Here is a 57671-nt window from a genome sequence, read left to right on the forward strand (position 1 = left end):
TTATTGCGTTAGCTGCGTCACTAAGTCCTCAAGGGACCCAACGACTAGTAGACATCGTTTACGGCGTGGACTACCAGGGTATCTAATCCTGTTTGCTACCCACGCTTTCGAGCCTCAGTGTCAGTATTATGCCAGAAGGCTGCCTTCGCCATCGGTATTCCTCCAGATCTCTACGCATTTCACCGCTACACCTGGAATTCTACCTTCCTCTCACATACTCTAGCTCTACAGTTTCAGATGCAGTTCCCAGGTTAAGCCCGGGGATTTCACATCTGACTTATAGAGCCACCTACGCTCCCTTTACGCCCAGTAATTCCGATTAACGCTTGCACCCTCTGTATTACCGCGGCTGCTGGCACAGAGTTAGCCGGTGCTTATTCTGCAGCTAATGTCATCGTCCATGGGTATTAACCATGGAGTCTTCTTCACTGCTTAAAGTGCTTTACAACCAAAAGGCCTTCTTCACACACGCGGCATGGCTGGATCAGGGTTTCCCCCATTGTCCAATATTCCCCACTGCTGCCTCCCGTAGGAGTCCGGGCCGTGTCTCAGTCCCGGTGTGGCTGATCATCCTCTCAGACCAGCTACAGATCGTCGCCATGGTAGGCCTTTACCCCACCATCTAGCTAATCCGACTTAGGCTCATCTAATAGCGAGAGCAGTAAACTGCCCCCTTTCTCCCGTAGGTCGTATGCGGTATTAATTCGAGTTTCCCCGAGCTATCCCCCACTACTAGGTAGATTCCTAAGTATTACTCACCCGTCCGCCGCTCGTCAGCGAGAAGCAAGCTTCTCCTGTTACCGCTCGACTTGCATGTGTTAAGCCTGCCGCCAGCGTTCAATCTGAGCCATGATCAAACTCTTCAGTTTAATCTTGCATGAAGTCCTTTAAAGAGACTTCGAAACTTGGCTCATTTAATCTGGCAATTACGCTCTCGTATGTTTCATATAATGAATTAACTTTGAGTTTTCTTGCTGTCTTAAATGATAATTTTTATAGTTAATAATCTTTCCGAAAAGAAAAGATAGTCAACTTTATTTTTTAGCATTCTGAATCAGCAAAAATCCACACAAGTTGTTCTTTAGTTATGCTTTTAAATAGTGCTCAATCACTGTCGTCCAGTAACTGATATATAGGGTAATTCTCTTGCTGTTTAGTCTCAAACCCTTTCAGGTTAAGCTATCTAGCGAGCCGACTATCTTATCATAATGATTTCGATTGTCAAGCTTTTTTATGTTTTGTCTTAGCTTGGTAATCTAAGTAATAAGTTGGTTAACTTACTGCTTAGCTTCCTTTGCTGTGGGGCGTATTATATAGATTCTGATGAGAGTGTCAACCGCTTTATCAGAGGTTTTTGGATTTATTTGATAAGACTTTTAATAATGCATAGTTTTCAATGGGTTAAGATTGACATTCATTTAATTCTTTTAAATTAGACGGTAAATAATGACTCAGCTTTAAACAGTATCTATCGATATTCATTAATTGTCATCTATAGAGTTGCCATTAAGAACTTACTTTAAGCTAAAACTTTGAAGCTCTATACTGACTTTTTGACATATTTATCTGCTTATTGATAATTGCCTTCGCTGTGTCCTTTAACTATGATTTACACTTCTTGATATTCGCATAGATAGCATCTATATATAGAGGCCGACCTAATCCCTTACTATCTAGTGTTGATACACAGTTTTTGCTATAATAGCTGACTTTATAATATTGCTTAATGGCATTTCTTATTAGCCTTGATTGTTCAACGGTTGATTGTTTGAAATTTTGCCTTTAAGTGATATCTATCTCTTATAACATATCATAGCAGTTGGATATAATTGACGCAGTCTTGCGGTTATATGATTGATGGTTGCAATCATCACTGCCAACGGACGCAAAAAGGTGAATAGATTATGGTAGCGATTACTTTACCCGATGGTAGCGTAAAAAACTTCGAAGGTAGTACCACCGTCATGGAAGTGGCACAAAGCATTGGTGCAGGATTGGCTAAAGCGACGGTCGCCGGACGTGTAGATGGTCATCTAGTTGATGCGCACGACCCTATCGCTCATGATGCTAAGGTTGAAATCGTGACACCAAAAGATGATGACGGTGTCGATATCATTCGCCATTCTTGTGCTCATCTATTAGGTCATGCCGTTAAGCAGTTATATCCTGATGTAAAAATGGTGATTGGCCCCGTTATCGATGATGGTTTTTATTATGACATCTATAGCGAAACGCCATTTACGCCTGAGCATATGGCAGCCATTGAAAAACGCATGATGGAACTCATCAAGCAAGATTATGACGTTATCAAAAAAATAACGCCACGCGATGAAGTCATTAAAATTTTTGAAGAACGTGGTGAAGACTATAAGCTTAAGCTGATTAATGATATGCCAGGCGAAGAAGCCTTTGGTCTCTATCATCATCAAGAATATGTCGATATGTGCCGTGGTCCACACGTGCCGAACACCAGATTTTTAAAAGTATTCAAACTGACCAAAATGTCTGGTGCATATTGGCGCGGTGATGCCAAGAACGAGCAACTGCAACGTATCTATGGTACAGCATGGGCGGATAAAAAAGATTTAAAAGCTTATATTCAGCGTATCGAAGAAGCCGAAAAACGTGACCATCGTAAAATTGGTAAAGCGTTAAATCTGTTCCATATGCAAGAGCAAGCACCCGGTATGGTGTTTTGGCATGCGAATGGTTGGACGATATATCAAGTACTTGAGCAGTATATGCGTAAAGTACAAAACGATAATGGCTACGAAGAGATTAAAACACCGCAAATCGTAGATCGTAGTTTATGGGAGCGTTCTGGTCATTGGGGTAACTATGCGACTAACATGTTCACGACTGCCAGCGAAAATCGTGATTATGCGGTAAAACCAATGAACTGCCCGTGCCACGTGCAAGTCTTTAACCAAGGTCTAAAATCTTACCGTGACTTACCATTACGTATGGCAGAGTTTGGCTCATGCCATCGAAACGAGCCATCAGGTTCGCTACATGGTTTGATGCGTGTACGCGGTTTTACCCAAGATGATGCACATATCTTCTGTACACAGTCGCAAATCCAGCAAGAAGTCGCTGACTTTATTAAACTAACCCTTGCCGTCTATGAAGACTTTGGTTTTGACAATATCATTATGAAACTCTCGACTCGCCCTGAAAAACGGGTTGGTAGTGATGAGTCTTGGGATTTTGCAGAGAAAGCTTTGGCCGATGCATTAGATAGCTCAGGATTAGATTGGGCTTATCTGCCCGGTGAAGGTGCATTCTATGGTCCGAAGATTGAATTTAGTTTGAAAGATTCTTTAGGTCGCGTCTGGCAGTGCGGTACGATTCAGGTTGACCCAAACATGCCTGAGCGCCTTGATGCCGAATTCGTCAATGAGCAAAACGAGCGCGAAGTACCTATTATGTTGCACCGTGCCATCTTAGGTTCATTCGAGCGCTTCATTGGTATTTTGATTGAAAACTATGCTGGTTGGATGCCCGTTTGGCTAGCGCCGCAACAAGTGGTGGTGATGAATATCACTGATAAACAGGCCGATGCTTGTGAAAATGTGGTCAGCGAACTCAAAAATTCAGGTTTGCGAGCTATTAGTGACTTGCGTAACGAAAAGATTGGATTTAAGATACGAGAGAAAACATTAGAACGCGTTCCCTATATGCTAGTATTAGGGGATAAAGAAGTCGAATCGGGCAGTGTCAATGTCCGTACTCGTGAAGGTGAAAACCTTGGCGTGATGAGTGTTCCAGAATTTATTACATTAGTACAGACCGCTGTCAGCGACAAAGGCCGACAGACCCCAAAAACAGATGAGGAGTAATACCTATTAAACAGTCAAACCGTTTGAACATCAACGAAGATATCACAGCCAAAGAAGTCCGTCTCGTTAAAGAAGACGGCGAACAGATGGGCGTGGTCGATATCGAAACCGCGATGAAAGCGGCACGTGAGGACAGTCTAGATTTGGTCGAATTGGTTCCTGAAGCCAAACCGCCAGTATGCAAAATCATGGATTATAAGCATTTCCTCTATGATCAAAAGCAAAAAGCGAAAGAAGCTAAAAAGAACCAAAAGCAAACTCAGCTAAAAGAGATGAAGCTGCGTCCTAGTACTGAAGAAGCTGATTATCAGGTTAAACTGAAAAAAATCGTCAGCTTTTTGGAAGACCAAGACAAAGTTAAAATCAGTATTCGCTTTCGTGGCCGTGAAATGGCGCACCAAGAGATTGGTCGCAAGCAGCTAGATCGTATTATCGAAGATACTGCTGAGATTGCTAACGTTGAGCAATATCCTAAGATGGAAGGTCGTCAGATGGGTATGCTGCTTGGGCCAACTAAGAAAAAGTAATCTGTTTATTAGATGGCTGTTAGTCAATATAGATATGTATAACCTTAACCATCAATATACTGCGGGATATTGATGGTTTTTTATTGTGTGCATAGATACATATCTCTTTTAAATATGTTTAGTCAGATATAATTGGCTGACTCTATTTTACAAAACCTACCTTCTCAACCATTTGATTACGCGGTAATCTAAAGGTCTGTTTTATATTTGCTAATCAGCATTTATTAAAAATTTCTAGTAAGTGTATAAAAATAACGTATATCACGACCATCAGAGTCGTTGACAAAAACACTACTTTTATCCAATATTGAAGGAAATTTCATGCAAGAATTGACCCCACCAGAAAACGCAACGACGCCAAGTATTTCTCTAACCGCGCCTGAACCTGTGAGAGAAATACAAAAAAGCGAAGCAGATCAGATGGTCAAATTGGATGACAGCCAAATCCCAGAACTTGATGCCAAGGTCGATGCCTTTGTTGATCATGTGATTAATAATTCTGTGCACAGTGCTGAGTTTCAGCAAAATGTGCAATCGATTCATAATCTCGGCACCAAAGAGATTCGTGAATCAGCCCAAGTGTCTAATCGTATGCTTGATTTACCCGCCAAAAGCCTCAATGACAGCTTGTTTGATAATTCCCCTATCGCCAAGTCATTGACTGAGTTGCGCGGCATCGTCGAAGATTTAGATCCCAGTAAAAAAGAGCTGACCAGCTCGCGTAAGTTATTCGGTCTCATCCCATTTGGCAATAAAGTACAGGATTACTTCCGTCAATATGAATCGGCACAATCACATATCAACGCCGTAGTAACCAGTCTATATAATGGTAAGGATGAGCTGCTCAAAGACAATGCGATGATTGAGCAAGAAAAAGTCAATATGTGGGAGCTGATGCAATCCATACGCCAATACGTTTATGTCGGCAAAAAGATTGATGAGCAGTTAGAACAGAAGGTTTATGCGATAGAAGCGACCGATCCCGAAAAAGCACGCATTATTAAAGAAGAGATGTTGTTTTATGTGCGTCAAAAAAACACCGACTTTTTAACTCAGTTAGCCGTGAACGTGCAAGGCTATTTAGCGCTCGATACCATTCGCCGCAATAACTTAGAATTGATAAAAGGCGTTGATCGAGCCACCACAACCACCGTATCTGCACTACGTACAGCGGTCGTGGTTGCACAAGCGATGACCAATCAAAAACTGGTGCTTGATCAAATTACTGCTTTAAATAAAACCACCAGTAGCTTAATTGAATCGACCTCAGCGATGCTAAAACGTCAGTCAGGTGAAATCCATGAGCATGCGACCAGTAGCAGCATTGAGCTTGATAAATTGCAAAACGCTTTCAATAACGTCTATGATACGATGGATATGATTAGCAATTATAAAATTGAAGCGCTAGAGAACATGAAACAGACGGTCAATACTTTGACTACTGAAGTTGATAAGGCTCAGAAATACTTGGATAAGTCTAATCAAACAACAGTATTAGAAGTGTCGAAAGAGATAGACAGTAAAAAGATAACCAATAGATCAAGTACAGTCGATATCGACATTTGATTTGTTTTAATAGTTGTTGCCTATTAAAGGTGGCCACTTCCTGCTACCAAATACACTTAAGACAATTGACGCAAGATATTGCAACGTCGTTCGTGTTAAGATAGCCATTATTAATAATTTTAAAAATAGATACGGTAATTTATGAGTTGGAACGATCCAAACGCCTCAAGTGAGGCAAAAAGATATGACAATCCTATCCCTAGTCGCGAACTGATACTCAGTACGATTAATGAGCATGGTGAAGTCACGCATCAACAATTGGCAAAAGCCTTTAATATTGATGACCCAGACCAGTTTGACGCTTTAGGCAATCGCCTAAAAGCGATGGCACGTGATGGACAAGTAAACCGCGACGGTCGTCCTTATCGCTATCGCACGGTGACCAAGCAAGATGTCGTCAGAGGTACAGTGTCTGCACATCCTAAAGGCTTTGGCTTTGTATTATTAAGCGATATGCCAGATTTGTTTTTACATGAAAAGCAAATGCGCTGGGTTTTCAACGGTGACACTGTAGATGCAGTCGGTACATCGACAGACAATCGCGGGCGCACAGAAGGACGTATCGTCGATGTCGTTGAACGTCGTCAAAATAACTTCATTGGTACATTAGCGCGTGATGAAGACGGCTACTGTGTCGAGCTTGGTAGTCCAAATAATCACCAGCCGATTACCGTTACTGAAGAAAATGTACAAGCGATGAATGCCAAGCAAGGCTCTCCTGTTAAGGTTGATGTTATTGATTGGCCAAATCAGCATGAATTTGCGACGGGTAAAATCACTGAAGTACTGTCTGATGACAATGATCGCGAACTGATTATTGAGACCACCTTACTCAATTATGACATCCCATCAGATTTTAGCGAAGCAGCACTGAAGCAAGCCAACGATTATCAAGAGCCGACTGAAAAAGATCTAAAAGGTCGTAAAGATTTGCGTGATTTGCCACTGGTGACTATCGATGGTGAAGATGCACGTGATTTTGATGATGCCGTATTCGCCGAAAAACGCTCAGGCGGCAACTATCGTGTCTTAGTTGCGATTGCGGATGTCAGTTATTACGTTACACCAAACTCGCCACTTGATAAAGATGCCTACGAGCGCGGTACGTCCGTATACTTCCCGCATCGTGTGATTCCAATGTTGCCTGAAGTGCTCTCTAATGGTCTGTGCTCACTGAATCCTGACCGTGATCGTCTTTGTATGGTAGCTGATATCAAAATATCGCGGGCAGGCAAAGTGACCGGTTATGAGTTCTATCCTGCTGTCATGCACTCACAAGCACGCTTAACGTATAATCAAGTGAATGCTTATCTTGAGAATCCAGAAGATAAGAGCGTACCTACCTCACTAACAGGTAATAAAGACGTCAAAAAATCTGTCGATACCTTACATCAATTGTATGAGCTACTGCTGAAAAAGCGTGAAGAGCGCCATGCAATGGAATTTGAGACAGTTGAGACCTACATTAAGTTCAATGAGAAAGGTGGTATCGAAGCAATCCTACCGCGTACTCGCGGTGATGCTCAAAAACTCATTGAAGAATGTATGCTGCTGGCCAATACTTGTGCAGCGAACTTTGCACTCAAGCATGAGCTTCCTGTCTTATATCGTAACCATGACAAACCTGATGGCGAAAAATCAATGCGTATTCACGAATACGCAAAGAATTTTGGTTTAAGCTTCCCAGAAGAAAATCCAACGCAAGCCGATTATCAGCGCATTATTGAAGCCACCAAAGACAGACCCGATGCGATTAGTATCCACAGCATGCTGTTGCGCTCAATGATGCAAGCAAATTATGCACCTGACAATATCGGTCACTTTGGGCTAGCTTATGACGAATATAGCCACTTCACCTCGCCGATTCGTCGTTACCCTGATTTGATGCTGCATCGTGCCATCAAAGCAAAAGTGACCAATACCCAGCAGCCAGTGATGGACTTTTCTCTTGAAGCGGCTGGCACGCAAACCTCAGATACTGAGCGCCGTGCCGAAAAAGCCTCACGCTATGTAGAGTCTTGGCTCAAGTGTCACTATATGAAAGATCATGTTGGTGAAGAGTTCGAAGGTGTGGTTACTACAGTCACAAGCTTCGGTTTGTTTGTCACCTTGACTGACTTATATATTGATGGTTTGGTTCACATCTCTAATGTCGGTGATGACTTCTTTGTTTACGATGAACAGCAACAACAGCTGATCGGTAAAGACAAAGGGACATTGTTCGGACTGGGCGATCGCGTTAAAGTGAAAGTTGCTGGCGTCAATATGGATCTGCTACAAATTGACTTTGATTTAAAAGCTAAATTGCAATCTAGTGAAATGAATCAAACGAAGAGCGCGCCTTCTAAAAAAAGTACTGATAAGAAAAGTACTGATAGAAGAGGCCCCACTAAAAAGACTGGCAGCCGTAGTAAAGGCGCAAGTAAGAAAAGCTAGTGTTAGTAAATACTTTAAATAATAAAAAGGCCAACGTCATCGTTGGCCTTTTTTGTGCGTGGTATTTTATAACGACTATTTAAATCATTATTGCGCATTACTCATCTGGTCTAGACGTTCCTTGTCTGCTTCCTGTGCCTGATCTATTTTCGCGGTAGCATTATCGAGAATGGCTTTAGGCTGTTTGCCAAGTGGCTGGCTCGCGACATCTACCGAGCCACTTTCTACATCATCCGTATTTGGTAACGCTGTATCGGGAGATTGCTCAGATCCTGCATCACTTATGACTAATTCTCTATCTTTCTCACGTTGATTGCCATTAATGAGGTTAAAACCTAGTAACGCAACCATGCCCACTAGGGCGAATATAATCAAGTGTTTCATTTGCATAAAAAATGTCTCGTATTTGAATGATAATCAGATATACGTTTCGTTGCATTTTTTATGCCTAGTTTTTGGCAGGTTTTTGCAAATTATTCTTGCGGGCTATTATTATTCAGTAAATCAGTCTCGTCAGAGCTTTCTGCAATTTCCTGTTCAACTTTTTCCATGAGTTTGTCGTCAGGACGAGCGTTAAGCACCTCATCAGCATTGCGACCTTGTAAAATCAATTTGGCACGAGCCTTTGCTTGTTTTTTGTCCTTATCATCAACGCTATTATCTTCATTCTGGTTTTTATCAGTCACTTTGGGCGTGATTGGCGTAATCATCATATTAGTATTAGCACTGCTGGCGTTACTGTCCTGCATATGCTCAAACGCTTTTTCTAAGTTACTATTAAAACGCAAACGATAAATCGGTTCAGGCAAGCTGAAGCCTTCATTTTCTAACGCATGCTTGGTCTCACGAATGGCAATACTGCGTGCTTTTGAGAAGTCCGTGTCTGATTGATCCACCCAAATTTGAAATTCCAAAATGATATTAGAGTCGCCAACATTGGTAATGACAGCCACTGCTTTTGGCTCATCTAAAACGAATGCTAATGTATGTATCGCATCCAATCCGACTTTGATAGCCGCTAATGGATCATCATTGGCATCAACGCCTAACTCAAAGGTAAATCGACGTTCTGGATTTTTGGTATAATTTAAAATCGTTGCTTTAAATACTTCAGCATTGGGAATACGCAACTGGTTACCATCTAAAGTCATCAGAATAGTCGCACGTGAGGTTAGCCGTACTACGATCCCCTCTTGATTATTAATTAAAATATGATCACGTGCGCGAAATGGTTGGCGAATACTGAGCATGAGCGAGGCAATGTAATTCTCAATAGTGTCTTTGACCGCAAAACCAACGGCAATACCGATAACGCCTGCACCGCCAAGCAAAGTGCCTAAAATGGTTTCGGCGCCTATCAAACTCAGCGCAAGAATCAAACCGAAAATAATAAAAATAACTTTAACGGTTTGTGACAGCAATTCGGCGACAAACGGATTGGGCGTGAGCCGTTGCCACATTTTTTTGCGATTAGACAGCCAACTACCAAACCATGTCACCAATGCAAATAGGACAATGCCGACCAATAGGAGTGGCAAGGCTTTGACTAGATTTTTGGCTTGGGCTTTAAGACCTTGATAAACGGTAGTGACATTGTCTTGAACATCAAGGGTACGATCAATCCGATCTTCGACAGTGACCACATCTGTCAGACGGTTGGTCAAATTAATGGCTTGTTGGGCTTTTTTCTCGTTGGGTGTTTCACCAGTTAAGGTCACAACGCCTTGGGTAACGCCAACATTGACAGCCTGTAAGCCTTCAATTTCAGAAAAAATACCTTGGATACGCTGACGAATGTCATTGTCTTTTTGCGGGGTGGGCGTGGTCTCAATCTGAGCATTATTGGTGCTTTCACCACTTATTATGGGCGGTGGCGCTGGCTCAGGTATGACCACTGGAGATGCTGAAGCTTCCTCTTCTGATGGCCCATCAAGTAAAGGTTTATCAGCTGCCGGATTTTCTGCTGTTTCTATCCCCAATGCAGAGGTGATACCAGTCACCTCTGCACCAGCCGCATACACTGGAAAGGTAAAAAAGATGCTTAGTAACAACAGCATTTGACCGCACGCTTTTATAAAATCGCGCATCGTTGAACGGTCAAAGTGAGTGTTCATAAGCATCCTCTGCTTTTTATAGATTTTCGTACTCATCTTTCTTTACTAAATGTTCAATAATCATTAACTGTCCAAATAAACTTGTGCCTCGCCCAAGTTTAACGTGCCTTCATAGATCGCGCGACCAGTAATGATACCTTCAATACAATCGCCATAAGGTTTCAGCAGTTCGATATCTTTCATATTGGTCACGCCGCCTGAGGCAATCACAGGCAAGCCGCCTTCACGTGCTAAATTGACAGTTTGTTCAACGTTGACGCCTTGCATCATGCCATCACGGTTGATATCGGTGTAGACAATCGACGATACGCCGACATCTGCAAAGCGCTTTGCAAGCTCGGTCGCCTTGGTATCCGTCACATTTGCCCAACCATGAGTGGCGACCATGCCGTCTTTAGCATCGATACCTACAATGATATGACCCGGAAATTCGCGGCAAGCTTCTGCGACAAAATCCGGATCTTCGACCGCTTTTGTACCAATGATGATATAAGTCAAACCAGCCGTAATATATTGCTCAATAGTGTTCATGTTGCGCACACCGCCGCCCAACTGAATAGGCAGATTCGGGTAAGCTTTAGTAATATCATTCACCACTTGTCTATGAACGGGTACGCCGTCAAATGCCCCATTCAAATCAACCAAATGCAGTCGACGTGCACCTTCCTCTACCCAGCGTGCTGCCATGGCCACTGGATCATTAGAAAAAACCGTATCATCCTCCATACGGCCTTGTTTTAAGCGGACACATTTACCATCTTTTAAATCAATAGCCGGGATAATGACAGGCACAGCACACATATAGCATTCCTTATAAAGCACAACAATAAATATATTTAGAAAAGTAAATTTAAAAATCAGGGTGTATTGAACGTTCAACACCCTCTAAACACGCATAAAAACATCAGTCAAAAGTGACTTAATATATAGACGAATCAAAAGCTATCCATGATAGACCCAAAAGCCACTTCGATAGATAGAAATGACAATAAAAAAACGGTCAATCATAACCATAAGTTTTAATACATTGAATCACTGGCAACATTAGATAAATTCAATTACTCACTGGCAATTTTAGGTCAATTTAGCGTATAATCCTAGGTAAATTTTTATTTGTTTCTATGTGATAGTAACCATGCGCTGCGCTTTTTATTGAGTCATTTATGGCTTAGTGCTGCATAGCGGTCAGGATGAGTCGAGCAGCAGCTAAGTGCATCTTTTTGATGTTGGCTGACATATTGCTAAGAAGGGTTATATTAGAAATTTCAACTGGTGGCCTCTAAACAGTCTACTCTACAGCACTAAACTCTAATGACGCCTCTTTCTTTTTTATAGTCTCTATCGTATCTCTATCACTAGCTAACTATTTTAAAACAGTCATTACTAGCTGTATAGCCGCTTATTGATGTGAGTGAAATCTACTTAATAATGGCTTCGCTAGTTTGTCTGTCAACCAGTTTATCATCTATTTCGATAGATCATCTTTTGGCTGCATTCTTATCTAATTGCGTATCTATTAACAAGATACCAAACCAATAAGGTTGGTCAATTGCGCTGGTGTTACAAGCTTTAATTTTCAATGAAACGTATGATAGAGCTATTGTCTACACAATCATTTTCGCTAAAGGCTTGAACGATTGCGTTTGATTTGATGGTTTTAACATACACCTTGGTAGCCAGTCGCCACTTTGGTCATTCGAATAAGACATTAACGTGTTGTTAAGGAGTCTAAGGTCAGCGTTAATACTCTTACTAGTAGTTATGATCATGCGTTATTTTTAGAGACCCTTTATCACTATCCTACTATAGGAAGAGAGACGTGGGGGCTTTATTGAATGACGCAGATGTTCATGCTACCGATATACCAAACAGGACGTCTGGTATCGTTTTAGACTATGGACTAAGTTTTCGCTTATGATTACCATCAAAAAAGGTTTGGATTTGCCCATCACCGGTGAATCATCCCGCGAGATATCTGAGCACCAACCGACACATGTCGCCGTTATTGGCTATGATTATGTGGGCATGAAGCCCACGATGAATGTCAAAGAAGGTGATATCGTAGCAAAGGGTCAGCCCGTTTTTGAAGACAAAAAACGAGTTGGCGTTATCTATACTGCCCCTGCTGCTGGTAAAGTCGTCGCGATTAAACGCGGTGAACGACGTGTGTTTGAGAGCCTTGTGATTGCGGTCGACCCAAACGGTGAAGAAGTAGACTTCGAGCGCTATGACTCCCAGCAACTTGCTGACCTAGACGCTGAAGTTGTTGAAACCCAACTGCTTGCCTCTGGCGAATGGACCGCGTTTCGCACGCGCCCTTATAGCCGTGCGCCAGAAATCGGTGCCCGTCCTCATGCTATTTTTGTCACCGCTATGGATACCAATCCATTAGCATTTGACCCAATGCTGCTGATTAGCGATCAGTTGCAAGCGTTCAATGACGGACTTGCTGTCTTATCGACACTCAGCCCCAAGACCTTTGTTTGCCATCATGGTGATGCCCAGTTGACGCCAGTTGCCAAAACGGCGGCTAATAATGTCACTGAGTATCATAGCTTTGCTGGTAAGCATCCTGCTGGTCTGGCTGGCACGCACATTCACTTTTTGCACCCAATCATGCGCGGCGTGACCGTATGGACGATTGGCTATCAAGACGTGATTGCGATTGGTAAGCTATTCACCAGCGGTCGCTTATATACGCGCCGTATCATTAGTTTGGCAGGTCCTGCGGTCACCAAGCCACGTTTGGTGGCTACTGAGCGCGGTGCTGATATCGCTGCTCTGACCAAAGGACAGCTGGCGGCTGGCGAGAACCGTATTATTTCCGGTTCGGTGTTGTCAGGTCGCAAAGTGTTTGGCAATACGGCTTATCTTGGTCGCTTTCATAATCAAATCAGTGTGCTGCCTGAAGGGCGTGAACGTCCAGCGTTCCATTTCCTAAGTGTCGGCACCAACCGTTTCTCTAAGTTGCCTATTTATATTTCTAAGTTTTTTGGTAATAAGAAATATAACTTTACGACCACGAGTAATGGTTCACCGCGAGCGATGGTACCTATCGGGGTTTATGAAGAGGTCATGCCGCAAGATTATCTGCCTACACAGTTACTACGTGCATTAATTGTCGAAGACATGATTAGCGCCGTAGATTTGGGCGTGCTCGAATTGGACGAAGAAGATTTAGCATTATGCACCTTCGTATCTCCTGGCAAATATGAATTCGGTGATATTTTGCGTGATAACTTGACGCGCATTGAGCTGGAGGGCTAACCACGATGAAATTTTTACACAATATGTTCGATCGTATGGAGCCGTCTTTCACCAAGGGTGGCAAACACGAAAAATACTACGCTATCTTTGAGATGTTTGATACGTTTTTGCGTCAACCAAGCTCAACCACATACTCAGCATCACACGTACGCGACGGTATCGACCTAAAGCGTATTATGATTACCGTATGGTTATGTACTTTCCCAGCCATGTTTTGGGGTATGTACAACATTGGTCATCAAGCACTAACGGCGATTGCAACCCTTGGTTTGCAGCCTGAAGGCTGGCGTACCGTTATCACCAGTATGGCAGGCTATAACCCAGACAGTATCTGGGCAAGCTTCGTTTACGGGGCGATGCAATTTTTACCGATTTATATCGTCACTTTTGCGGTCGGTATTCTCTGTGAGATTATCTTTGCCGTGGTACGTGGTCATGAAGTCAACGAAGGTTTCTTTGTGACCTCAGTGCTGTTTGCGCTTTGTTTACCACCAGATATTCCTTTATGGCAAGTTGCTTTAGGTATCACCTTTGGTGTGGTAGTCGCAAAAGAAGTGTTCGGTGGTACGGGTAAAAACTTCCTGAACCCTGCCCTATCGGGTCGCGCATTCTTATACTTTGCTTACCCTGCTTATATGTCTGGTGACTCAGTATGGACGGCGGTCGATGGTTTCTCTGGTGCGACGCCACTTGGTCTTGCCGCGTTAGGCGTAGTCCCTCAAGACTTCGTCGACGTCTATGGTAATGCGATCACTTGGGGTGATGCGTTCTTAGGTAATATGCAAGGCAGTATCGGTGAAGTATCAACACTGGCTATCCTAATGGGTGCCGTCGTTCTACTTTGGACGCGTATTGCTTCATGGCGTATTATGGCAGGTTGTGTGGTAGGTCTGATTGCTACTTCTCTTGTCTTTAATATGATTGGTTCTGAAGACAATATGATGATGAACCTGCCGTTTTATTGGCATTTAGTGATCGGTGGCTTCGCCTTTGGTGCCGTGTTTATGGCAACCGATCCTGTATCAGCTGCGCATACCAATAAAGGCCGCTGGGCTTATGGTATCTTGATTGGTTTTATGACGGTATTGATTCGCGTCGTGAACCCAGCTTTCCCAGAAGGCATCATGCTGGCCATTTTATTCGCCAACTTATTTGCTCCATTGTTTGATTACTTTGTGACCCAAGCAAACATCAAACGCCAAACAGCTCGGAGGGTTCGTTATGTCCAAGCCCAAAAGTAATAATGCGAAAACCATCAGTGTGGCATTGACGCTATGCTTGGTGTGTTCCGTCTTAGTTTCAGCAGTAGCGGTTGGTCTAAAACCTGCTCAAATTGAAAACGCACGCTTAGACCGTAACAAAAACATCTTGGTTGCCGCTGGCATGTACGATGCCGAGTCTGATACAGCAGATGATGTTGCTGAACGTTTTAAAGATTTCGATGTCGAAATTATTGACTTAAGTAAAGGCAGCTACGTTGATGATGAAGCGCTAAAAGCCGCTGGCATCCCTGATCGTAATGCTTATGACGCAAGCCAAGCGACTAAGAATAAAGCACTGAGTGAAGATTTAGGCAACGACGATCCTGCTGGTATTGGTCGCAAGCCTAAATATGCCAAAGTCTATGTTAAAAAAGATGACGCAGGCAAACCTGAAATGGTTGTTTTGCCGATTCAAGGCTATGGACTATGGGGCACTATCTATGGTTTCTTAACCCTTGAAAGCGATATGAATACCATCAAAGGCATCAGCTTTTATGAGCATAAAGAAACCCCAGGTCTGGGTGCTCGTATCGAAGAGCCAGAGTGGCGTGCGAAGTGGAGCGGTATCCACTCATATGACGAAAACGGTAATGTTGCCACTGGTGTGACCAAAGCGGGTACACCAAAAGAGAACTGGGTCGATGGTATCAGTGGTGCAACCTTGACCGGTCGCGGTGTCAGTAACATGATTCAGTTTTGGTTGGGTGAGCAAGGTTATAAGCCTTATTTAGATACGCTACGTAAAGAGAGTGGTCAAGCAATTGATAATGCGGCAGATACACAAGCTACGCAATCAACGCTGAGCGCTCAACCTGAAACCGAACTGGCAGCCAAACGACCAGTAGCAAACGGCAAGGAGGCATAACATGGCTGACACTAAAAGTATTTTAACCTCGCCTATTTTTGATAATAACCCCATTGCCCTACAGATCCTTGGTATCTGTTCAGCACTAGCAGTCACCACGAGCATGGCGAATGCCATGGTTATGTGTGTAGCACTGACACTGGTAACTGCGTTTTCAAGCTTCTTTATCTCGATCATTCGTAAACAGATTCCATCAAGTATTCGTATTATCGTACAGATGACTATTATTGCCTCATTGGTTATCTTGGTCGATCAGGTGCTAAAAGCCGTTGCTTATGATGTGAGTAAAGGCTTGTCGGTCTTCGTTGGTTTGATTATCACCAACTGTATCGTGATGGGTCGTGCCGAAGCATTTGCCATGAGCAATCCACCAGTGCCAAGCTTTTTAGATGGTATTGGTAATGGTCTTGGCTATTCTGCGGTTTTGCTGTTTGTCGCGACTATCCGTGAGCTACTTGGCTCAGGTACGTGGTTTGGTATCACCATCCTACAGCCTGTCACTGATGGCGGTTGGTATATTCCAAACGGTCTATTACTGTTACCACCGTCAGCATTCTTTATTATTGGTTTGTTCATTGCCATTATCCGTATCTGGAAACCAGAGCAGGTTGAAGACGCTGAATTTGTAATGAAGCCGCAGTCTAAAGGCATGGCACATGGAGGCGGTCACTAATGGGACATTATGTTAGTTTATTTATAACCTCAGTCTTTATTGAGAATATGGCGCTGGCCTATTTCTTAGGTATGTGTACTTTCTTGGCCGTATCAAAGAAGGTTTCAACCGCTATCGGTCTGGGTGTTGCCGTGGTCGTCGTGATGGCGATTACCGTACCGCTAAACAACTTACTCTTTCAGTTCATTCTCAAAGATGGTGCGCTGGCATGGGCAGGTTTCCCTGATATCGACTTAAGCTTTTTGGGCTTGCTCAGTTATATCGGCTTGATTGCTGCGACCGTACAGATTCTAGAGATGTTCCTCGATAAGTTCGTTCCTAGTCTGTATAACGCCCTTGGGGTGTTCTTGCCACTTATCACTGTAAACTGCGCCATCTTAGGTGGTGTACTATTTATGGTTGAGCGTGACTATAATTTCGGCGAATCTGTCGTGTATGGCGTGGGCGCAGGCTTCGGTTGGGCATTGGCGATTACCGCATTGGCCGGTATCCGTGAAAAGTTAAAATACTCAGACATTCCAGCACCGCTGCGTGGTCTTGGTATTACTTTCATCACAGTTGGTCTAATGTCACTTGGCTTTATGTCTTTCGGCGGTATGTCAATTTAGACCGCTAAGCTTAACAGCCTATTTAGCGATTTGACCTATTTAATTCATTTATTCGGTAGGGGTTCAGGAAACACGCAATGACGTCTTTTCGCACCCCTACTCCATAGATTAAGGATACCTACCATGGATTACGCTACGGCGATTGGTGGCGTTGCTATGTTTACCTTGATCATCATGGGCCTCGTTGCCATTATTTTGGCGGCGCGCTCAAGACTGGTCAGTTCAGGCGATGTTACCATCCATATCAATGATAATCCCGATAATGACGTCGTGACCCCAGCAGGCGGTAAATTACTACAAACCCTTGCAAGCGAAGGTATTTTCTTATCTTCAGCCTGTGGTGGCGGTGGTACTTGTGCGCAGTGTCGCTGCCGCGTTATTGAAGGGGGCGGCTCTATCTTGCCCACCGAAGAAGGCTATTTTACTCAAGGCGAAATTCGCAATCACATGCGTCTGGCTTGTCAGGTAGCCGTTAAGCAAGACATGAAAATTGAGATTGACCCTGAGTTTTTTGATGTACAAAAGTGGGAATGTGAAGTTCTCTCTAATGATAACGTTGCTACCTTTATTAAAGAGCTGGTCCTTAAAATTCCAGATGGCGAAGAAGTGAACTTCCGTGCTGGTGGTTATGTACAGTTAGAGGCGCCACCGCATGAAGTTCATTATAAAGACTTTATCATTGACGAAGAATACCGTGAAGATTGGGAAAAATTTGGTATTTTCAACTATGTCTCAAAAGTTGATGAGCCAGTTATTCGTGCTTACTCGATGGCCAACTACCCTGAAGAAAAAGGCCTTATTAAGTTTAATATTCGTATCGCTAGTCCACCGCCACGCGGTCCTGACGGTATTCCACCAGGCAAAATGTCATCATGGGTATTTAGCCTAGTACCTGGCGATAAAGTAACGGTTTCGGGTCCTTATGGTGAATTCTTTGCCAAAGAGACTGACGCTGAAATGATTTTCGTTGGTGGTGGTGCTGGTATGGCACCGATGCGCTCGCACATCTTCGATCAGCTTAAACGCTTACATACTAAGCGTAAAATCAGCTTTTGGTATGGTGCACGCTCTATCCGCGAGATGTTCTATGTTGAAGATTATGATCAACTCGCAGAAGAGTTTGATAACTTTGAGTGGCATGTGGCTTTGTCTGATCCATTACCAGAAGACAATTGGGAAGGTCCAACCGGCTTTATCCATAATGTATTACTTGAAAATTATCTGAAAGACCATCCAAACCCAGAAGACTGTGAATACTACATGTGTGGGCCACCGATGATGAATGCAGCGGTCATCGACATGCTGCACAGCTTGGGCGTGGAAGATGAAAACATCATGCTTGATGACTTCGGTGGTTAAGTGAGTATCTAAGCAAATGGCTACGTAAAAAATTATTTTAAAGTAATAAATAAAAGAGAGTCTCAATTGAGGCTCTTTTTTTGGCTTTGACTAAATGTAACCCTTGCATAATAAGCCTACAAATCTAAATAGCAGACCGCCTGCCCTCTACTATATGATTAATTGTTTATTGCCTTAAGAAAGGATTTTTATGAAAACCAACATTAAAGATTTGACCATTTGGATTACTGGTGCTTCTAGTGGTATCGGTGCAGCATTAGCCATCGCCTTTGCCAAACGTGGTGCCACCATTATTTTAAGTGGGCGTGATGAGGCAAAATTAGTAGCAGTCAAAAACCGCTGTAAAAACAGCAAAAACCATTTCATCATCCCTTTTGATATCACCGATGCCAAACAAGCAAAAGACGCGTATCAGACAGCTAAAGCTCAAGCTGGAAAAATTGATTGGCTTATTAATAATGCTGGCATCAGTCAACGCTCGCTTATTATGGAAACTACTGAAGAAGTTGAACGGCAAATTATGGAGATAGATTATTTTGCGCAGACACGTCTTACTAAACTGGTATTGCCCAATATGATCGCGCAAGGTGGCGGCAAAATTGTCATGGTATCCAGTGTTGCAGGTTTATTAGGCACACAATATCGCGGCGCTTATGGAGCAGCCAAAGCCGCACTTCATATGTGGGCAAACAGTCTGCGTGCGGAACTGTACGAGCAAGGCATAGAGGTGGCAACGGTATTCCCTGGATTTATTCAAACCAGTATTTCTATTAATGCCTTGACTGGTGACGGTAGCGCGCAAGGAACGATGGACGAGGCGACCAATAAAGGATTAACCGCAGCTACCTTTGCTAAACAGGTCATAAAAGCCCTGATTAAGGGTGAAGAATATATCATCGTGGCAGGTAATAAAGAAAAGCTGGCGACCACGGTCAATCGCCTATCGCCGCCAAAACTATATAAGCTCATCCGTGAATCAAAAGTAAAATAAATCTAGTCGTTTAAGCCACTAGGTCTTAAGTCGATGATTGGCGTTATGGGTGACAAGGGGTGTAAAATGGGCCACGCTAATAGAACGTGCCACTCACCCTTTTGCCATAAAAGCCATTATGATTAATATGAGAAAACCAATAATGCAAAAATTAGCCCCACTCTCATTGTCTAACAAATCGATGAAAACCACCTTATTGCCCGTTATGGCTATCAGTGCTGTATTCAGTCTTAGTGCTTGCCAGCAAACACCAGATTATGATTATCTCAGCGGTGAGACCATGGGAACGAGCTACCATATCAGTTATCAGCTACCTGCGGATGCAGATGAAGCAGCCATCCAAGCGTCGATTGATAAGCGCTTGCAGCAAATCAATGACAGTATGTCTACCTATCAGGCAGACTCTACTATCTCTAAGTTCAACCAGTTAGGTAAAGACATCCCCCTCACTATCGATGCAGATTTTGCTCAGGTGCTTGATGTGTCACGAATCGTCTATCAGCAATCTGGTGGCGCCTTTGATCCTACCGTCATGCCATTGGTAGAGACTTGGGGCTTTGGTAGCACCATGACCGTTGAGCGCTTGCAAAGTCCGCCAACAGCACTTGAGATTGCTCAAGCAAAAGCCTTGGTAGATTTTGAAAGCATCATACAAAAAGAGCAGAGCATTTATAAAACTAAAGACGGCGTCGGGCTTGATTTCTCAGCAGTTGCTAAAGGTTATGGCGTCGATGTGATTGCCGATGTGCTCAGAGATGACTATCAAATTCGCAACTACATGGTAGAGATAGGGGGTGAAATTGCAACCTCTGGGGTCAATAACCAACAGCAGCCGTGGCAAATTGCGATTGATGCGCCTATTGAGGACAGTACGGTCAGCGAGCGTCAGACAATATCAGCGATTCGTCAACCAATCAATACCGATAATCAGATGTATTTGGCAACTTCTGGCAACTATCGTAATTCCGTCATATTCGACGGTCAGCGCTACAGTCATACGATTGATCCAACCACTGGCAAGCCTATCGCGGGCGGCGCACCATCGGTAACCGTTGCAGCAGACTCAGTCGCCTTGGCAGATGCGTGGGCAACCGCCCTCACTGCGATGCCTTATAAAAAAGCCCTTGCAACAGCCAAAGCACAAGAGATAGCCGCCTTGTTTGTTGTCTTAGCTGATGAGGCAAAGGCGACGGGTTCTGATAAGAATACTGACCAGTGGCAAGTGGTACAAACACCAGCGATGCAAGCATTACGTGCTGACAAACAGCCTTAGAACTTAGTCGTAATAGAACTTAGTCGCAATACTGTAAACGGCTCGATAACCATCAACGAGCCATACAAAAATTTGCTATACTGGTTTTGCTATACTATTAAGGTATTACCCTAGTAAATAGCCACACTATTTTTAAAAATCGAGGTTTCCTCTATGCTTAGTCAATTGCTTCCCATGCTTGCCATTACCTTTACCGTATTCGTCCTGTTCTTTATCTTTATGGGTATCGGTTATATGGTCAAAAAGAAGCCACTTAGAGGATCTTGTGGCGGCGTTGCTAAACTAATGGGTGATGAAAATTGCTCGTTTTGTGGAAATGATCCCAATAAGTGTGATTCAATCGTGGCAGAACAGCAAGAAAATGCCCTTAAAGCCGCTCAGCTAGGCAAACCTGTATAAACTAAATTTTATAAATACCGCGTTTGTTACCATACGCTGGTAGTATTTACCTAACATCTGTTCTTATAATAGCGTCTAGTCCTTTGCAAGGGACTGGCGCTATTTTTAGTTGTGCCAGCCGCGACGTATCTAGTTAGCATCGCTTCAAGATATTTTGGATATAAATACGGCACGTGCAAGGCCTGTTAATAATAGTAGACTAAATAAATCTAATACCGTATCCAGTTGATAGGCGATTGAAGATAAGCGCGCTTTCAAAATGGTTACTCATATATCTTGTATTCTGCAAGTAATCTCTAGTTCTAATTTACGATTCTAATTAATGATTTTAGTCACCGTCTAGGTGCGTTTTCTTTGGTGTTATTTACAAGCGACGATGCTTCGGCGCTGTTTAATGACGTGTCCTTTTTCTTATTCTAATAGTCGTGCTGCTATGTCTACCTCTACTGATTTGCCACCTGATGTGCCATTACAGTCTCATTCAGATACGCCGTCACCGTTTGAGCTGCCCTCCTCACGCTTCACTTTTTGGCTCATTTTATGTGCCATGATTTTGCTCGCCACTAATATGCGTGCGCCTATTGTTGCTCTCGGCTCTATTGCCCCTGTCGTACAAGATGCACTCAATATCTCTGAGACGCAGATTGGTTGGCTAGGAGCAGTGCCCATGCTGACTTTTGCGGTGGGCGCACTGATCGCGCCAGCCATTGGTAAGCGTTTTGGGCTTGAGAATACGCTCATTGCGATGATTGCGTTATTAACGATTGGTATGATGATTCGTACCATTATTCCCACTTGGTCTGGGTTTTTGATTGGTACGTTACTGCTGACCTTGGCTATCGGTTTTGCGAATACCTTAGCTGCCCCTGTTATTAAACAGCGTACGCCCCAGCATATTCCACTCATAACAGGGCTATTTAGTCTAACGATGACGGTAACGGCAGGCATCGTCGCTGGAGTTGTACTGCCATTATCTGAGCAAGTGGGCTGGCAATGGGCACTGGGTGGGTGGTCGCTATTGGGTATTTTTGCGATCGTTATTTGGATATTTTTACGATTGCGGCTGGGTTCGTCTAGTCATCAAGCAATTGTGCCACCTACCTCTGGAGCGTCTGACATCTCCATATGGCGTACGCCTTTTGCTTGGCAAATTGCGGTATTTATGGGGCTGCAATCATTATTATTTTACACCGTGGCCAGTTTCTTACCCTCTATTTGGGTCAGCAAGGGGCTATCCGCAGTGCAAGCAGGACAAATGGCTTCAGTGTTTCAGTTTATGGCACCTGTCTCTATCTTGAGCCTAACGTGGCTGATCAATCGCGGCCGCCCTATTCAGGCGCTGGCGGTGTTTGCAGCGGTGCTGAATGTTATTGGTATTTTAGGAATCAATTATTTATCTACCGACCTCGCTTGGTTGTGGTCAGGTCTGATGGGCATTGGCTGCTCCGCTATTTTCACCTTGAGTATGATGCTGTTCTCCTTACGTACTTATACGACCAACCAATCTAGTGAGCTGTCTGGTATGGCGCAATTCGTCGGTTATTTGATTGCATTTTTTGGTCCCTTAGGGACAGGTTGGCTACATGAAGCGACTGGCAGTTGGGATTTGCCACTATTCATCATGCTTATTTTGATGGTTCTCAACGTCGTCATTGCTTGGGTAGTGAGTCGTCCAGTGATGGTCGATGGCAAAAAGCTTTAATATCAAAAACTACAGTAACCTTAGGATAATATTGGTGTCTGTCTTATTTTGCTACACTGGTTTGATTGCTTATAGGACAGAATAATCATGATGAATTTATCCATTCGTTTCGCTCGACACTTACCAACATTGGCTATTTTAACAGCCGTAATGGCGCTCGGTGGTTGCCAAAAACCATCTGAACCTAGCACCGCTAATGGCATGCAAAACAGTACTCAAACTGCCGAACCTCAAACGACAAAATCTGAGCAACCGGCAACATCCACTGCACAGCAAGCGCCATTAACGATCTTGGCATTGGGCGACTCCCTGACAGAAGGTCTTGGGGTAGACAAAGATGACAACTATCCTGCTCAGTTAGAAGATCGTCTGCAAGCAATGGGTTACGACAATGCCAAAGTTATCAATTCAGGATTGAGCGGTGAAACCAGCACGGGATTGGTCAATCGCTTAGACTGGGTGTTGCAGACCAAACCTGATGTGACGATTTTGACCATTGGTGCTAACGATGCCATACGCGGCATCGATGTGGCGACAATTGAAGCCAATATCCGCACGGCTGTCAAACGTTTGCAAGACAATGGTAGTGTCGTCATCTTGGGCGGTATGTCGATCTATGACAACCTAGGCAGTGACTACGTTGCGGCCTTCTCAGACATTTATCCTCGCGTCGCGAAAGACATGAACGTTACCCTTATTCCGTTCTTCTTAGAGGGCGTGGGCGGTGACCGTGAGCTCAACCAAGCGGATGCCATTCATCCGACGAAGGAAGGCTACACGATCATCGTCAATGACAATATCTTGCCTATTCTAGAGCCTAAACTAGAAGCGCTAAAAATAGCCGATGCAGACAACACAACTGAAAATGCTCAAGATGAAACGACAAAAAATACGACAAATGAGACTACTTAACGAGACACTGTAATGACATCATCACCTTCGATTGCCACGTCAATACCACAAGCAGATTCTAAAAAAGAAGCCCTACTCACCGCTAATAAACTCAATAAAACTGTGCAAGTCGGTGAGCAAACCCTATCAATCATTAAAGATGTGAACATTCATATCAACGCTGGCGAGTTTGTGGTCATCATGGGCAAATCAGGCTCAGGTAAATCCACCTTACTAGGATTACTGGCGGCGCTAGATTATCCAAACAGCGGTACGGTGTTGCTAGCAGGTCAAATGCTCAGTAGTCTTGACGAAGATGCGCTAGCGATCATTCGTCAACACGACATGGGTTTTGTCTTTCAGTCATTCCATCTACTTCCAACCTTGACAGTAGCCGAGAACATCGCCTTTCCACTTAATATTGCCAGACGTCCAAACCCAGCACGAGTAGACGAGCTTATTGATGCCGTTGATTTGGGTCATCGCCGTCATAGCTTACCCAATCAACTATCGGGCGGTGAGCAGCAGCGTACGGCTGTGGCACGAGCGCTGGTGTCGCATCCAAAGATTGTGTTTGCGGATGAGCCAACGGGCAACTTAGATGAGCAAAATGCCGATCAAGTCATGCAGTTGCTATTGGACTTACGCCAACAGGTTGGTTCAGCACTGGTGGTCGTGACCCATGACCCTGCAATTGCCGAGATGGCAGATCGCGTGATTACCATGCATGACGGCCGCATTGTACCTACATGAATAACTGGATTGTATCTTAATGAATAGTAAGCCCACAGACAATAAACTACCAGCTGATACAAAAAAGACTGATACCAGTATGCGTCAAGCGTCAAGCTATCCTAGCGGTATCCTCAATCAATTATTTACCCGTACCCTAGGTTTTCAAACACTCGGCTCTCAAGCACTCAGTCGTAGCTGGTGGCAACGCTGGGTTTATCCTATGTTGTTTCTACTGACGTTGACCTTGTCACTTGCAACTTACCTGACCCTCGACTCTGTGCAGCAGTCTGTCGATCGCTATATCAATGACAATCAGCGCGCGCTCGTTGGTGGCGATTTAATTCTAAACAGCAAGCAAGACTGGCCAAGTGAAGTATTGACGCAGGTAGAAACCATCCCCGATACGCAGACGGTGTATGACTATCAATTTAGCGCCATGCTGGTCAATGATGAGCAAACCTTGCTTGCCAGCATCAAAGCGGTCTCGCCGTCGTATCCCTTATACGGTACAGCGGAGCTTGCCTCAGGACAGCCGCTGTGGAAGCAGCTAACCTCTGACAGTGTCATCGTCGCGCCAGAAGTGCTCAGTAGTCTACAGGCCAATGTCGGCGACCGCATTACCATTGGTGATGCGCAGTTCACAATAAGTGATGTACTGACCAAAGAACCTGATCGCCCGCTGACCACCTTTGGGTTTGGTGGGCGTGTCTTAATGCATCAAGACTCACTCGCAGCGACCAACCTATTGGGTCAACGTAGCCGAATAAACTATCGTATCGAGATGGCAGGCGATCCAGAGTTGATAACGACGCAGCGTGATGCGCTCACAGAGATACTGACCAACTATCCTGATATCGAGCTCTCTGACGCAGAGTCCGCAGACACTTCGGTCTCGCGTATCTCTGACAATGTACTGATGTTTTTAAAATTATTGGTCATCGCAGTGTTGCTACTTTCGGCGGTCGCCATGTACGGCGTCATTAGCGCCTTTGTCACCAAGCAGCAGTCTAATAATGCCATTCGTTTGGCATTAGGTGAACCGCTTGGCTCACTCAAGCGCAGCTACTATCAATTGCTTATCGTCACCACTGCCATTGCTTGTGTCGCCGCGATTATACTGAGTCTAGGTTTGCTTAAAATCGGTCAGCCATATTTGGTTGCTATCTTGCCTGCCGATGTTGGGCTAGCCATCAATCCAATTAGTGCGGTCAAAACCATTGTAATTGCTCTAGTCCTGACGTTGCTGATTGCTCAACGTGGTTTAAGCGCGCTTAACACAACCAAACCCGCTACCCTACTCAATCAAGGGGCAAGCACACAGTCGCAAAACTTGCCTTGGTATCGACGCGTGCCGCTACTGTGGTATAGCTTGATGCTGGCAGGGTTGTATGCCTTCTTTGCTTATGAAGTTGGTTCGCTGTCATTAGGGGCGCAGCTATTGGGCGGGTTGATTGGCTTTGTGGCGATATTTTGGCTACTGGCGCGTGGGTGGCTCTGGCTGCTTGCCAAATTGGCGAGCAATACCAAGGTCAGTTGGATGCAGCGTATCGCCATTCATAACCTTGCGCGTAAAGGCAACCAATCAGCGTTGTTCTTTGTCACCTTATCGCTATCGGTGGCGGTGCTGACGCTCATCACGACACTTAATCACAGTATCAATGCCCAGTTTATTAATGCCTATCCTGAAGATGCGCCCAATCTATTTTTGCTCGATATTCAGAGCGATCAACATGACGATATTGATGCGATCATTGAAGCACCTGTCACCTATTATCCGGTCATTCGTGCCCGTGTGGAGACGGCCAATGATGTCCTAGCAAAAGATATCGAGCCTGAGGATGGCTTCGATGATCCCACGCGTGTCTTTAATTTGAGCTACGCAGATACGGTCATGGACACCGAATACATCACTGAATCACTCACAGATGACGCGCTATATACCCCTATCGATGCGACAGATGAACAAGTCAAACCCTTGTCTATTTTAGATACTGCCGCCAGTATGCTCAATGTCGGTATGGGCGATCAGGTGCGCTTTAACATTCAAGGTATCGAAATCATCGGGCAGATTACCAGTATTCGCACGCGCTATGAGCGTGGCCCAAGTCCGTATTTTTACTTCTTGTTTGAGCCGTCTGTGCTGTCCGCTGCCCCACAGATTCAGTTTGCTACCGCCCACGTACCAGAAGATGCAATTCCAGAGCTACAAGGCAAACTGGTACGTGAGTTCCCTGCTGTCACCACGATTGACGGCACTGCCATTGCTCAGCAAATCCAAGAGCTGGTGGTACAAATGAGCCGCTTGGTCTATGTGTTTACCTTACTTGCCCTACTCACTGGCGTCATGGTGCTGATCAGCTCGCTACTGTCTACCTCACAAGATCGCATGAAAGACAGCGCATCATTTAGATTGCTCGGTATGCAAAAGCGTGACTTATATATGCTGAATATCTTAGAGCTGGGTGTGCTTGGTATTAGCGCGGCGACCTTTGCCGTGATTATCGCCACTGGTGGTGCTTGGCTTGCCGTTACTCAGTGGTTTAATTTACAGTTTAGTATGCCGTGGGCAAATCTAGCTATGGGTGGTGCAGCATTAGTTGTCTTACTATTCGCTATTGCCATTATTTATGTGAAACTGGTGATTGGGCGCGGGATTATGGCAAGGGTAAGGGCGATGATTTAAGCGTATTGGATTTTAGCTTGATACGGAAAAACCCCTTAATTGGGGTTTTTAATTTTGTATTATCTGCAATTCTGAACAAGACTATAGCTATAATCTAGCCACTTCATTAGGGTAACTGCTGTTATCAGAGCTAAACCGTGCCTTCAATTGACGTCTAGCTTTGTTATAAAACCCATTTAATTAAAAGCATTTTACGATTTCCTTTATTAACAGAATCTCACAGACTACTCTATAGGTCAGCCATCATTATCAATGTTTATTATTAGCTGACGTTTAGCATATACCTGAACTTCAACCTCTTCCTCCTTTGAATTAACTACAAACATTTTTGTCTTAATAGGTTCGTTAGTGGGAATATCAGTGTGAACTGTAGGGTATGCCTCAAATAGCTTGCTTTTATTCTTACTATCCGCATATTTAGCTAAATAGGCCTCTGTCTCACGAATTAGGTCTGGTAAGGTAATTGTACTAACTTTATTATTTATGAATTTGAAAGTTCGACACCCTCTCATATTCATAGCTTTCTTAACCACATTTAAAGAAGTCAATGTTACTCCATACATATTTTCTGAGTAATTAAATAACAATCCTGTTATACCAGGCCTAAAATTTTTTCTTAGAACATAATTATATAAAGCATATATTGGTACGGCTTGAATAGAATCAGCATAGATTTCTAATATATCACTCTGAGAGACACCTTTTACCTTATGTCCTAATGAATTATACCTATCATTTTTAGTACTGTATTTTTTCGCTTGTACAGCAAAAGCTACCCAACCCTTATTATCACTGCCAATCCACCATACCCAATCAGTACCAAACTTCGACTCTTCGTTTTGCTTAGTTTGCTTAATAGAAATTTGAGGGTTGTCGAGCTTTATTAGGTAAAGCAAAATCATATCTGAGATACTTGTTTCACCGAAACTTATGTCGTGTTTAAAAGCATCATCTAAAACGTTCCAAACGCCTTTAGTGATATTTTCAAAAGCGACCTTCAATTGTATATACGACATGTACTTAACCTCAATATTCATATAGCTTAAAGAATAGTATATAACTTAACTGGATAGAATGAGGATAAAACTTCTATCCATACAGAGGCCGTTTTTGCTTCGTTCAACTTATCAGCATATAAACCAGTATCAGCCATGCAGTTTGCTTATTTATTGGGGGGGATTACCTAGCACTCATTTGCTATACTAGCCCAACTTTATCGGTTAAATACCCACTTATAACACCCTCCCAAACAGCATGGTAGCCTTATGAAATTCTCAAAGTTCGGTCAAAAATTTACCCAGCCCACCGGCATCTCACAATTGATGGATGATCTAGGCGATGCACTAAAAAGCGATCAGCCAGTCAACATGCTGGGCGGTGGTAACCCTGCCAAAATTGATGCCGTCAATGAGCTATTTCTAGAGACATATAAAGCGCTTGGTAACGATAATGATGCTGGCGTACCCAATAGTAGCGCCATTATCAGCATGGCGAATTACTCTAACCCGCAAGGTGATGCGGCCTTTATCGATGCGTTGGTTGGCTTCTTTAACCGTCATTATGATTGGAACCTCACCTCAGAAAACATCGCCCTGACCAATGGCTCACAGAATGCGTTTTTCTATCTGTTTAATCTGTTTGGCGGTGCGTTCAAAGATGAGAAGAACGAATCTATCGACAAATCTATTCTACTACCATTGACCCCTGAGTATATCGGCTATAGCGACGTGCATGTCGAAGGTCAGCATTTCGCAGCCGTATTGCCACATATCGATGAAGTGACTCATGACGGCGCGGAAGGCTTCTTTAAATATCGTGTTGATTTTGACGCATTGGAGAACTTGCCAGCGCTAAAAGAAGGTCGTATTGGCGCGATTTGCTGCTCACGCCCGACCAACCCGACTGGCAACGTGCTGACCGATGACGAAATGGCGCATTTGACCGAGATTGCCAAACGTTATGACATACCGCTTATCATCGATAATGCCTACGGTATGCCCTTCCCGAATATCATCTATTCAGACGCGCATTTGACGTGGGATAACAATACGATTCTGTGCTTTAGCCTGTCTAAAATTGGTCTGCCCGGTATGCGTACTGGTATTATCGTGGCTGATGCCAAAGTGATTGAAGCGGTCAGCGCGATGAATGCGGTGGTGAATCTAGCGCCGACACGCTTTGGTGCAGCGATTGCCACGCCATTGGTAGAAAACGATCGTATCAAGCAATTAGCTGATAATGAGATTAAGCCGTTTTATCAAAAGCAAGCAACCCTCGCTGTGAAGCTATTAAAAGAAGCATTGGGTGATTATCCACTGATGATCCATAAGCCTGAAGGCGCGATTTTCCTATGGTTGTGGTTTAAAGACTTACCGATTAGCACCCTTGAGCTATACGAGCGCCTCAAAGAAAAAGGTACGCTTATTGTGCCAAGCGAATACTTCTTCCCTGGTGTCGATGTCAGTGATTATCAGCATGCGCATGAATGTATTCGTATGAGTATCGCCGCTGATGAGCAGACGCTAACTGATGGTATTGCAGCGATTGGTGAAGTGGTGCGTGAGTTGTATGATGGTCGGTAGGTTTTGAAAGTGAGCTGAGAATTACAATTAGATCTAGTGTAAAAGTATTCGAAAGTCTCTACGCCAGTTACAGCCATCACATTATTTTAGGAATAACTAAATGAGACTTATGTCAGCTATAGTCTTACTTCTAATGTCTGGTTGTAGCGCTGTACATTCCGATGACGCCAACTATAAAGTTTTGATTCATGGCAATGAGGAATGCAACTATGACTATGGTGTAGAAGACTTTTGCGACGAATATAATCAAATATCCTATAAAAATACTGACAAGACTGTCAATTTTGATAAAGATAAAGTTTTAGTGTTTCCGGAAGATAACTTTGGTTATTTAGTTGTTATAAACCCAGAAACTCAAATAGCTTATCCTTTTGGATACTTAGTTAATTATAAAAAACTAATTTTTTCTAAAGATTCTAACGAATTCTGTATAGAGGGAGATATCTCTGCTTATCGTGATGAAGATAGTGGATACTTCTGTTTTGAGTTTACTGAAAACAACTTTGAGCGCATTTACGATGCTACTCGCTAGTATTTAGCCTAACAATTATAGATCCACCTTTATCCTAATATATTGAAAAGTATCATTAAGATCATTAAAGTTGCCGTTTTCTTTCCAGAAGGCGGCGCTATGAGTAACCGCTAAATATAAATAGCCGTCTCTTGCCCAAAATATGTCTCTTGGCTCCTCCATAGGCATCCAATGCATAAAGCCTGCACCCATAATCGGGATGATGTCTGTTCCCTTAATTCTATACAGCTCTAGATCGGTGTATTGCTCATATGGGTTGGTATAGGCTGAGATGATATATTTTTTATTGGGCGAGATATGAGGATAATCTATAAACGTCTGCGTCGTCTCACCCGAATTTTCATCAATCATCTTATAGTCACCGCTTTCCCAGTAACCTCCACTGACCAAATACTGATTTAACGAGGCAATCTGACCTACGTACTCAAAAATCTGATACCCATCATTATCTACATTCTTATCAGTGAACGTTACTACCTTGCCAGCGGTTGCAATTGATAGAACACCATTTCTCTTCTTAATACTTTTATCTTTTGATAGAAAATCAACGGCAAGTGGACGTTTCTTCTCAAACAAAGCCTTATCAATTAGCTCTATTTTTAGGTAATCGTTAAGTGCTTTGCCATTTTCAAAAGTCTCGTAGTCTTCGCCAATGGATAGATATGCTAGTATGTTTAAATCTTTGGACGTTAGCGAGGCAGGTATAGTAGAACCCGTTTGCTCTTTTCTCACAAAGACCTTTTCCCATTTAACAACGTCTGTCTCTACAATGCCATCATTGTCCTCGTCATACTCTCTACGAATTCTGTCTTGCACCGCATACCAGTCCTTTCTATCTTCAATGACGTCTAACTTCTCAGCAAAGGCATAGCTTTTCACCTTTCGAGCAGCGCCGCTTGGTAACTGACGTGCGATTGCCCCATCTTTTTCCGTCACGTAAACTTGCTTCAATGCAGTCGTATCATCGTAGTCAATCTCGATACCATCACGATTGTACTGCGCCAAAAGTGCTGCCGATATGGGTTTATTTAGGTCAATGATGACATTTTGACTTGCCACTGCTGAATGATAGCTAAACGTCGTTAGGAATAGAATGGTAGAAGAAAAAATGTAAGTAGGTATTTTAAATGAAGACATAATATGGTCTGCTATATATTTTATATTATAAATTTTACACCATAAAATCCTACTTAAGTTTACTTTTTTGATATCTGAAATAAAATTACTTCGGAATATTAGCGCTGCTTTAAAAGTTTAGTAGACGGATTGAATGAACTGAATATCTTCGTCCACTTATTCAGCGCATAGAGCACGTAAGGCAGCAGGCACGTATTGATCAAATCGCGGAGGCTTGCGACCAGCTGTTCGTGGCTTAAACCCGCCATGCCTGACGCTTCAATCGTATTTCGATTATCTAAATACTCGCCCAATAAAGCAATGCCCGTCACGACGACTAGAGCCATGAATGATCTGATGCTTTGGTTTTTAATAATAGGACGCAGCACAAGCAGACACAAAAGATAGATGCCGACGCCGACATAGATATGTAAGGCATCTTTGGCAAGGCCAGATACTTCAATAACATTGATTTTAAAAGCGGTAAAATCCACTAGAGTATTCCAAATATAAGCAAGTAGAAAACGACTGAGAGTATCACTAAATCATGATGGCTAAACTATAATAGCTAAAGAGTGGCAGCTACAAAATGATGGCTGAGCATAAAAAAGGCAGATTATATAATGGATAATCTACCTTCTGCTAAATTAAATATTCACTTCACATTTATCGTCTACTTACACATTCCACTCGACGAAATTTTTCAACAACTGCAAGCCAGCAGTATGACTTTTTTCTGGGTGGAACTGAGTCGCAAATAAATTGTCTTGGATGACACTGGCACAAAACGGTTGACCATAGTCACATATCGCTGCCACTTGTGAGCTATTAGTAGGCTCGCAGTAGTAACTATGCACAAAGTAAAAATGCGCGTTGTCCTCAATACCATGCCACAATGGGTGGTCAAAATCCATACCGCTAATGGTATTCCAACCCATATGCGGTACTTTGATGGTAGCGCCCTGCTGATCCTTCCACGTCGGGTCAAATGCTTCTACAGTGCCGTTTAAGATACCCAAGCAGTCTGTACCACCATTTTCAGCGGACTGCTCAAACAATGCCTGCATGCCCACACAAATAGCCATAACAGGCTTATTAAACACCGCATGGCGTATGACGTTATCAATCCCTGCTTCATGCATGCCAGCGATACAGTCACGCATCGCACCGACACCGGGGAAGACGATCTTGTCTGCCGCAGCGACGACTTTTGGGTCGTTAGTGATAGAGACTTCTGCCCCAACCACTGACAAGGCTTTACTGGCGGAATGCAAATTACCCATGCCATAATCTAGTAGCGCTACTTTGGTTACTTTAGCCATTAAAACGCCTCTTTGGTCGAAGGTAGCGTATTGAGTGCACGCTCATCATATTCGCAAGCCATACGTAGCGCACGAGCAAACGCTTTAAAGGTAGACTCGATTTGGTGATGGCTATTTTTGCCTTTTAAATTGTCTAAATGCACCGTCATCCATGAATGGTTGACGAAACCATAGAAAAACTCACTAAACAAATCAACATCGAAATTACCCACATGCGAACGGGTAAAAGGAATGTCCATGTGTAAACCCGGACGTCCTGATAGATCGACGACAGCGCGGGTCAATGATTCATCGAGCGGCGCATAAAAATGCCCATAACGACGAATGCCTTTTTTGTCGCCCAATGCCTTGTTAAATGCTTGTCCAAGGGTAATACCAGTGTCTTCAACGCTATGATGGTCATCGATAAAGGTGTCACCGTTGCATTTAATCTCTAAGTCAAACAAACCGTGACGCTTGATTTGATCAATCATATGGTCCAAAAACGGCACGCCAGTATCCACCGTGCCTTTACCTGTGCCATCAAGGTTTACGGTACAAGTGATTTGCGTCTCAGCTGTATTACGTTCGACAGTCGCGATACGCTCAGGGCGACCATGTAGATTTAGGTTTTTTGGTACATTTTGCTCAGGTGTATCAGCAGTCGTCATTGCATTGGCTGTCATGGCTACTCTCTATCAGTTTTTATCAGTGAAAAGCGGTCAATAAATAAGGCAAAACATGTCTAAATATTTTACTAGTGTCTGGGTCAGCGCTAGCAAAAAATGTATTAGAAAATGATATATACAAAAGATATCAAGGTATTAGGGCGTGTCCTCATTTTAAAAATGGCGATAAAAATGAGATAAATTGCAGTCAAACAAGGAAAATAGCGCAGATAATATCGAGATATTAGTCAGCTATTTGACGCCGTTTGGCAAGATTTAGCCATTTTTAACCCATTTAGATAACTATCGATTGAATTGAGGACACGCCCTAGGGTTTGTACGTACTAAATATCATCTAGCCTCATCATAGCAAACCCTAACATTTACTGCCACGACCAAGCGGCAAACCATGCACAAAATTACCTCATTCTGCTAAAATAGTGTGTTCAGTATTATTAATCATGATTTGCACTGACTTTTAGATATCATATTCTACAGCCTACTTTCTATGACTTTTGCCGTGTTATAACTTTGTGCTGTGTCATACTGCTACTTTATACGATAGAAACCCTCTGTTTATAGGAACTGCCATGCCTTTAGAAGCGATCGCCATTAATAGCTTGGATGTACCACTTATCAAAAAACCTGCTCGCGACAATGAGCTATCAGAGCGCTTGCAGGCATTATACGATAGCGATGACGCGCAGCCTGATGGTATCGAGGTATTAAATATCGTTGAGCAAGGTTTTAAGCGTGGTCAGTATCTATACGTCGGTATGTTTAATGATAAACCTATCGCCGCTGTTGGCTGTTTTGATGATGGGCAAACCGATGCCAAGCGTTTGCAATATTTAACGGTGCATCAGCAAAATCGCGGTCGCGCGATCGATGCTAAGTTTATCAAACTGGTCTATGATGCCGAGGTCAAAAAAGGTGTGCGTGAGTTTGTCCCTGCCGATGCGGATATCCATCGTATTATGAGCGAGTATGATTTACTGCGTGTTAAAGACTAAATCGAGAGCAGAAACAGTTAATTTTGCCAATATTTGATTATTTATCGTCTTTTATCTTCTATTATGCAAAAACTACTTGACAGCAACGCCTATATTTAGTTTAATAGCGCCTCAACGAAGACGGCTCGATAGCTCAGTCGGTAGAGCAACGGATTGAAAATCCGTGTGTCGGCAGTTCGAACCTGCCTCGAGCCACCATTCGTTTAAGAATTCTAAAAATCCCCGAACAGTGATGTTCGGGGATTTTTTATGCCTGTATTCCGTTCTGAAATAAGTCTAATAGCTTATGACAAACGTCTTCTTAATAACACCTCGCAACGTTCACGCGAGTCTAAGTCATAAACCGTCGCGCGGTAATCGATACCATGGCGTCCTTCAAAAAATATCACTCTATCGCCCACTGCTAAAAAGCAAGACGTGCGCGCATCATAAATGAAACCATCAATCACGAACGCCAAATCACGATCTATCTCGCGTACCGTATAAGTTTCTCCTTGCGGAATCAACCGCTCAAACCATGCGCTATGGGCAGCATTGGTGCTTAATACGCTGATGAGCAGCAGCACCGATATCACAAATATACTTTTTGACGACATCGTAAAAGTCGAGCTAGCTAGACTGATGCTATTGAGGATGTTTTTATTAACTGTCATAACTTTAACCTACTCAGACCTGCTCAATGATTGATTCTCTTTGCTATGCTTCTCATGCTAAACGCTTACTGTCACGGTTGCATAACATTTTTGTGCTGTTTTTTAGACAGCGGCGCTCAGTATACTCGATAGTATTGATAATGATAAATATGACAGATGACGAATACTAATAGGGAAAAGCGATGAGAGCGTTCGATTACGATTTGGATTATAAAAACCTAGATTTGCGCGCGCAGCCTGAGCTGTATCGGGTCGGTCGCGGCGAGCAAGGCGTATTATTGGTAGAGCCGTATAAATCTGAAATCCTGCCACACTGGCGCTTTGCGACCCCTGATATTGCGCTTGAGAGCAGCGAGACAATTTATCAGATGTTTTTAGATTATCTGGCGGTCGATGACTTCGTCGGTGCAGATATGGCGCGCAAATTTATTCAAATGGGCTATACCCGCGCCCGTCGTTATGCCAATCACAAAGGCGGCAAAAAGTATAAAGGACCAGTACCCGATGATAAAAAAGGTCAGAGCGGCGCACATGGTCGTGAAGAGTTGCCACGACAAATCGAAGACCCAGTCAAAGCAGAGTCAGCACGCATATTTAAACAAAAATGGGACGAGTGTCGTGAGAACGAAGATTATTTAAGAATGAAAAAGGAACATCGCGAACGTTATAAAGAGGTTGAATAAGCATAAAATATATCAATGAAAATTATCCTCAGCCTGAAAAGATAGAAATACTTATAATGACAGACTGTTAAATAATTGAATTCATGATTTGCTGTGCTAAGGTAATGAGGGCTTGGAGCTAATACTCCAAAAAAGTATAAAATTGATAGCGTGGGCAAATAATAATGACTGTAGATATTAAGCAACTTTTGATTTTTGATTTTGATGGCACGCTCATTGATAGTGTGCCAGATTTGGCTGATGCGACTAATGCGATGTTAACCACGCTGGGCAAAAAGACTTACCCTATCGAGACCATACGAAACTGGATAGGCAACGGCTCAAGATTGCTGGTAGAGCGCGCACTAGTAGGTAAGGTAGAAGTGTTAGAAGGCGAGTTGACGGTCGAGGAAGCCAATCACGCAGAGCACCTGTTTTTTGAGTCTTACAAAAATCTCAGTGGTAGCAAAACCGTTGCTTACCCAGATGTCGATAGCGGACTAAAAAAGCTAAAAGCGGCAGGATTTACGCTGGCGCTAGTGACCAATAAGCCGATTCGTTTTGTACCGAAAATATTGCAATCCTTTGGCTGGCAGGACTTATTCAGTGAAGTATTAGGCGGTGATAGTCTCTCAACTAAAAAGCCTGATCCAGCACCGCTATTGCATGTCTGTAAAGCGTTGAACGTCACTCCAGAACAAGCTGTGATGATTGGCGATTCCAGAAACGATATCTTAGCTGGACAAAACGCCAATATGGATACGCTTGGATTGTCTTATGGCTACAACTACGGACAAGATATCCGTGAGCTAAATCCTATCGAAGCCTTTGATGACTTTGCGGCATTAGTAGAATATATTTTCAAAAACTATAAGATAGACAGCTAAAATTTGAACATTCGAATGATTCATTTAAGCCATTCTTTGAAATTATTATTTGCTCCGATAACTGAGCGCCTCAGACACATGAGCGCTTGTAATATCGATACTGTCAGCCAAATCAGCAATGGTACGCGCCACTCGCAATACTCGATGATAACCGCGTGCCGATAAGTTTAGACGCTGCTGAGCGAGCTGTAATAGTTGCTGTTCGCCCTCTCCTAGTTGGATATATTTATCAATCTCGCTAGGGCTAAGCTCATTATTGACCTTTTGTTGCCGCTGCATCTGATGTTTATGTGCGGCAATAACTCGAACGCGCACTTGTTCGGAGGTTTCGCCAGCTTGAGCATTTTGCAAGTCGGCAATTGGCAGCGCAGGTACAGTGATATGCAAATCAATGCGATCAAGCAGTGGACCTGATAGTTTATCTTGGTAACGTTTAATCTGCTCAGGTCGACAGCGACAACGCCCTGAGGTATCGCCATCATAGCCGCATGGACATGGATTCATCGCAGCGACCAATTGGAAATTTGCCGGAAAAGTCATCTGCGAGTTGGCACGGCTAATAGTGATTTGCTTGGCTTCTAATGGCTGACGCAATACCTCAAGCACACTCCGATCAAACTCTGGCAATTCGTCAAGGAATAATACGCCTTTATTGGCAAGGGTAATTTCACCCGGTTTTGGTCGTGAGCCACCACCCACCAAAGCCACGGCTGATATAGTGTGATGAACTTGCCTAAATGGTCTTGTCCCATAATCGTAATCGCTGTCTGCCACTGAATAAGTGCTGGCAACCTCTAATGCGTCTTCATCACTTAAATCCGGCAATATGGTCGGTAGCCGCGAGGCCATCAATGTCTTGCCTGAGCCGGGTGGCCCTGTGAACAACAGCGAATGACCACCAGCGGCGGCAATCTCTAGCGCGCGCCGAGCATGATGCTGTCCTTTGACATCAGCCAAGTCCACTTGATAGCCAACATGCTGCTGTGCTGGACTGGGTTGTACAACGTCCAAAGATTCATAGGCTGCGCTTGGATTCGCTAACGACTGTAAGTGGTCACAAACTGTCTTTAAGCTTTGCGCGGCTAGTATCGTCACGCCATCCACACGGCTAGCCTCAGCACCATTATCAATCGGTACGATAAGCTGCGGTGTTTGTGGTTTTGGCTGCGGTTCGCTCAGCTCTTGTTCAGTGATATTTGCCAGCTGCAATACCTTGGACGCCAGCGCCTCAGCTTTGATCGCTCGTGCCACCGCTAAGCTGCCTGTCACTTGCCGTAAATTCCCATTGAGCGCTAACTCACCGATAAACTCAAACCCTGATAATACTTCTGGATCCAATTGATCACTGGCTGCCAAGATTCCGATGGCAATCGGTAAATCAAGACGCGCGCCATCTTTAGGCAAATCAGCGGGGGCTAAATTGATCGTGAGACGACGATTAGGAAATTGAAAGCCAGAGTTCAGAATCGCAGAGCGTACACGGTCTTTGCTCTCACGTACCGCCGCCTCCGGCAAACCGACAATGGTCAATGCTGGCAACCCTTGTGACAGATGCACTTCAATAATGACCTTGGGCGCATGTAATCCGACGACTGAACGGGTATAGACTTGAGCAAACGACATCAGCATTTTCCTAATATAGGGAATAAATGATAATAGAGTATTATGTATCAGTGCGCAAATGTCATGTTTCCTTGTCTCATTTTATTTACTAGCATAATTATCAACAGTTGTTATATGATAAACGGATGCTCTTTCGCTCAGTCTTATTCGGCTATGCTGCCCCAAAAATTCTCACGCCTGTTAACCATGTTATTAACGTATTGGATAATTTTAATCGCGCTACAAAGCATTAAAGATTAGCAAGAGTATTGGCAATAAAAGGATTTTATTGATCATATAAAGTTTGCTGGCGGCTTTTTGCTGCAGATTTATATAACACCTACTTTATATAATACCTACTTTATATAATACCTACTTTATATAATACCTACTACCATGGACGGATAAGCTTATGAGCATAAAGATGCATAATCGGCGTGTGCCCACACTCACGCTACTGACAGTAGCAGTCTCTTTAGGACTATTCGGCTGCTAAGACAGCGACAATAGTTTCAATGACGATGATGTCATACTACCTTCCACTAATTATGAAGCCGATATTCAGCGCACTGAGTTCGGTATACCGCACATCACCGCAAAGGATTACAAAGGCCTTGGTTATGGCGTCGGTTATGCATTCGCAGAAGATAATATTTGCTCACTAGCACGTGAAGTTGTAGTCGCTAGCGGTCAGAGTATGCTGTATCTAGGCGCTGACGGTAATTTGGCTAGCGATGCTTTTTATACGTGGTACAACACTGACAAGCGAAAAGCTGAATTTTTAGCAGCTCAAGACCCTGAAGTCATTGATGCTGTGACAGGTTATGCAGCAGGCTATAGCCGTTATCTACGTGATAAAGGCGTGGCCAATATCGATCCTGCTTGTGCCAATGCTGAATGGGTACGCGAGATTACTCTCGATGATTTATTGACGGTCTACGGTAAAGCCAATCTACGTGGTGGCTTATCTAATTTCGTCGGTCCCATTGTAGCAGCGGCACCGCCTTCTATTGCTGGCATTCAGGGTAGCTCAAGAATGCGTAGTGTTCCAGTCGCAAACCCTGTCGTAGAGTCAGCACCTGCATTCAATATGGATACGATTAATGCGATGAGTGGCGGTAGTAATGCCTATGCCTTTGGTAAGGAGGTGACTGGTACTAGTAGCGGGGTCATGTATGCCAATCCGCATGAGCCATGGGATGGCGTCCAACGCTTCTATCAATTTCACTTAACGATGCCAGGTGAGCTGGATGTGATGGGTGCGGCTCAACAAGGCCAGCCTTTCCCTAACATCGGTTTTAATAAAGACGTGGCTTGGAGCCATACCGTATCCACTGCCAAACGTTTTACGCTTTATCAGCTTAGCTTAGTTGATGGAGATCCTCTCAAATACAATTATACTAATAGCGCTGGTGTGACTGAGCAGCGCGATATCGAAACCGTTCCTGTCACTATTCAGCTACCAAATAATCAGACGCAGGTTCACAATATTTATGTCTCACAATATGGACCTATGTTAGCGGTCAATTTGCTCAATGGTCAATTACCAGCATGGGGCGCTAATAATCTAGCTTATACTATCCGTGATGCCGCCTCTGAAAACCCAAGAGCACTCAATCAGTGGCGTAGTATGAATAAGGCTACGAGCGTTGAGGACTTAGTCGATAGAATGCAAAGCGTCCTTGGTCTTGGGTTTGTTAATACTATTGCTACCGACCGTAATGGTAAGGCACTCTATGCTGACATCTCAACCGTACCAAATGTGACCAAAGCTAAGCTTGAAGCTTGTAGTAGTGCTGCATCTGGCCCCTTCCTTGGTGCTTTAATTGCCGCTGACTTGCCAGCACTGAATGGTAGTACCGCTGCCTGTGAATGGGGAGTTGATACAGACTCACCGCAAGCAGGTATTTTTGGGCGCTCAAACTTACCTTTCTTGATCCGCGATGATTATGTTGCTAACTCGAATGATAGCTATTGGTTAAGCAATTTAGAGCAACCACTGACTGGATTTTCACCGCTCCTACGTCGTCGTTTAGCCCCCTTCTTAGGTGCTACTCCAGCAGTGGGTGTTCCCTTACTTATGCGCTCACGTATGGGACTGGTTCAAATACAAGATCGATTCAGTAATAAAGATAACTTGGGCGGTACTAAGTTCAATTTAAACAATATGCAAGAGGTCGTCTATGGTAACCGCAGTTATGTCGCTGAGTTGATACTCGACGACGTATTAGCAGATTGTCGAGCGAATGCTAGCATGCCTTTGACAGGTGGCTCTACTATTGATGCAACTAATGCTTGTAATATCTTGAGTAATTGGGATCGTCGTAATAATTTAGAGAGTAAAGGCGCTCATGTCTTTAGAGAGTTTTGGCGTAATGTGGACTTTAATGAAACGACGGATACGATATTCAGTGTTAAGTTCGATGCAAAAGACCCAGTCAATACGCCTCGTGGTTTAATTATTAGTGCAGATACACGTACTGCTTTAGGAGATTCCATTAAGTTCTTCCAAGATAAAAACATCGCTCTTGATGCGTCTTTATCTGATTTGCAGTATATCGTTGATGCTAGTAAAAACGATGAGCGTATTGCTATGCATGGTGGTTTTGGTCGTGAAGGTGTATTCAATGTTGCAGAAACGAGAGGCACCAGCGCTAATGATGGCGCAAACTACCTCATTAATTTTGGTCCGACATATATGCAAACCGTTACCTTTGATAAAAGCGGCCCTGTAGCAGAAGCCTTACTAGGTTACTCGCAAGCTTCTGATACTACTCGACCGTTCCATCGTGACCAGAGTCATCGTTATTCCGATAAAAACTGGATTCGTCTACCATTCAGTGCTAGTGACGTTAGCAACCAAGCCGTTGGCAATAAAATCCAGCTAAAAGAATAAGCTTGATGTAACTTAATTAGTGATAGCTTAAATTAGTGATAAAAAGACCTCAGATATATGCTGAGGTCTTTTTTACTTTATGGAAGCAGTCTGTTTGAATATCGTCGATTCCTCATGATGCCAGCACTTAGCCAGCTAACCGCAAGAGGGGTATGAGTATAATTGCCAAAATCAAATGGACTTATCATAGACAGTTTGTATGTAAGAAAACTCGCCGACCACCCCACTGCAAACAAGGATTTGTTATACTAGTGCTTATTGATGGCTATCAATTTAGCAGCATATAGCGCTGTGAAAATTATTATTGATAACAAACTTATTATGGTTATTAATCATCTATCAAACACCTACTGGCTTTCAGATATTTGGTCGTTAGAGATGTAAGAACAGTAATACTCAAGGTCAAAACGAGGAGTACCGCATGACAGAACATTCAGAATTAAATACTCAGCAGCCTTACAATCGTGCAGGAGAGCAACCGACCACGACACGCCCTGTTATGCAATCAGAAAGTCCTTATGCCAGTACGCGTGGCAGTATGATGAGTAAGCAGCTACCTGCCTTTGATGAAGCTATTATTAATAAATACAATCGTTCAGGACCACGTTATACCTCCTATCCGACCGCTTTAGAGTTCTCACCCATCTCTGTTGGTCTTGAGGCAAAGATCCTTCAGAACCGTGAAGCTCGTGCACCACTGTCTTTATATTTTCATATTCCTTTTTGTCGTCACCTCTGCTATTACTGCGCTTGCAATAAAATTATCACCAAGAAAAATAGCGACTCAGGCGATTATTTGCAGTACTTAATCGCTGAGATTAAGCACAAACGCCGCCTGCTATCTGTCCCAGAAGGTAGTAGCAAACCCCTCGTTAAACAGCTGCATTTGGGTGGGGGTACGCCAACATTTTTGCGTGATGAAGAAATGGTTCAACTGTGGCAGTTTTTACAAACTCAGTTTGAATTCTTACCTGAAGACAAAGGCGATTACTCTATTGAAATTGACCCACGTGAGCTGAGTGGCGAGACATTGAAAGTATTGCGTAACCTTGGCTTTAACCGTATCAGTTTAGGCGTACAAGACCTCGATGAAACGGTCCAAATCGCCGTCAACCGTGTACATTCAGCAGAGCTCATTGAAAATGTGTTAAATGAGGCGCGTGATCTAGGTTTTCATTCTATCAATATCGACCTAATTTATGGTTTGCCGCATCAAACACCCGCAACCTTGGATAAAACGGTGCGCCGTATCATCGAGATGTCGCCAGATCGCTTGTCAGTATTTAATTATGCACACTTGCCAGAACGTTTTAAGGCCCAGCGCCAGATTAAAGAAGCCGATTTGCCAGACCCAGCGGCCAAGCTTACGATGCTTGGCAATACCATCAATACCCTGACCGAAGCTGGCTATCAATATATCGGTATTGATCACTTTGCCAAGCCTGATGATGAATTAGCCGTGGCGCAGCGTGAGGGTAAACTGCATCGTAACTTTCAAGGTTATACCATCATGGGCGATTGTGATTTATTGGGCTTCGGCGTCTCCTCTATCAGTCAAATTGCCAATGCCAATACCCGCTATATTTTGCAAAATGATACAGATTTATCAGTTTATCAAGCGAGTATCGATGCTGCACAAAGTGACTCGGCTGTCATGCCTGCAGTAAAAGTCATCAAAACATCCATCAAAGATCGCTTGCGTGAATATGTGATTATGAATCTACTCTGTCACGACTATATCGATTTTAAAGACGTCAATCAAAAATTTGGTATCGATGCCATCACTTACTTTATCAATGAGATTCAACAGCTTGGCGCCATGCAAGAAGACAAGCTCATCGATATGGACGCGGCTGGTATTCGCGTACTACCAAAAGGTCGCTTATTAGGTCGTAACGTCGCCATGGTATTTGATGAATATCTTGAGAAAAAACATAAGAATCGTTTCTCAAAAGTTATTTGATTGAGTTGTTCCATACATGAAAAGCAGTCATAAAAAAGACCTCACTTGAGGTCTTTTTTATGGTGTTTAATAAAGCTGATGATTGACGAAAAATACCTCTAGGGCGTGTCCTCATTTCAAAAATGGTGATAAAAATGAGATAAATTGCCGTCAAACGAGGAAAATAGCGCAGATAATATCGGGATATTAACCAGCTATTTAACGATGTTTGGCAAAATTTAGCCATTTTTAGCCATTTTTAGCCCGTTTAGATATGATCAATTGAATTGAGGACATGCCCTAGCCTACTTAGTAGCCATCACCACATTCAGAAGGCATCACCATATATAGCCTATTTGCATCTTCTATTGTTTTTTCACTGTCTAAATATTTTTGCTCAATTGTGTTTTTAGCGTTGGCAATCATTGAATCCGTCATCGCAAAGTCATCGTCGTTTAGTAGACCCAATGAGCCATCTTGACGCAACCACAAACCTTCTAACTTATCATGTGGATATTCTACAGTTGCGAGAACGTCGACTACCAAGGTTTTCTTGACTGGTTTGATTGCCAATGCCTTCAGCAATTGCCAATTTTTTTCATCGGCTGCAATAAGCTGCTCAAGCGTTTGTCCATTGATCGTTAAACCCAATACATGATCTTGCTTGATATTATCTGTATTTAAAATATTCTCAATATCAGTCGCCTGCGAGAGATCAATTTTATAAATGAGCTTTTGCGCAGACTTGTCTTGCAGCGGAAACTTGCGATCATGTTCAATCAAATAAAACTCGTGATTGTTAATCGCAACGATACCCGAAGTCACATGGTGAGCATGATCGAGACGATACAAATACTGTGCTATTTGACCAGAGTATAGATTGATAGTGACGATGCGCGTCAAACTAGAGACACGACCTGACTGATCAGGGTTGTCCATAGCTGACTCCATAATACCCACCAGTGTGCTCTGATCTGGAGTAATCGTTAATGCCTCCATACCGCGATTTGCACGACGTTTGGTAAATTCTGCTGGTAGTAAAATCGGCTGACCATTAACCATTACATTATTGCGCTGATCGCTCGCAAATGCATTGATACGCTCAATCTCCACCCCCTGCGCATTATAATGAACCAAATGAGGACCATACTCATCACTGATCCAAAAACTGCCATCTGTGAGCGCAGCAAGACCTTCAGGATCTAAACCATTGATATCGTTTTTGATAGAATTGGTCACTGCATCAAAAGGTAGATTGGGATTCATTGTCATCGGCTGGCCGTCGACATCGTAAGGGACTTCATTAGTTCCGCCGAGTGCTTGTGGATTCGGTAGCCCAGAGATAGGATTGCCATTTGCGTCTTTTAGCAGTATCTCTTTGATCTTAATAATTTGCCCAGTTGCTTGTAGCTCAAACAGTCCGATGCGCGGTGTATAGTCAGGTACTAAAAACTGTTTACCTTTGCCTGCACTACCTTCGAACTCCGCATTGGGACCGCGATCGGTTAGCACATAAAATTGATTGGCATTGGTTGGATGAGCCGCTGCATCTGAGCCAAAACCACCCCCTCTAATCTCAAGCTTCCTCTCAGGATACGCAGCATTGATATGCGTATCATCGAGCACGGTATAAGGTAGTGCCGTGCCTTGGATAAAGTCTTTTATTTGAATAATTTCTGTATTAATATTTTGTATCGTCATTTTTTATCCCTGATATATATTTTATTCTTGTTAAACGAACCATATGAGTAATTTATTAGATGTAGCATTCAGTACAATTGACAGTCGAAAAAATAGCCAGCGCCCAATAAGCTCACTGACCATTTTAAGAGTTAATGCTATAACACATGGCTACACATTACTTATTAAACCTTAAGCTTGTCACCCACCATACCTTTGATGGTACTTAAAATATCAGCAGGTAATACCACCATTTTTGCATTGTCAGACTCTGCCAGCTCACGAATCGCCTTAATATATTGTTCACCAAGTAAGTAGACAATAGGCATCTCTTCCTCGCCCATTGCATTAGTAATCAGGCGAATAGACTCTTCAGAACCTCTCGCCAATACCACTTGTGCTTCGGCATCACGACGTGACGCCTCTAGACGTCCATCTGCTTCCAAGATAGCCGCTTGCTTTTGACCATCAGCACGAGTCACTGTCGCACGGCGTAGACGCTCTGCCGCCGCCTGCTCTTCCATTGATGCTTGCATCGTTTGCGATGGATTAATATCTTGAATTTCTACTGTCTTTAGGGTGATACCCCAGTCCGCAATATCTTCTGATATCGCATGCTTTAGCTTCATTTTAATTTCATCACGGCTAGACAATGCACTATCAAGATCCATCTCACCGATAATTGAACGTAGTGACGTCTGCACCAAATTACGAATACCATATTCATAATCTTCAATGCCATAAACGGCCTTATCTGGGCGCACGATATTAATATAAGCCACGGCGTTGGCAATAATAACAACGTTGTCTCGCGTAATGACCTCTTGTGAGGGAATATCAAGAACAATGTCTTTGGTCGTCACTTTATAAGCGACATCATCAACGAAAGGAATAATAAGGTTGAGACCCGGCTCTAGTGTCTGGCTATATTTGCCCAATCGCTGCACCACCCACTTATAGCCTTGCGGCACGATTCGAACGCCTTTGAAAACCGTAAAGACAACCAGTGCAACCAAAACCACCATGACAATGCTAAAGCTTTCCATAATTCATCCTTATTATTATAATTGCATGTCTTTATTAATCGCTGCCTGCGATTTCATACTGCTCACAATCAGCTCATTACCGACAATATCGGTCACCACCACTCGATCGCCGACCGCCACCGGCTCACCCGTAGTGCGGCACATCCACTCCGCTGCCCCAACAATAGGAACACTGAATCTGACAGTGCCCGCTCTATCTGGCTGCGGCTGGACGATAATCATGCCAGTTTCACCAACGATAACACTACCACCCAAGCCTGCTTTGGTGCGATCTACTGATAAGGGTTTAATAAACTTGAACCATGCCAGTAAGAATATGGCAGAAAGCACCAACCAAATAATAATTTGCACAGAGACAGAAATAGGCAATAGCCACGAAAGCGCGGCAACGATGATGGCAGCGGCACCAAACCAAAGGCTGGCGAATGTCGGCACAAACATCTCAATGATCAGCAATATAAAACCTAAGACTAACCAGTGCCAAGGTTCAATCATCCACAGCATCTCCATCATCACTACATTCCCTATCTTTATCATTCTAACTTTTAATGTAGCACATTTTTGGTGTTAGTAATTTCTTAAAAATCATCAATATATGATGTGTATACTTCGAAAAATGTAAGAAACACATACTAAAACTTAGAGCATAAAAAAACGATCGCCAAAGCGATCGTTTCTTTTTTCTTTAATCAACTTATTAAAACTTAATGTGAGCACCTAAAGTCAATAGAGTAATATCCTCAGCGACATAATCATATTCAGCTTCAACGCTCATGCTAGGGTTAAAGTTATAACCCAAACCAATACCACCAGCAACACCACTATCGCTATCGCTTTCACTAACAGTGTTTCCAAGTACGTCACTTAAAGAAGCATCAATCTCAGCTTTAGCAAACCCTAATTTACCTTTGGCATATAAACCAGTATTAGGGAATTGATAACGGTAAGTACCGTAAGCACCATAAGTTTTAAGGTCATATTCACCCTTAAGAAGTCTGGTACCTGTATCAATATCAGTGTCACTAGAGCCTACATATTCAACTTCAGCACCAAAGTTAGGATCAAAGTTATAAACAGTATAAATACCATAAGCAGTAGGATCATCTAGATCATCAGCATCTACCATGAACTTACCAGCTTTTACACCAACATACGGCTGACCTGCATAGTTAACTGCCGCTTGCGCGCTGACACTCAATAAAGAGCCAACTGATAGGGCGATTAAAGCTTTTTGTAAAGTATTCATATATCTTCCTGTTAAATAAAACTAAAAATACCATCTGAATGAAAATAACAGAGCATATAAGTTAGCTGAACTATTGTCGAATCCGAGATTCGACAGAACCTTATTTTAAATGCACTCTTTTTTAATGACGCTTACAGTGCTTTTTATCGTACAAAAAAACGCACCTCGAAGGGTGCGTTTTTTAGTTATCATACTGCTAATCAAAAACTTAGAATTTTAGCTGAGCACCAACAGTCATTAGATCTGCGTCACTACCTAACATGTCATATTCAGCTTCAACACTGAAGTTTGGGTTAACCGAATAACCAAGGCCTACACCACCTGCAAGGCTGGTATCATCGTTAGAAATGGTTTTTCTATTAGAGTCTTCAACGATATAGTTACCTTCGATTTCAGTCTTAGCAACACCTAGCTTACCTTTGGCATATAGCGCAGTATTTGGGAACTGATAACGATAAGTACCATACGCGCCATAGCTCTTGGCATCGATATCACCGTTATAATAATCGGCATCGCCTGAACCTACATATTCTGCTTCGATACCAAAGTTAGGATCAAAGTTGTAACCACCATAGACACCATAAGCGGTTGGCTTGTCAGCGCCGTTTACATCTAAGTCAAATTGACCGACTTTTACACCAACGTATGGCTGACCAGTGTAACCGTTGCCATAAGATACGGCAGCTTGTGCACCCATGCTTAATAAAGAACCAGCTGCTAATGCAAGTAACGTTTTTTGTAAAGTTTTCATAGTGTTCCCCTAGGGTTATATTTTTAATTATTTGTCTGTAAAGTATCTGGATGAGAAAAGATTATTATTGCCATCTTCTCTCACTCGTTTAGCTGATAAATCGTTTTGGCTTTAGAACTTCAACTGAGCGCCAACAGTAAGTAGCTTGGCATCGACATCACTGTCCATCATTGAGTATTCAGCTTCGACACCGAAGTTAGGATTCACTGAATAACCAAGACCTACACCACCAGCAAGACCTGTGTCGCTGCTAGATTTCGAAACTTTGACTGGACCCACGGTGTAATCACCTTCTACTTCAGTTTTAGCAACCCCTAGTTTACCTTTAGCGTATAAGCCAGTATTTGGGAACTGGTAGCGTGCCGTACCATATGCGCCATAAGTTTTGGCATCAAGGTCACCGTTTTTATAATCAGCATCATCTGAACCTACATACTCTGCTTCGACACCAAAGTTTTGATCGAAGTTATAACCACCGTAGACACCATAAGCGGTTGGATCATCTGCATTGTCGACATCTAGATCAAACTGACCGACTTTTACGCCGACATACGGCTGACCAGTGTAACCGTTGCTATAAGAAGTAGCGGCCTGTGCGCCAACAGTTAACAAAGAACCAGCTGCTAGTGCAAGTAGCGTTTTTTGTAGAGTTTTCATTATTAGCTCCTTAAAATCAATTTGGACAAACAAGTTATCTACTTATATTGGCTTTTATAGCCCTATCGCCTTGTTTGCTAACGATGGGTATATAGTAACAAACTATTTCAAGTCGTCTGTCAGTGTTTGATGGTATGAGAGTTAAGATTTGCAAGTATTTATCAGTGCTTGGGTTACAAAGGCAAAGATATGAAATCTTTTGTTACAACCACTGAGTTTATGCAATAATCCCTACTCATTTCATCGCCTTTCTAGCAGAAATAAGCATAAAACAATAAGAGATACCGAATATTTTAAGGTAAAAACAATGACTGGACGTATAACTAGCCGCCTACAAGAAGCGCTTACAGCACTCAAAGCCACCCAACAATATCGTCAATTACCCAATCTCCAACATCATGGGCGATACGTTATTAGCGAAGGTCAAACCTTACTCAATATCGCCAGTAACGATTATCTGGGCTTAGGCGGCGACACCGAATTACAAAACGAATTTCTCAGTCAACTAACACCGCTATCAGTCGCACAAATGCCTAAAATGAGTGCGACGTCCTCACGCTTGCTCACTGGAAATGATGCACAACTACAAGCGCTAGAGTCTGAGTTGCAGGAATGGTATCAAACCGCTGTCGGCAAACGTGACATCTCTGCCTCAAAATCGGTGTTGGTATTGAATAGCGGCTATCATGCCAATCTTGGTATATTGCCAGCCCTCACAGCCTTGCCAGTCAAAACACTGATCTTAGCTGACAAGCTGGTACATGCCAGCATTATCGATGGGTTGCGTTTGAGCCAAAGCAAACTTGTCAGCTATCGTCGTTATCGTCACAATGATTATGAACATTTGGCTATGTTTATTGAGCAAGCAGCGCCAGACATTGAGCGCATCATTATTGTCACTGAGAGCATCTTTAGTATGGATGGTGATCGTGCGGATTTATGTCAACTGGTACAATTAAAAGCTAGCGATGCTCGTATCGAACTGTATGTCGATGAGGCTCATGCCATCGGTGTATTAGGTCATACAGGATTGGGGCTAGCGGAAGAAACGCAGACATTGGCTGATATTGACTATTTGGTCGGTACTTTCGGTAAAGCGTTTGCCTCGGTGGGTGCTTATATCATGTGCGATGATGTCGTCAAGCAATGGCTAATTAACCGCATGCGTCCACTAATTTTTAGTACTGCATTACCCCCTATCAATCATGCATGGACGCGATTTATTTTAGCAAAAATGCCAATGCTAAATAATCAACGGGCGCATTTAGCGCGGTTGTCTACCAAGCTTAGTCAAGCCATCGAGCCAAGATACCGTGTGTCCCAGAACACCCAGTATCCACACTATGACTCACCGATTGTGCCTTACATCTTGGGCGACAATGCCAGCACGCTTGCCAAAGCACAACAATTGCAAGCAGCAGGTTTTTACGCCCTGCCTATCAGGCCACCCACTGTGCCTGCAAACACCGCTCGTATCCGTTTGGTGATAAATGCCAAGCTGACAGATGAAGACTGCGAACAATTGATACAACAATTATAAGTCTGTTGTTATACATCAGCGATATCAGTCCTGCTATCGATTGATAATTGGCTCACTTGGATATAATAAACCGTATGAAAACACTCGCCACGCCTAATAACTTTAGCACCAGAAAACAAACCATCGCTCGTCATTTTGCCAATGCCAGCGACTATGACCAGCATGCCAATATTCAGCAGCAAGTCTGTCAATATTTAATAGACAAACTCACTCACACTGAACACGACAGTGTGCTTGAAGTCGGTGCAGGAACTGGTCAAATGACCCGTCTACTCGCAGCACACATTCAAAGTCAATATTGGCTGATCAATGAATTATGCGCTGAACAAGCGGCTACTTTACAGTCCATAATGCCCAATGCTGACATAGCAATTGGCGATGCTGAAACGATGGACTTTGAGGATGAGCATAGCTTGATAATCAGTGCCAATGCAGTGCAGTGGTTTGATGATCCCTTAAACTTTGTTGCGCAATCAGCACGCCATTTACGAGCTGGAGGTCAACTACTGTTTAACACTTTTACGCCAAATAACTTTTTGCAAATAAAGACTCTAACGGATCAGGGTCTTCACTATCCCGATATCATTGAGTGGCGACTGGCACTGATTAGTGCGGGTTTTGAGAAAATTGAACTGTCCACTCAGCGTTTCGAGTTACCGTTTGCCAGTCCTTACGCCATCTTAAAACATATGAAATTGACGGGCGTATCGACCAATCAGGCGCAAGTAAAAGCCAACAGCACCCAGCCCTTTATGTGGACCAAGGCACGCTTGCAACAGTTTGAGTCTGATTATTGGCAACATTTTTCGGCGCAAGATGACGACGGTCAACCTATCGTTCATTTGACTTATGAAGTACTGATAGTGAGTGCCTTTAAATCGTGAAGACAAGATATAGACTGGTAGGATACTTCTTATAAATAACAGCCATAAAAAAACGCACCCCGAAGGATGCGTTTTTTGTTTTAACTGCATTTAGTTACTAAATCACAATTATTTTTTGTCTTCGTCTACTTCAGTAAACTCAGCATCAACGACGTCATCATCAGCTTGGTTGCTATCTGCTGCATTGTCCGCGCCTTGTTGGAACTGGCTTGGATCCATGCCCTCGCTACCTGCGCCTGCATCAGCATAAATCTTCTGACTAACTGGCAAGAAAGCATTGTCTAATGCTTCAAGCTTGGCTTTGATGTCATCATGATCATCTTCTTTCATTACCGCTTCAAGCTCAGAGATAGCAGTTTCTACTGTTGATTTTTCTTCAGCAGTTACCTTATCTTCAGCGTCTTTCAACGCTTTTTGTACCGCATGAATACGACCATCTGCTTCGTTACGCACTTGCGCTAAGTTAGCGAATTTTTCGTCTTCTGCAGCATTGGCTTCTGCATCACGAACCATTTGCTCGATTTCTTCATCCGTCAAGCCAGAATCTGCTTTGATCTGGATGCTTTGCGCTTTACCCGTACCTTTGTCAGTTGCTGAGATATTCATGATACCGTCAGCATTGATGTCAAAAGTAACTTCAATTTGCGGTAGACCACGTGGTGCTGGTGGAATATCCGTCAAATCAAAACGACCAAGCTGTTTATTTTGGTTAGCGATTTTACGCTCACCTTGATAAACCTGGATGGTCACAGCTGGTTGGTTGTCTTCAGCCGTTGAGAATACCTGTGATTTCTTAGTAGGAATCATGGTGTTTTTCTCAATAACTGGTGTCATGACACCACCCATCGTTTCGATACCAAGCGTTAGTGGCGTCACATCAAGTAGCAATACGTCTGTTTTTTCACCAGACAATACAGCGCCTTGAATCGCAGCCCCTGCCGCTACTGCTTCATCAGGGTTCACATCTTTACGTGGCTCCTGACCGAAGAACTCTTGTACTTTTTGCTGTACCAGTGGCATACGAGTCTGACCACCAACTAAGATAACATCATCGATGTCACCAATTTTTATGCCAGCATCTTCAAGCGCAATCTTACAAGGACCCATGGTACGTTGTACCAACTCTTCAGTTAAGCTCTCAAGTTTTGAGCGACTGATAGTGACCACCAAATGCTTAGGACCATTGCTGTCTGCAGTAATATAAGGCAAGTTCACTTCAGTACTTTGGGCACTTGATAACTCAATTTTCGCTTTTTCTGCCGCTTCTTTTAGACGCTGCATCGCCAATGAGTCACCTTTCAAATTGACATCTTGGTCTTTTTTGAACTCATCAACCAAATAATCAATCAATGCTGAGTCAAAGTCTTCACCACCAAGGAATGTATCACCATTGGTTGCTAAAACTTCAAACTGCTGCTCGCCATCAACGTCAGCGATTTCGATGATTGATACGTCAAAAGTACCACCACCCAAGTCATAAACAGCAACCGTGCTATCGCCTTGCTTCTTGTCCATACCGTACGCAAGAGCCGCAGCTGTTGGTTCGTTGATGATACGTTTTACATCAAGACCTGCAATTTTACCCGCGTCTTTTGTTGCTTGACGTTGTGAGTCATTAAAATAAGCTGGTACGGTTACAACCGCTTCAGTAACAGTTTCACCAAGATAGTCTTCTGCTGTTTTTTTCATTTTTTTCAAGATTTCAGCAGAAACCTGTGGTGGCGCCAATTTTTTACCGTTAATTTCTACCCATGCATCACCGTTATCTGCTTTGACGATTTTGTAAGGCACCATACCGATGTCTTTTTGCACGACTTTGTCATCAAAACGACGACCAATCAAACGCTTAATCGCAAACAATGTATTGTTTGGATTGGTGACCGCTTGACGCTTGGCTGACTGACCAACCAGAATTTCGTCATTTTTATAAGCGACGATCGATGGTGTTGTACGAGTACCTTCAGCATTTTCGATGACTTTGACTTTGTCACCTTCCATTACTGCGACACACGAGTTAGTCGTACCTAAATCAATACCAATTACTTTACCCATAATTATTTACTCCTGATTTATTTTAAATATTTGTCTATCCAGACCGTAGTTGATCGCTTGTTACTATATATATCGGTTTACTTATGAATTTTTTCAAGTCAATAATCATGCAAAAACTGTCTTTCATGTGACTTTTTGTGAAAACCCTTAGTTATATTGGGGTTTAGTACACTAAAAATCCAGTTTTTGATATTACTGTCCCACACGCACCATGGCTGGGCGTAATAAACGACCGTTCAAGCTATAACCTTTTTGTAATACAGTACCGACAGTATCAGCCTCGGCTTCTTCATCGATACCCACTGCTTCATGAAGATCGGCGTTGAATTTCTCGCCTTGCGGGTCGACCACTTCTATACCGTTTTTATGCAATACTGCTAATAATGCTTTATGCGTCAATTGCACGCCTTCAGCGACTGGATCATTGGCATCAGCGTTTTCGATAGCACGCTCTAAGTTATCAACGATCTCTAACAACTCTCTGGCAAATTTCTGTAGCGCAAATTTTTTGCTCTTATCCGCCTCTTGCTCCATGCGTTTTTGTGCATTGTAAGCTTCAGCATTGGCACGAGCGGTACCTTCTTTAGCTTCCTTCACCTCACCTTCTAGCTCAGCGATGCGGGCTTTAAAGGTGTCGAGATCGATTTCATTTTCGATAGTCATTTCTTCACCTGAGTTGTGTTGTGGATCAAACTCTTTCATGGTTTCTTCTAAAATACTGTCACTGTGTTCAATATTGTCATGCGCCACATTTTGCTCAGGGGATTCGTGGTTGGTATTTTTCTCGCTCATGATGGATGGCTCCTTAGAATTTTAATAATGACGATTGATATAAGAGGCAACAAACGCACTATTTGCTAGTGATACTGTGCTCTTATTATATTAAATAGTTAATCAGTCTTACTCATTGTTTTTATTAATACGCTTTACTAGTTGCTTGATAAAGGTGGTGGCGGCAAATTTCAAGCCTAAGCCATAGGAATTTTTCTAATTTACAACAAAGGCTGCCTAAACCTGCATTAAAGCGCTCAAAACTGAGTCTTATATGCTGTCAATGGGTATAAATAGTCATTAACAAAAGCTACAAGAAAGTAGTATTTGTTCTCCAAAAATTACCATTGCTACATAAGCCATTACCAAACAATACTCAACTTTATTTTTGATTACTCTATTATTGCTACAAATAGTATGGCTCATGTCAAAGTGAACACTCATATATGACAACGCATACTGACAATCATCAACGAGAAGTGTTATGTCTAAATCAACCGTGTTATCAATCAATGCGCTATTAAATAAAGCGCTGATGACGATAAAGCTCGCATCAACAGATCGTATAGATAATGATATAAAAGAAGAAAATGGCACTCAAGAGAATCGTTTGACCGTCAAACAAAAAGTGCTTAGCTATAACCCGTTGACGACTTGCCAGCCGCATACCTTGCACTATGCCATGAAAGGAGTCGGCTATCTGCCAACGCCACTATTAGAGAGCTTGGTTGGTTATTTGAAAGGACCTAGCTCAAAACAATATCTGCACGCCGATGCTCACCTACGTTTGATTCTCGCGGTGAATAGTAAGCTTAAAACGCCTCTTGAGCTGACACCAATGCATGAGCTGCGCGAAAGGTTCGCCGCTGACGCCGTGGCGATGCAAGCACCGCAGGTATGGCAGCAAGCAAGTGACAATATCATCGGCAACATGAAGCGATTTACGAAAAAAAATCAGAAGCTTGTGCATTGGGAAGACAAAGTGATTGCCAACGCTGATGATGGCGATATGACCATTCGCTGTTATCAATCAGACGCGAGCTCTCATGGCTTAGGGTTCAAAAAAGCGGATACTCATAATTCTGATGAAACAGTGTTGTTATATTTTCATGGGGGTGGGTTTTGTATTGGTGATGTCAATACCCATCATGAATTTTGCCACGCGGTTTGTGAACAGACTGGCTGGCCGATAGTCAGTGTTGATTATCGCTTAGCACCTGAGCATCCAGCACCAGCCGCATTAAAAGACTGTATCACTGCCTATGCTTGGCTGGCTGAGCATTGCCATACCTTAGGTGCTTTACCCTCGCGAATCGTACTAGCAGGCGATAGTGCTGGCGGCGGATTATCCACCTTAATTGCTCAACAACTCACTGCGCCCTCGCAAGTCGCATGGTCAGATCTGGGCAGTGCAGGTCAAAAAATGTTCGATTTATTAGAGCGCTTACCAAAGCCGCTTGCACAAATGCCTTTATATCCTGTGACGGATATCGAAACGGATTATCCAAGTTGGGAATTATATGGCGAGGGATTATTATTGGATCATGCCGATGTGGCTGTATTTGATGCCGCTTGTTTAGATAACAGCCCCTTGCCACGCCAGCATATCCTTAACTGTCCGATGCTTGGTGATAATAGTAAAGTATGCCCGACTTATATTGTCGCTGCAGAATTAGACGTATTACGTGATGAAGCATTTGCTTATGCAAAGCAATTAAAGGTGCATGGGATAGCAGTCAAGACTCATACCATTCTTGGTGCGCCGCATGGTTTTATTCATTTTATGAGTATTCATCAAGGTATCGGACAAAAAACAGGCGATATTATTAAAGGGTTTGCGAGCTTTGTGCGTGACGTTATCAATACCCAGTCACAATTAGCGGCATAATTATCAACACAGTTGTATAAGAAAGTGCTGGTTCATTTATAAAATAGAATGGCACTGCCACTATTTAAACGTTACTTTTTTAAGCATTGTTTTCTTAAATATGACTTGCTTAAACGTTATCTCCAACCTGACCATTCAAAGTGATCAGCCAAATCTCTGAGCGCGAACCCAAGCGAAATGGAATGCCCCAAAAGCCGTAACCAGATGACACCACAAAGTGTCCTTTGCCAATGGCTTCATAGCCATAACCCAAGCGGTTGATGGCACTGACAATAAAGTTGGCGGGGAATATTTGACCGTTATGGGTATGCCCTGAGAGCTGTAAATCAATCGGCATTTGGCTGTGCTCAGCAATATCACTTGGTCTATGATCTAGCAGTATCACTGGCTGTGTAGTATCAACTTGAGCCAGTAGATCGGTTGTGGCTACCCGCTGTCTTTTATGGTTATCAAAACGCCCTATCAGCCAGACTGGTTGACCTTCATGCTCGATGCGGATTACTTCATCATTTAACAACTGCACGCCAGCAGCACGCAACGCTTGGACAATCGGCTGCTCATGCCCGTATAAATCATGATTGCCCAATGTCGCATAAACACCATACGGCAAGCTTTTGCATAACTCCGCAAAGTTTTTCGCCATATTATAATCAGTAAATGCTTGCGTATTATCATCCATGATATCGCCCGGCATTAGCAATATATCGGCTGTATTTTTTACCATAAGATGATGCAGTCTATCTATTGCACCACTGCCAAACAGTCTCCCGATATGCAAATCGCTAGCGACCACAATACGTAAAGGCTTAGCCAAAGGTTTATCAATATTAACAGATAACTCACGTACCACAGGCGCATAAGCACTGTATAGGGCATAGAAAAACAACCCGATAAATATTGCCAATGCCAATATGCGCAACCCAAAATCGACAGTAGCCGGTGTAGCGAGCGCATCACCAGTTAGCGATGTGATTAACCAATAGCCACCATAAAATAGGCTGGTAACTAAAGCCGTCAATAGCATGAAATGCATAACTAACATCCAACCACTGATCCAGCGATAGCTATTTTTAAATGCTCTATTGACACTGAGTAGAAGCAAACCGTTGGTAATAACGAATACAATAACCCATACCGAAGTTTGCAAACATGCTGTCTGCCAAGGCTGTAACCACCATTGCACGCTTAGAGCTGCACCGACACTAAACAGCTGCAATAGCACAAAGATAGTGATAAAAAACATATAACGCATGAAGAATCCTTGAGTATGATGGCGTCAATGCAGTATATTTTCAGCTGACAAGACAAGCAAAGTAGCTATTAGCCAGCCTAACAGCAAATAAAAGCCTCTACCATTTAGATATAGTAGAGGCTTTATCATAAGGATAATATTATTTATTTAAATGACTCATACACCAGACTGCAACGTAATTATCCAAATCTCAGAACGCGTTCCCAGTCTAAACGGTACGGGACCGATACCATAACCAGAGGTCACCAAAAACTGCGTATCGGCTATTTTTTTACTGCCATAGTTTAACGGTGTCAACCAATCCACCAATAGCGTTAGTGGAAATATCTGCCCGCCATGGGTATGTCCAGACAGATGCAAATCGACTGGCAGGGCGCTGACCTCATCCATCGCGCTAGGACGATGTTCCAAAAATATCACTGGTTTATCTGTGTCTACTTGTGTCAATAATTCCTCGGCTGATAGTCTGGTACGATCGATATCATCTGAGCGCCCCACCAGCCACACTGAGTCATTTAATAGCACACTTTCATTATCAAGTGCTTTGATGCCCGCCTCTTCCACCGCCTGTGTGATCTGCTTGTCATAACCGAAATAATCGTGATTGCCTAAAGTCGCATAGACGCCAAGCGGTGCCTTTAGCTTTGATAACTGCTCATGCATATTCGTATTATCGTAAGCAATGGTATTGTCATTCATAATGTCACCAGCGATAACCACGACATCGGGATGTTGCGCATCGATGAGACTCACCATTTTCTTTATCTGTCGATTGCCAAACCATCTACCCAGATGCGTATCAGAGACAAGCGCAATATCCATTGGTTTAGCCAGCGGTTTATCACTCGTAACAGTTAAAC

Annotated in this window: 47 protein-coding genes, 1 tRNA gene and 1 rRNA gene (1 of these 49 running past the window's edge); 28 read left to right on the forward strand and 21 right to left on the reverse strand. The window is 43.2% G+C overall.

All coding sequences use genetic code 11. The features are described 5' to 3' along the window. Positions 1 to 869, reverse strand: a 16S ribosomal RNA gene (locus JMW94_RS11620); the annotation flags it as partial. 1035 nt (positions 870 to 1904) lie between these two features. On the opposite strand from JMW94_RS11620, the gene thrS reads away from it, so the two are divergent. The 4 genes from thrS (at position 1905) to rnr (ending at position 8368) form a co-directional block, all read left to right on the forward strand. After that, complete coding sequence (gene thrS, locus JMW94_RS11625; protein ID WP_201604517.1) at positions 1905 to 3839, forward strand: threonine--tRNA ligase; 1935 nt, start codon at positions 1905 to 1907, stop codon at positions 3837 to 3839. Between the two features lie 23 nt (positions 3840 to 3862). Continuing rightward, a complete protein-coding gene (infC, locus tag JMW94_RS11630) occupies positions 3863 to 4366 on the forward strand; it encodes a translation initiation factor IF-3 (RefSeq protein ID WP_045447656.1) in 504 nt (167 codons plus the stop codon). A gap of 321 nt (positions 4367 to 4687) precedes the next feature. Further along, complete coding sequence (locus JMW94_RS11635) at positions 4688 to 5932, forward strand: toxic anion resistance protein (protein WP_109592179.1); 1245 nt, start codon at positions 4688 to 4690, stop codon at positions 5930 to 5932. A gap of 141 nt (positions 5933 to 6073) precedes the next feature. After that, entirely contained in the window at positions 6074 to 8368 is a 2295-nt protein-coding gene (gene rnr, locus JMW94_RS11640) for a ribonuclease R (protein WP_201604518.1), read from the forward strand. 87 nt (positions 8369 to 8455) lie between these two features. Here rnr and JMW94_RS11645 read toward each other — a convergent pair whose 3' ends face one another. From JMW94_RS11645 to hisA, 3 genes are all read right to left on the reverse strand, one after another. Further along, complete coding sequence (locus tag JMW94_RS11645; RefSeq protein ID WP_201604519.1) at positions 8456 to 8758, reverse strand: hypothetical protein; 303 nt, start codon at positions 8756 to 8758, stop codon at positions 8456 to 8458. An 83-nt stretch (positions 8759 to 8841) separates the two neighbouring features. Further along, positions 8842 to 10482, reverse strand: a complete 1641-nt coding sequence (locus JMW94_RS11650; protein WP_201604520.1) for a mechanosensitive ion channel family protein — start codon at positions 10480 to 10482, stop codon at positions 8842 to 8844. 63 nt (positions 10483 to 10545) lie between these two features. After that, positions 10546 to 11283, reverse strand: coding sequence for a 1-(5-phosphoribosyl)-5-[(5-phosphoribosylamino)methylideneamino]imidazole-4-carboxamide isomerase (gene hisA / locus JMW94_RS11655; protein ID WP_201580576.1), 738 nt, complete (start codon positions 11281 to 11283; stop codon positions 10546 to 10548). A gap of 1113 nt (positions 11284 to 12396) precedes the next feature. On the opposite strand from hisA, the gene JMW94_RS11660 reads away from it, so the two are divergent. The 13 genes from JMW94_RS11660 (at position 12397) to JMW94_RS11720 (ending at position 27190) form a co-directional block, all read left to right on the forward strand. After that, positions 12397 to 13749, forward strand: coding sequence for a Na(+)-translocating NADH-quinone reductase subunit A (locus JMW94_RS11660; protein ID WP_060492066.1), 1353 nt, complete (start codon positions 12397 to 12399; stop codon positions 13747 to 13749). 5 nt (positions 13750 to 13754) lie between these two features. Then, the gene (locus JMW94_RS11665) at positions 13755 to 14990 is read left to right on the forward strand and encodes an NADH:ubiquinone reductase (Na(+)-transporting) subunit B (RefSeq protein ID WP_201604521.1); all 1236 of its coding nucleotides are present in this window, start codon (positions 13755 to 13757) and stop codon (positions 14988 to 14990) included. Then, the gene (locus JMW94_RS11670) at positions 14971 to 15876 is read left to right on the forward strand and encodes a Na(+)-translocating NADH-quinone reductase subunit C (RefSeq protein ID WP_201604522.1); all 906 of its coding nucleotides are present in this window, start codon (positions 14971 to 14973) and stop codon (positions 15874 to 15876) included. Before JMW94_RS11665 ends, JMW94_RS11670 begins: the two co-directional genes overlap by 20 nt. A 1-nt stretch (position 15877) precedes the next feature. Continuing rightward, positions 15878 to 16549 carry an NADH:ubiquinone reductase (Na(+)-transporting) subunit D gene (locus tag JMW94_RS11675; RefSeq protein ID WP_055125671.1) on the forward strand — a complete coding sequence of 224 codons (672 nt, stop codon included), beginning with the start codon at positions 15878 to 15880 and terminating at the stop codon, positions 16547 to 16549. Beyond that, a complete protein-coding gene (gene nqrE / locus JMW94_RS11680; RefSeq protein WP_011281361.1) occupies positions 16549 to 17157 on the forward strand; it encodes an NADH:ubiquinone reductase (Na(+)-transporting) subunit E in 609 nt (202 codons plus the stop codon). Before JMW94_RS11675 ends, nqrE begins: the two co-directional genes overlap by 1 nt. A gap of 123 nt (positions 17158 to 17280) precedes the next feature. Next, the gene (gene nqrF / locus JMW94_RS11685; RefSeq protein WP_055125670.1) at positions 17281 to 18516 is read left to right on the forward strand and encodes an NADH:ubiquinone reductase (Na(+)-transporting) subunit F; all 1236 of its coding nucleotides are present in this window, start codon (positions 17281 to 17283) and stop codon (positions 18514 to 18516) included. 190 nt (positions 18517 to 18706) lie between these two features. After that, the gene (locus JMW94_RS11690; RefSeq protein ID WP_201604523.1) at positions 18707 to 19507 is read left to right on the forward strand and encodes an SDR family NAD(P)-dependent oxidoreductase; all 801 of its coding nucleotides are present in this window, start codon (positions 18707 to 18709) and stop codon (positions 19505 to 19507) included. 142 nt (positions 19508 to 19649) lie between these two features. Further along, positions 19650 to 20780 carry an FAD:protein FMN transferase gene (locus JMW94_RS11695; RefSeq protein WP_227685500.1) on the forward strand — a complete coding sequence of 377 codons (1131 nt, stop codon included), beginning with the start codon at positions 19650 to 19652 and terminating at the stop codon, positions 20778 to 20780. Positions 20781 to 20933: 153 nt separating this feature from the next. Further along, positions 20934 to 21179 carry a (Na+)-NQR maturation NqrM gene (nqrM, locus tag JMW94_RS11700; protein ID WP_045447638.1) on the forward strand — a complete coding sequence of 82 codons (246 nt, stop codon included), beginning with the start codon at positions 20934 to 20936 and terminating at the stop codon, positions 21177 to 21179. Between the two features lie 433 nt (positions 21180 to 21612). Then, positions 21613 to 22881 (forward strand): CynX/NimT family MFS transporter, encoded by a 1269-nt coding sequence (locus tag JMW94_RS11705; protein ID WP_227685501.1) that lies wholly within the window; start codon positions 21613 to 21615, stop codon positions 22879 to 22881. Between the two features lie 87 nt (positions 22882 to 22968). Beyond that, on the forward strand, positions 22969 to 23793 hold the full coding sequence (locus JMW94_RS11710; protein ID WP_201604526.1) for an arylesterase: 825 nt from the start codon (positions 22969 to 22971) through the stop codon (positions 23791 to 23793). A 12-nt stretch (positions 23794 to 23805) separates the two neighbouring features. Further along, on the forward strand, positions 23806 to 24525 hold the full coding sequence (locus JMW94_RS11715; RefSeq protein ID WP_227685502.1) for an ABC transporter ATP-binding protein: 720 nt from the start codon (positions 23806 to 23808) through the stop codon (positions 24523 to 24525). 19 nt (positions 24526 to 24544) lie between these two features. After that, positions 24545 to 27190, forward strand: a complete 2646-nt coding sequence (locus JMW94_RS11720) for an ABC transporter permease (RefSeq protein WP_201604527.1) — start codon at positions 24545 to 24547, stop codon at positions 27188 to 27190. Between the two features lie 236 nt (positions 27191 to 27426). Here JMW94_RS11720 and JMW94_RS11725 read toward each other — a convergent pair whose 3' ends face one another. After that, positions 27427 to 28206: a DUF6615 family protein gene (locus tag JMW94_RS11725; protein ID WP_201604528.1), complete on the reverse strand. Its 780-nt coding sequence runs from the start codon at positions 28204 to 28206 to the stop codon at positions 27427 to 27429. 249 nt (positions 28207 to 28455) lie between these two features. Here JMW94_RS11725 and JMW94_RS11730 point away from each other — a divergent pair, with 249 nt between their 5' ends. After that, positions 28456 to 29772: a valine--pyruvate transaminase gene (locus JMW94_RS11730; protein ID WP_201604529.1), complete on the forward strand. Its 1317-nt coding sequence runs from the start codon at positions 28456 to 28458 to the stop codon at positions 29770 to 29772. Positions 29773 to 29872: 100 nt separating this feature from the next. Then, positions 29873 to 30304 (forward strand): hypothetical protein, encoded by a 432-nt coding sequence (locus tag JMW94_RS11735; protein ID WP_201604530.1) that lies wholly within the window; start codon positions 29873 to 29875, stop codon positions 30302 to 30304. Positions 30305 to 30319: 15 nt separating this feature from the next. Here the strand turns inward: JMW94_RS11735 and JMW94_RS11740 are convergent, their stop codons facing one another. From JMW94_RS11740 to hisB, 4 genes are all read right to left on the reverse strand, one after another. After that, positions 30320 to 31441 carry a hypothetical protein gene (locus JMW94_RS11740; RefSeq protein WP_201604531.1) on the reverse strand — a complete coding sequence of 374 codons (1122 nt, stop codon included), beginning with the start codon at positions 31439 to 31441 and terminating at the stop codon, positions 30320 to 30322. A gap of 98 nt (positions 31442 to 31539) precedes the next feature. After that, a complete protein-coding gene (locus JMW94_RS11745; RefSeq protein ID WP_201604532.1) occupies positions 31540 to 31914 on the reverse strand; it encodes a hypothetical protein in 375 nt (124 codons plus the stop codon). Positions 31915 to 32097: 183 nt separating this feature from the next. Further along, entirely contained in the window at positions 32098 to 32742 is a 645-nt protein-coding gene (gene hisH, locus JMW94_RS11750; protein ID WP_201604533.1) for an imidazole glycerol phosphate synthase subunit HisH, read from the reverse strand. Further along, positions 32742 to 33407 (reverse strand): imidazoleglycerol-phosphate dehydratase HisB, encoded by a 666-nt coding sequence (gene hisB, locus JMW94_RS11755; RefSeq protein ID WP_227685503.1) that lies wholly within the window; start codon positions 33405 to 33407, stop codon positions 32742 to 32744. The genes hisH and hisB overlap by 1 nt, the downstream gene beginning before the upstream one ends. Before the next feature lie 572 nt (positions 33408 to 33979). On the opposite strand from hisB, the gene JMW94_RS11760 reads away from it, so the two are divergent. After that, a complete protein-coding gene (locus JMW94_RS11760) occupies positions 33980 to 34402 on the forward strand; it encodes a hypothetical protein (RefSeq protein WP_045453868.1) in 423 nt (140 codons plus the stop codon). Between the two features lie 122 nt (positions 34403 to 34524). Continuing rightward, positions 34525 to 34600 (forward strand) — tRNA-Phe (locus JMW94_RS11765). A gap of 86 nt (positions 34601 to 34686) precedes the next feature. Here JMW94_RS11765 and JMW94_RS11770 read toward each other — a convergent pair. Then, positions 34687 to 35055 (reverse strand): hypothetical protein, encoded by a 369-nt coding sequence (locus JMW94_RS11770; RefSeq protein ID WP_201604534.1) that lies wholly within the window; start codon positions 35053 to 35055, stop codon positions 34687 to 34689. 182 nt (positions 35056 to 35237) lie between these two features. Here JMW94_RS11770 and JMW94_RS11775 point away from each other — a divergent pair, with 182 nt between their 5' ends. Together JMW94_RS11775 and JMW94_RS11780 are read left to right on the forward strand one after the other, a co-directional pair. Next, positions 35238 to 35738 carry a DUF4385 domain-containing protein gene (locus JMW94_RS11775; protein WP_201604535.1) on the forward strand — a complete coding sequence of 167 codons (501 nt, stop codon included), beginning with the start codon at positions 35238 to 35240 and terminating at the stop codon, positions 35736 to 35738. 164 nt (positions 35739 to 35902) lie between these two features. Beyond that, positions 35903 to 36604 carry a phosphoglycolate phosphatase gene (locus JMW94_RS11780; protein ID WP_201604536.1) on the forward strand — a complete coding sequence of 234 codons (702 nt, stop codon included), beginning with the start codon at positions 35903 to 35905 and terminating at the stop codon, positions 36602 to 36604. Between the two features lie 45 nt (positions 36605 to 36649). On the opposite strand, the gene JMW94_RS11785 is transcribed toward JMW94_RS11780, so the two are convergent. Continuing rightward, entirely contained in the window at positions 36650 to 38227 is a 1578-nt protein-coding gene (locus tag JMW94_RS11785) for a YifB family Mg chelatase-like AAA ATPase (protein WP_201604537.1), read from the reverse strand. Positions 38228 to 38765: 538 nt separating this feature from the next. Between JMW94_RS11785 and JMW94_RS11790 the strand changes: the two genes are divergently transcribed. Together JMW94_RS11790 and hemN are read left to right on the forward strand one after the other, a co-directional pair. Beyond that, positions 38766 to 41102, forward strand: a complete 2337-nt coding sequence (locus JMW94_RS11790) for a penicillin acylase family protein (protein ID WP_227685505.1) — start codon at positions 38766 to 38768, stop codon at positions 41100 to 41102. 421 nt (positions 41103 to 41523) lie between these two features. After that, positions 41524 to 43065, forward strand: a complete 1542-nt coding sequence (gene hemN, locus JMW94_RS11795; protein WP_201604538.1) for an oxygen-independent coproporphyrinogen III oxidase — start codon at positions 41524 to 41526, stop codon at positions 43063 to 43065. A 288-nt stretch (positions 43066 to 43353) separates the two neighbouring features. On the opposite strand, the gene JMW94_RS11800 is transcribed toward hemN, so the two are convergent. The 6 genes from JMW94_RS11800 to JMW94_RS11825 all read right to left on the reverse strand — a co-directional run bounded on the left by JMW94_RS11800 (position 43354) and on the right by JMW94_RS11825 (position 48424). Then, the gene (locus JMW94_RS11800; protein WP_201604539.1) at positions 43354 to 44745 is read right to left on the reverse strand and encodes an esterase-like activity of phytase family protein; all 1392 of its coding nucleotides are present in this window, start codon (positions 44743 to 44745) and stop codon (positions 43354 to 43356) included. Between the two features lie 164 nt (positions 44746 to 44909). After that, positions 44910 to 45770 carry an SPFH domain-containing protein gene (locus tag JMW94_RS11805; RefSeq protein ID WP_045447605.1) on the reverse strand — a complete coding sequence of 287 codons (861 nt, stop codon included), beginning with the start codon at positions 45768 to 45770 and terminating at the stop codon, positions 44910 to 44912. Positions 45771 to 45785: 15 nt separating this feature from the next. Further along, on the reverse strand, positions 45786 to 46283 hold the full coding sequence (locus tag JMW94_RS11810; RefSeq protein ID WP_087816353.1) for an NfeD family protein: 498 nt from the start codon (positions 46281 to 46283) through the stop codon (positions 45786 to 45788). Positions 46284 to 46467: 184 nt separating this feature from the next. Beyond that, on the reverse strand, positions 46468 to 47016 hold the full coding sequence (locus JMW94_RS11815; RefSeq protein ID WP_201604540.1) for a porin family protein: 549 nt from the start codon (positions 47014 to 47016) through the stop codon (positions 46468 to 46470). A gap of 208 nt (positions 47017 to 47224) precedes the next feature. Then, complete coding sequence (locus tag JMW94_RS11820) at positions 47225 to 47767, reverse strand: porin family protein (RefSeq protein ID WP_045447596.1); 543 nt, start codon at positions 47765 to 47767, stop codon at positions 47225 to 47227. A 111-nt stretch (positions 47768 to 47878) separates the two neighbouring features. Next, on the reverse strand, positions 47879 to 48424 hold the full coding sequence (locus tag JMW94_RS11825; RefSeq protein WP_201604541.1) for a porin family protein: 546 nt from the start codon (positions 48422 to 48424) through the stop codon (positions 47879 to 47881). Between the two features lie 307 nt (positions 48425 to 48731). Between JMW94_RS11825 and JMW94_RS11830 the strand changes: the two genes are divergently transcribed. Together JMW94_RS11830 and JMW94_RS11835 are read left to right on the forward strand one after the other, a co-directional pair. Beyond that, positions 48732 to 49964 (forward strand): 8-amino-7-oxononanoate synthase, encoded by a 1233-nt coding sequence (locus tag JMW94_RS11830; protein ID WP_201604542.1) that lies wholly within the window; start codon positions 48732 to 48734, stop codon positions 49962 to 49964. A 74-nt stretch (positions 49965 to 50038) separates the two neighbouring features. Further along, complete coding sequence (locus JMW94_RS11835) at positions 50039 to 50848, forward strand: methyltransferase domain-containing protein (protein WP_201604543.1); 810 nt, start codon at positions 50039 to 50041, stop codon at positions 50846 to 50848. A gap of 108 nt (positions 50849 to 50956) precedes the next feature. Here JMW94_RS11835 and dnaK read toward each other — a convergent pair whose 3' ends face one another. Further along, entirely contained in the window at positions 50957 to 52900 is a 1944-nt protein-coding gene (gene dnaK, locus JMW94_RS11840) for a molecular chaperone DnaK (protein ID WP_201604544.1), read from the reverse strand. A 192-nt stretch (positions 52901 to 53092) separates the two neighbouring features. Beyond that, on the reverse strand, positions 53093 to 53692 hold the full coding sequence (gene grpE, locus JMW94_RS11845; protein WP_201604545.1) for a nucleotide exchange factor GrpE: 600 nt from the start codon (positions 53690 to 53692) through the stop codon (positions 53093 to 53095). Positions 53693 to 54155: 463 nt separating this feature from the next. On the opposite strand from grpE, the gene JMW94_RS11850 reads away from it, so the two are divergent. After that, the gene (locus JMW94_RS11850) at positions 54156 to 55559 is read left to right on the forward strand and encodes an alpha/beta hydrolase (RefSeq protein ID WP_201604546.1); all 1404 of its coding nucleotides are present in this window, start codon (positions 54156 to 54158) and stop codon (positions 55557 to 55559) included. A 109-nt stretch (positions 55560 to 55668) separates the two neighbouring features. On the opposite strand, the gene JMW94_RS11855 is transcribed toward JMW94_RS11850, so the two are convergent. Next, positions 55669 to 56811, reverse strand: a complete 1143-nt coding sequence (locus tag JMW94_RS11855; RefSeq protein WP_201604547.1) for a metallophosphoesterase — start codon at positions 56809 to 56811, stop codon at positions 55669 to 55671. A gap of 156 nt (positions 56812 to 56967) precedes the next feature. Then, positions 56968 to 57671, reverse strand: the 3' portion of a protein-coding gene (locus JMW94_RS11860) for a metallophosphoesterase (protein WP_227685504.1). It continues 331 nt past the right edge of the window; only the last 704 of its 1035 coding nucleotides appear in the window; its start codon lies beyond the right edge, outside the window — the gene reads right to left on this strand; the stop codon is at positions 56968 to 56970.

The organism is Psychrobacter immobilis (assembly GCF_904846185.1).
GTDB lineage: Bacteria > Pseudomonadota > Gammaproteobacteria > Pseudomonadales > Moraxellaceae > Psychrobacter > Psychrobacter immobilis_B.

What these genes read in the sequence shown, in the direction of transcription:
- JMW94_RS11670 (WP_201604522.1), top strand. Translation starts at nt 14,971, where the DNA reads ATGTCCAAGCCCAAAAGTAATAATGCGAAAACCATCAGTGTGGCATTG.
- JMW94_RS11720 (WP_201604527.1), top strand. Translation starts at nt 24,545, where the DNA reads ATGAATAGTAAGCCCACAGACAATAAACTACCAGCTGATACAAAAAAG.
- dnaK (WP_201604544.1), bottom strand. Translation starts at nt 52,900, where the DNA reads ATGGGTAAAGTAATTGGTATTGATTTAGGTACGACTAACTCGTGTGTC.
- JMW94_RS11805 (WP_045447605.1), bottom strand. Translation starts at nt 45,770, where the DNA reads ATGGAAAGCTTTAGCATTGTCATGGTGGTTTTGGTTGCACTGGTTGTC.
- JMW94_RS11635 (WP_109592179.1), top strand. Translation starts at nt 4,688, where the DNA reads ATGCAAGAATTGACCCCACCAGAAAACGCAACGACGCCAAGTATTTCT.
- nqrE (WP_011281361.1), top strand. Translation starts at nt 16,549, where the DNA reads ATGGGACATTATGTTAGTTTATTTATAACCTCAGTCTTTATTGAGAAT.
- JMW94_RS11665 (WP_201604521.1), top strand. Translation starts at nt 13,755, where the DNA reads ATGAAATTTTTACACAATATGTTCGATCGTATGGAGCCGTCTTTCACC.
- JMW94_RS11785 (WP_201604537.1), bottom strand. Translation starts at nt 38,227, where the DNA reads ATGTCGTTTGCTCAAGTCTATACCCGTTCAGTCGTCGGATTACATGCG.
- JMW94_RS11645 (WP_201604519.1), bottom strand. Translation starts at nt 8,758, where the DNA reads ATGCAAATGAAACACTTGATTATATTCGCCCTAGTGGGCATGGTTGCG.
- JMW94_RS11705 (WP_227685501.1), top strand. Translation starts at nt 21,613, where the DNA reads ATGTCTACCTCTACTGATTTGCCACCTGATGTGCCATTACAGTCTCAT.
- JMW94_RS11855 (WP_201604547.1), bottom strand. Translation starts at nt 56,811, where the DNA reads ATGCGTTATATGTTTTTTATCACTATCTTTGTGCTATTGCAGCTGTTT.
- JMW94_RS11780 (WP_201604536.1), top strand. Translation starts at nt 35,903, where the DNA reads ATGACTGTAGATATTAAGCAACTTTTGATTTTTGATTTTGATGGCACG.
- JMW94_RS11725 (WP_201604528.1), bottom strand. Translation starts at nt 28,206, where the DNA reads ATGTCGTATATACAATTGAAGGTCGCTTTTGAAAATATCACTAAAGGC.
- JMW94_RS11800 (WP_201604539.1), bottom strand. Translation starts at nt 44,745, where the DNA reads ATGACGATACAAAATATTAATACAGAAATTATTCAAATAAAAGACTTT.
- rnr (WP_201604518.1), top strand. Translation starts at nt 6,074, where the DNA reads ATGAGTTGGAACGATCCAAACGCCTCAAGTGAGGCAAAAAGATATGAC.
- hisB (WP_227685503.1), bottom strand. Translation starts at nt 33,407, where the DNA reads ATGACAGCCAATGCAATGACGACTGCTGATACACCTGAGCAAAATGTA.
- JMW94_RS11695 (WP_227685500.1), top strand. Translation starts at nt 19,650, where the DNA reads ATGCAAAAATTAGCCCCACTCTCATTGTCTAACAAATCGATGAAAACC.
- hisH (WP_201604533.1), bottom strand. Translation starts at nt 32,742, where the DNA reads ATGGCTAAAGTAACCAAAGTAGCGCTACTAGATTATGGCATGGGTAAT.
- JMW94_RS11820 (WP_045447596.1), bottom strand. Translation starts at nt 47,767, where the DNA reads ATGAAAACTTTACAAAAAACGTTACTTGCATTAGCAGCTGGTTCTTTA.
- JMW94_RS11770 (WP_201604534.1), bottom strand. Translation starts at nt 35,055, where the DNA reads ATGACAGTTAATAAAAACATCCTCAATAGCATCAGTCTAGCTAGCTCG.
- JMW94_RS11850 (WP_201604546.1), top strand. Translation starts at nt 54,156, where the DNA reads ATGTCTAAATCAACCGTGTTATCAATCAATGCGCTATTAAATAAAGCG.
- JMW94_RS11775 (WP_201604535.1), top strand. Translation starts at nt 35,238, where the DNA reads ATGAGAGCGTTCGATTACGATTTGGATTATAAAAACCTAGATTTGCGC.
- JMW94_RS11650 (WP_201604520.1), bottom strand. Translation starts at nt 10,482, where the DNA reads ATGAACACTCACTTTGACCGTTCAACGATGCGCGATTTTATAAAAGCG.
- JMW94_RS11730 (WP_201604529.1), top strand. Translation starts at nt 28,456, where the DNA reads ATGAAATTCTCAAAGTTCGGTCAAAAATTTACCCAGCCCACCGGCATC.
- thrS (WP_201604517.1), top strand. Translation starts at nt 1,905, where the DNA reads ATGGTAGCGATTACTTTACCCGATGGTAGCGTAAAAAACTTCGAAGGT.
- nqrF (WP_055125670.1), top strand. Translation starts at nt 17,281, where the DNA reads ATGGATTACGCTACGGCGATTGGTGGCGTTGCTATGTTTACCTTGATC.
- JMW94_RS11810 (WP_087816353.1), bottom strand. Translation starts at nt 46,283, where the DNA reads ATGATGGAGATGCTGTGGATGATTGAACCTTGGCACTGGTTAGTCTTA.
- JMW94_RS11815 (WP_201604540.1), bottom strand. Translation starts at nt 47,016, where the DNA reads ATGAATACTTTACAAAAAGCTTTAATCGCCCTATCAGTTGGCTCTTTA.
- JMW94_RS11835 (WP_201604543.1), top strand. Translation starts at nt 50,039, where the DNA reads ATGAAAACACTCGCCACGCCTAATAACTTTAGCACCAGAAAACAAACC.
- JMW94_RS11825 (WP_201604541.1), bottom strand. Translation starts at nt 48,424, where the DNA reads ATGAAAACTCTACAAAAAACGCTACTTGCACTAGCAGCTGGTTCTTTG.
- hemN (WP_201604538.1), top strand. Translation starts at nt 41,524, where the DNA reads ATGACAGAACATTCAGAATTAAATACTCAGCAGCCTTACAATCGTGCA.
- JMW94_RS11740 (WP_201604531.1), bottom strand. Translation starts at nt 31,441, where the DNA reads ATGTCTTCATTTAAAATACCTACTTACATTTTTTCTTCTACCATTCTA.
- JMW94_RS11710 (WP_201604526.1), top strand. Translation starts at nt 22,969, where the DNA reads ATGATGAATTTATCCATTCGTTTCGCTCGACACTTACCAACATTGGCT.
- hisA (WP_201580576.1), bottom strand. Translation starts at nt 11,283, where the DNA reads ATGTGTGCTGTGCCTGTCATTATCCCGGCTATTGATTTAAAAGATGGT.
- JMW94_RS11760 (WP_045453868.1), top strand. Translation starts at nt 33,980, where the DNA reads ATGCCTTTAGAAGCGATCGCCATTAATAGCTTGGATGTACCACTTATC.
- nqrM (WP_045447638.1), top strand. Translation starts at nt 20,934, where the DNA reads ATGCTTAGTCAATTGCTTCCCATGCTTGCCATTACCTTTACCGTATTC.
- JMW94_RS11690 (WP_201604523.1), top strand. Translation starts at nt 18,707, where the DNA reads ATGAAAACCAACATTAAAGATTTGACCATTTGGATTACTGGTGCTTCT.
- JMW94_RS11830 (WP_201604542.1), top strand. Translation starts at nt 48,732, where the DNA reads ATGACTGGACGTATAACTAGCCGCCTACAAGAAGCGCTTACAGCACTC.
- JMW94_RS11660 (WP_060492066.1), top strand. Translation starts at nt 12,397, where the DNA reads ATGATTACCATCAAAAAAGGTTTGGATTTGCCCATCACCGGTGAATCA.
- grpE (WP_201604545.1), bottom strand. Translation starts at nt 53,692, where the DNA reads ATGAGCGAGAAAAATACCAACCACGAATCCCCTGAGCAAAATGTGGCG.
- JMW94_RS11715 (WP_227685502.1), top strand. Translation starts at nt 23,806, where the DNA reads ATGACATCATCACCTTCGATTGCCACGTCAATACCACAAGCAGATTCT.
- JMW94_RS11675 (WP_055125671.1), top strand. Translation starts at nt 15,878, where the DNA reads ATGGCTGACACTAAAAGTATTTTAACCTCGCCTATTTTTGATAATAAC.
- JMW94_RS11735 (WP_201604530.1), top strand. Translation starts at nt 29,873, where the DNA reads ATGAGACTTATGTCAGCTATAGTCTTACTTCTAATGTCTGGTTGTAGC.